This is a genomic window from Pseudomonas sp. B10(2017) (assembly GCF_002113295.1).
Classification (GTDB): Bacteria; Pseudomonadota; Gammaproteobacteria; order Pseudomonadales; family Pseudomonadaceae; genus Aquipseudomonas; species Aquipseudomonas pudica.
Genome location: NZ_NEJU01000004.1, coordinates 227,684 through 285,236 on the forward strand (window position 1 = coordinate 227,684; position 57,553 = coordinate 285,236).

Annotated in this window: 48 protein-coding genes, 1 tRNA gene and 1 pseudogene (2 of these 50 cut by a window edge); 18 read left to right on the forward strand and 32 right to left on the reverse strand. The window is 62.5% G+C overall.

Annotation, left to right across the window (positions count from 1 at the left end):
- The 7 genes from CAF92_RS07650 to CAF92_RS07680 form a co-directional block, all read right to left on the reverse strand.
- Positions 1-74, reverse strand: partial view of a hypothetical protein gene (locus CAF92_RS07650; protein ID WP_085600044.1) — the start only. 112 nt of this gene lie to the left of the window's left edge; the window shows 74 of its 186 coding nt (coding positions 1-74); the start codon lies at positions 72-74; the stop codon falls past the left edge of the window.
- Positions 71-1,183: a PepSY domain-containing protein gene (locus CAF92_RS07655; RefSeq protein ID WP_085600046.1), complete on the reverse strand. Its 1,113-nt coding sequence runs from the start codon at positions 1,181-1,183 to the stop codon at positions 71-73. Before CAF92_RS07655 ends, CAF92_RS07650 begins: the two co-directional genes overlap by 4 nt.
- Positions 1,184-1,312: 129 nt before the next feature.
- Positions 1,313-3,748 carry a TonB-dependent siderophore receptor gene (locus CAF92_RS07660; protein ID WP_085600048.1) on the reverse strand — a complete coding sequence of 812 codons (2,436 nt, stop codon included), beginning with the start codon at positions 3,746-3,748 and terminating at the stop codon, positions 1,313-1,315.
- Positions 3,749-3,967: 219 nt separating this feature from the next.
- Entirely contained in the window at positions 3,968-4,924 is a 957-nt protein-coding gene (locus tag CAF92_RS07665) for a FecR domain-containing protein (protein WP_085600050.1), read from the reverse strand.
- Positions 4,921-5,439 (reverse strand): RNA polymerase sigma factor, encoded by a 519-nt coding sequence (locus tag CAF92_RS07670; RefSeq protein ID WP_015268687.1) that lies wholly within the window; start codon positions 5,437-5,439, stop codon positions 4,921-4,923. Before CAF92_RS07670 ends, CAF92_RS07665 begins: the two co-directional genes overlap by 4 nt.
- A gap of 227 nt (positions 5,440-5,666) precedes the next feature.
- Complete coding sequence (locus CAF92_RS07675) at positions 5,667-6,377, reverse strand: PolC-type DNA polymerase III (RefSeq protein WP_085600052.1); 711 nt, start codon at positions 6,375-6,377, stop codon at positions 5,667-5,669.
- Positions 6,374-8,311 (reverse strand): DUF294 nucleotidyltransferase-like domain-containing protein, encoded by a 1,938-nt coding sequence (locus CAF92_RS07680; protein WP_085600054.1) that lies wholly within the window; start codon positions 8,309-8,311, stop codon positions 6,374-6,376. Before CAF92_RS07680 ends, CAF92_RS07675 begins: the two co-directional genes overlap by 4 nt.
- 116 nt (positions 8,312-8,427) lie before the next feature.
- On the opposite strand from CAF92_RS07680, the gene CAF92_RS07685 reads away from it, so the two are divergent.
- Positions 8,428-8,973, forward strand: coding sequence for a response regulator (locus CAF92_RS07685; protein ID WP_085600056.1), 546 nt, complete (start codon positions 8,428-8,430; stop codon positions 8,971-8,973).
- A 147-nt stretch (positions 8,974-9,120) separates the two neighbouring features.
- Here the strand turns inward: CAF92_RS07685 and CAF92_RS07690 are convergent, their stop codons facing one another.
- Complete coding sequence (locus CAF92_RS07690) at positions 9,121-11,298, reverse strand: malate synthase G (protein WP_046614449.1); 2,178 nt, start codon at positions 11,296-11,298, stop codon at positions 9,121-9,123.
- A gap of 451 nt (positions 11,299-11,749) precedes the next feature.
- On the opposite strand from CAF92_RS07690, the gene CAF92_RS07695 reads away from it, so the two are divergent.
- Positions 11,750-12,268, forward strand: coding sequence for a glycine cleavage system protein R (locus tag CAF92_RS07695; RefSeq protein WP_046614448.1), 519 nt, complete (start codon positions 11,750-11,752; stop codon positions 12,266-12,268).
- 322 nt (positions 12,269-12,590) lie between these two features.
- Here the strand turns inward: CAF92_RS07695 and rarD are convergent, their stop codons facing one another.
- From rarD to CAF92_RS07715, 4 genes are all read right to left on the reverse strand, one after another.
- Positions 12,591-13,478: an EamA family transporter RarD gene (gene rarD, locus CAF92_RS07700; protein WP_085600058.1), complete on the reverse strand. Its 888-nt coding sequence runs from the start codon at positions 13,476-13,478 to the stop codon at positions 12,591-12,593.
- Between the two features lie 64 nt (positions 13,479-13,542).
- Positions 13,543-14,517, reverse strand: a complete 975-nt coding sequence (locus tag CAF92_RS07705; RefSeq protein WP_085600060.1) for a serine/threonine protein kinase — start codon at positions 14,515-14,517, stop codon at positions 13,543-13,545.
- 145 nt (positions 14,518-14,662) lie between these two features.
- A complete protein-coding gene (locus tag CAF92_RS07710) occupies positions 14,663-15,427 on the reverse strand; it encodes a TOBE domain-containing protein (protein WP_085600062.1) in 765 nt (254 codons plus the stop codon).
- 172 nt (positions 15,428-15,599) lie between these two features.
- Positions 15,600-16,331, reverse strand: a complete 732-nt coding sequence (locus tag CAF92_RS07715) for a ComF family protein (protein WP_085600064.1) — start codon at positions 16,329-16,331, stop codon at positions 15,600-15,602.
- Positions 16,332-16,420: 89 nt separating this feature from the next.
- On the opposite strand from CAF92_RS07715, the gene bioB reads away from it, so the two are divergent.
- From bioB to CAF92_RS07760, 9 genes are all read left to right on the forward strand, one after another.
- A complete protein-coding gene (gene bioB / locus CAF92_RS07720; protein WP_013970556.1) occupies positions 16,421-17,479 on the forward strand; it encodes a biotin synthase BioB in 1,059 nt (352 codons plus the stop codon).
- 1 nt (position 17,480) lies between these two features.
- On the forward strand, positions 17,481-18,653 hold the full coding sequence (gene bioF / locus CAF92_RS07725; RefSeq protein WP_085600066.1) for an 8-amino-7-oxononanoate synthase: 1,173 nt from the start codon (positions 17,481-17,483) through the stop codon (positions 18,651-18,653).
- Positions 18,646-19,377 carry an alpha/beta fold hydrolase gene (locus CAF92_RS07730; protein WP_085600068.1) on the forward strand — a complete coding sequence of 244 codons (732 nt, stop codon included), beginning with the start codon at positions 18,646-18,648 and terminating at the stop codon, positions 19,375-19,377. The genes bioF and CAF92_RS07730 overlap by 8 nt, the downstream gene beginning before the upstream one ends.
- Complete coding sequence (gene bioC, locus CAF92_RS07735) at positions 19,370-20,188, forward strand: malonyl-ACP O-methyltransferase BioC (protein ID WP_085600070.1); 819 nt, start codon at positions 19,370-19,372, stop codon at positions 20,186-20,188. Before CAF92_RS07730 ends, bioC begins: the two co-directional genes overlap by 8 nt.
- Before the next feature lie 10 nt (positions 20,189-20,198).
- Positions 20,199-20,879, forward strand: coding sequence for a dethiobiotin synthase (gene bioD / locus CAF92_RS07740; protein ID WP_046614440.1), 681 nt, complete (start codon positions 20,199-20,201; stop codon positions 20,877-20,879).
- A gap of 231 nt (positions 20,880-21,110) precedes the next feature.
- On the forward strand, positions 21,111-21,407 hold the full coding sequence (locus tag CAF92_RS07745; protein WP_003258614.1) for a hypothetical protein: 297 nt from the start codon (positions 21,111-21,113) through the stop codon (positions 21,405-21,407).
- Positions 21,408-21,698: 291 nt separating this feature from the next.
- Positions 21,699-23,504: a phenylacyl-CoA dehydrogenase gene (locus CAF92_RS07750; protein ID WP_025337435.1), complete on the forward strand. Its 1,806-nt coding sequence runs from the start codon at positions 21,699-21,701 to the stop codon at positions 23,502-23,504.
- Positions 23,505-23,819: 315 nt separating this feature from the next.
- Positions 23,820-25,103 (forward strand): diguanylate cyclase, encoded by a 1,284-nt coding sequence (locus CAF92_RS07755; RefSeq protein ID WP_046614439.1) that lies wholly within the window; start codon positions 23,820-23,822, stop codon positions 25,101-25,103.
- A 123-nt stretch (positions 25,104-25,226) separates the two neighbouring features.
- Positions 25,227-27,005 carry an acyl-CoA dehydrogenase C-terminal domain-containing protein gene (locus CAF92_RS07760; RefSeq protein WP_085600072.1) on the forward strand — a complete coding sequence of 593 codons (1,779 nt, stop codon included), beginning with the start codon at positions 25,227-25,229 and terminating at the stop codon, positions 27,003-27,005.
- 253 nt (positions 27,006-27,258) lie between these two features.
- Here the strand turns inward: CAF92_RS07760 and CAF92_RS07765 are convergent, their stop codons facing one another.
- Positions 27,259-28,182, reverse strand: a complete 924-nt coding sequence (locus tag CAF92_RS07765) for a LysR family transcriptional regulator (RefSeq protein ID WP_046614437.1) — start codon at positions 28,180-28,182, stop codon at positions 27,259-27,261.
- 209 nt (positions 28,183-28,391) lie between these two features.
- Here CAF92_RS07765 and CAF92_RS07770 point away from each other — a divergent pair, with 209 nt between their 5' ends.
- A complete protein-coding gene (locus CAF92_RS07770; RefSeq protein WP_046614436.1) occupies positions 28,392-29,672 on the forward strand; it encodes an aspartate aminotransferase family protein in 1,281 nt (426 codons plus the stop codon).
- A 153-nt stretch (positions 29,673-29,825) separates the two neighbouring features.
- The gene (locus CAF92_RS07775; protein ID WP_009681539.1) at positions 29,826-29,984 is read left to right on the forward strand and encodes a YqaE/Pmp3 family membrane protein; all 159 of its coding nucleotides are present in this window, start codon (positions 29,826-29,828) and stop codon (positions 29,982-29,984) included.
- A 32-nt stretch (positions 29,985-30,016) separates the two neighbouring features.
- Here the strand turns inward: CAF92_RS07775 and CAF92_RS07780 are convergent, their stop codons facing one another.
- From CAF92_RS07780 to CAF92_RS07825, 9 genes are all read right to left on the reverse strand, one after another.
- Entirely contained in the window at positions 30,017-31,837 is a 1,821-nt protein-coding gene (locus CAF92_RS07780; RefSeq protein ID WP_085600074.1) for a S9 family peptidase, read from the reverse strand.
- A complete protein-coding gene (gene pqqE, locus CAF92_RS07785; protein ID WP_085600076.1) occupies positions 31,803-32,963 on the reverse strand; it encodes a pyrroloquinoline quinone biosynthesis protein PqqE in 1,161 nt (386 codons plus the stop codon). The genes CAF92_RS07780 and pqqE overlap by 35 nt, the downstream gene beginning before the upstream one ends.
- On the reverse strand, positions 32,935-33,210 hold the full coding sequence (gene pqqD / locus CAF92_RS07790) for a pyrroloquinoline quinone biosynthesis peptide chaperone PqqD (protein WP_085600078.1): 276 nt from the start codon (positions 33,208-33,210) through the stop codon (positions 32,935-32,937). Before pqqD ends, pqqE begins: the two co-directional genes overlap by 29 nt.
- On the reverse strand, positions 33,207-33,962 hold the full coding sequence (pqqC, locus tag CAF92_RS07795) for a pyrroloquinoline-quinone synthase PqqC (protein ID WP_085600080.1): 756 nt from the start codon (positions 33,960-33,962) through the stop codon (positions 33,207-33,209). Before pqqC ends, pqqD begins: the two co-directional genes overlap by 4 nt.
- 156 nt (positions 33,963-34,118) lie before the next feature.
- Positions 34,119-35,030 (reverse strand): pyrroloquinoline quinone biosynthesis protein PqqB, encoded by a 912-nt coding sequence (gene pqqB, locus CAF92_RS07805; protein WP_085600082.1) that lies wholly within the window; start codon positions 35,028-35,030, stop codon positions 34,119-34,121.
- 78 nt (positions 35,031-35,108) lie between these two features.
- Complete coding sequence (gene pqqA / locus CAF92_RS07810) at positions 35,109-35,180, reverse strand: pyrroloquinoline quinone precursor peptide PqqA (RefSeq protein ID WP_003243383.1); 72 nt, start codon at positions 35,178-35,180, stop codon at positions 35,109-35,111.
- A 157-nt stretch (positions 35,181-35,337) separates the two neighbouring features.
- Entirely contained in the window at positions 35,338-37,638 is a 2,301-nt protein-coding gene (gene pqqF / locus CAF92_RS07815; RefSeq protein WP_085600084.1) for a pyrroloquinoline quinone biosynthesis protein PqqF, read from the reverse strand.
- Between the two features lie 144 nt (positions 37,639-37,782).
- Positions 37,783-38,577, reverse strand: coding sequence for a carbon-nitrogen hydrolase family protein (locus CAF92_RS07820; protein WP_085600086.1), 795 nt, complete (start codon positions 38,575-38,577; stop codon positions 37,783-37,785).
- Between the two features lie 14 nt (positions 38,578-38,591).
- A complete protein-coding gene (locus tag CAF92_RS07825; protein WP_085600088.1) occupies positions 38,592-40,274 on the reverse strand; it encodes an NAD(P)/FAD-dependent oxidoreductase in 1,683 nt (560 codons plus the stop codon).
- A gap of 461 nt (positions 40,275-40,735) precedes the next feature.
- On the opposite strand from CAF92_RS07825, the gene CAF92_RS07830 reads away from it, so the two are divergent.
- Positions 40,736-41,167, forward strand: coding sequence for a DUF3077 domain-containing protein (locus CAF92_RS07830; RefSeq protein WP_230384929.1), 432 nt, complete (start codon positions 40,736-40,738; stop codon positions 41,165-41,167).
- 13 nt (positions 41,168-41,180) lie between these two features.
- Here the strand turns inward: CAF92_RS07830 and CAF92_RS07835 are convergent, their stop codons facing one another.
- On the reverse strand, positions 41,181-41,642 hold the full coding sequence (locus CAF92_RS07835; protein ID WP_015268712.1) for an Lrp/AsnC family transcriptional regulator: 462 nt from the start codon (positions 41,640-41,642) through the stop codon (positions 41,181-41,183).
- Positions 41,643-42,302: 660 nt separating this feature from the next.
- Between CAF92_RS07835 and CAF92_RS07840 the strand changes: the two genes are divergently transcribed.
- Together CAF92_RS07840 and CAF92_RS07845 are read left to right on the forward strand one after the other, a co-directional pair.
- Positions 42,303-43,781, forward strand: a complete 1,479-nt coding sequence (locus CAF92_RS07840; protein WP_158090595.1) for a DUF2971 domain-containing protein — start codon at positions 42,303-42,305, stop codon at positions 43,779-43,781.
- Positions 43,782-43,842: 61 nt separating this feature from the next.
- On the forward strand, positions 43,843-44,535 hold the full coding sequence (locus tag CAF92_RS07845; protein ID WP_158090596.1) for an AbiV family abortive infection protein: 693 nt from the start codon (positions 43,843-43,845) through the stop codon (positions 44,533-44,535).
- A gap of 149 nt (positions 44,536-44,684) precedes the next feature.
- Here CAF92_RS07845 and CAF92_RS07850 read toward each other — a convergent pair whose 3' ends face one another.
- The 3 genes from CAF92_RS07850 to CAF92_RS07860 are packed head-to-tail and all read right to left on the reverse strand — an operon-like array spanning position 44,685 to position 47,249.
- The gene (locus tag CAF92_RS07850; RefSeq protein ID WP_143516080.1) at positions 44,685-45,596 is read right to left on the reverse strand and encodes an SGNH/GDSL hydrolase family protein; all 912 of its coding nucleotides are present in this window, start codon (positions 45,594-45,596) and stop codon (positions 44,685-44,687) included.
- Positions 45,597-45,635: 39 nt separating this feature from the next.
- Positions 45,636-46,412 carry a hypothetical protein gene (locus CAF92_RS07855; RefSeq protein ID WP_085600096.1) on the reverse strand — a complete coding sequence of 259 codons (777 nt, stop codon included), beginning with the start codon at positions 46,410-46,412 and terminating at the stop codon, positions 45,636-45,638.
- On the reverse strand, positions 46,413-47,249 hold the full coding sequence (locus CAF92_RS07860; RefSeq protein WP_256573703.1) for a phage baseplate assembly protein V: 837 nt from the start codon (positions 47,247-47,249) through the stop codon (positions 46,413-46,415). It lies immediately after the preceding gene.
- Between CAF92_RS07860 and CAF92_RS27810 the strand changes: the two are divergent.
- Positions 47,230-47,355, forward strand: a pseudogene (locus tag CAF92_RS27810) (integrase); the annotation flags it as partial. The gene CAF92_RS07860 and the pseudogene CAF92_RS27810 sit on opposite strands and share 20 nt — an antisense overlap.
- Before the next feature lie 68 nt (positions 47,356-47,423).
- Here the strand turns inward: CAF92_RS27810 and CAF92_RS07865 are convergent.
- From CAF92_RS07865 to rpsU, 5 genes are all read right to left on the reverse strand, one after another.
- Positions 47,424-47,500: transfer RNA gene (locus CAF92_RS07865), tRNA-Ile, on the reverse strand.
- 16 nt (positions 47,501-47,516) lie between these two features.
- Positions 47,517-51,260 carry a bifunctional diguanylate cyclase/phosphodiesterase gene (locus CAF92_RS07870; RefSeq protein ID WP_085600098.1) on the reverse strand — a complete coding sequence of 1,248 codons (3,744 nt, stop codon included), beginning with the start codon at positions 51,258-51,260 and terminating at the stop codon, positions 47,517-47,519.
- 314 nt (positions 51,261-51,574) lie between these two features.
- Entirely contained in the window at positions 51,575-53,425 is a 1,851-nt protein-coding gene (gene rpoD, locus CAF92_RS07875) for an RNA polymerase sigma factor RpoD (RefSeq protein WP_085600100.1), read from the reverse strand.
- A gap of 67 nt (positions 53,426-53,492) precedes the next feature.
- The gene (gene dnaG, locus CAF92_RS07880; RefSeq protein WP_046614425.1) at positions 53,493-55,475 is read right to left on the reverse strand and encodes a DNA primase; all 1,983 of its coding nucleotides are present in this window, start codon (positions 55,473-55,475) and stop codon (positions 53,493-53,495) included.
- A 303-nt stretch (positions 55,476-55,778) separates the two neighbouring features.
- Entirely contained in the window at positions 55,779-55,994 is a 216-nt protein-coding gene (gene rpsU / locus CAF92_RS07885) for a 30S ribosomal protein S21 (protein WP_003255575.1), read from the reverse strand.
- Positions 55,995-56,198: 204 nt separating this feature from the next.
- Here rpsU and tsaD point away from each other — a divergent pair, with 204 nt between their 5' ends.
- Positions 56,199-57,224, forward strand: coding sequence for a tRNA (adenosine(37)-N6)-threonylcarbamoyltransferase complex transferase subunit TsaD (tsaD, locus tag CAF92_RS07890; protein ID WP_025337452.1), 1,026 nt, complete (start codon positions 56,199-56,201; stop codon positions 57,222-57,224).
- 3 nt (positions 57,225-57,227) lie between these two features.
- Here tsaD and plsY read toward each other — a convergent pair whose 3' ends face one another.
- Positions 57,228-57,553, reverse strand: partial view of a glycerol-3-phosphate 1-O-acyltransferase PlsY gene (gene plsY, locus CAF92_RS07895; RefSeq protein WP_085600102.1) — the 3' portion only. The gene runs 244 nt beyond the window's last position; only the last 326 of its 570 coding nucleotides appear in the window; the start codon falls outside the window, past its right edge — the gene reads right to left on this strand; it ends in the stop codon at positions 57,228-57,230.

The following is a 57,553-nucleotide window of genomic DNA, read 5'->3' on the forward strand; positions in this document are numbered from 1 at the left end:
CCCACGGTAGTGAGCAGGGCCATGACCGTTGGCCAGATGAAGATGCGCCAGGTCGGCTGTGACTTGTGACTCATGGCCGCGCCTCCCGCTTCGTGCGCTGTTTGCCCCACCACAGGTATAACCCGCTGCCGAGCACAATGATGGTCAGCACATCGAGGATCGCCCACAGAATCTGCATAGGCCGACCACCGTAGTCACCGAAGTGCAGCGGTTGCGACAGGCCCATGGCATCCATGTACCACGGGCGTTCGCCCACTGCGGTCACCGCCAGCGTTTGCGCATCGATCAGCACAGGCGTGAGCAGGTGCGAGGTCAGGTGCGTGCCGCCCTTCATGAACACCGCATAGTGGTGCTCACTGGAAAAGCGTGTGCCGGGGAAGGCGATGAAGTCCGGGCGCATGCCGGGGGCGGCTTGTTCGGCGATGGTCAGCAGGCGGGTGGCCGGGGCGCGTTCGGTGAGCGGTGGGGCATCACGGTATGGGGCAACCATGGCGGCCAGGGTGTCGTTGCGCCAGGCGGCGATAACCAGGTCCGACAGCGCGCTGATCACGCCAGTCACGCCTACCGTCAGAGCCCAGGCCAATGTGACCACACCGATCAGGTTGTGCAGGTCGAGCCAGCGCAGGCGTCGGGATTTGCCGTGGCGCACCGTGCCGAAGTCCAGGCGGCGCATGAACGGTGCATAGAGCACGGTGCCGGAGATGATCGCCACGACGAACAGCACGCCCATGAAGGCCAGTAGCAGCTTGCCGGGCAGGCCGGCGAACATGTCCACGTGCAGGCGCAGCATGGTCATCATGAAGCCGCCGTTGGCGGCCGGCATGGCCACGGCTTCGCCGGTGCGGGCGTCGAGCATGAAGGTGTGCGACGAATTGGGTTCGGTGCCGGCAGTGGCGGCGGTTATGGCCACTACGCCGTTGGCTTCGTCCTCGTTGTAACCGAAGTACTGCATGACTTCGCCGGGCCGGTGCTGCTCGGCCTTGATCACCAACTGCTGCAGGTCGAGGTGTGGCGTATCGGCTGGCATTTCCCGCAGTTCGGGGGCATCGCCGAGCAGGTGTTCGAGTTCGTGGTGGAAGATCAGCGGCAGGCCGGTGACTGCCAGCAACAGCAGGAACAGGGTGCAGACCAGGCTGCTCCAGGTGTGGATCACCGACCAGCGGCGGATGGTTGGGCTTTTCATCACGGTACCGAATTTTGCCTGTTGGAAGCTGGGGCTGCTGCGCAGCCCTTTCGCCGCGCAAGGCTGCTCCTACAGGGACCGTGCTGGCCGTTGTAGGAGCAGCCTTGTGCTGCGAATGGCCCGGCTTACTCAGAACTTGTAATTGACACTGGCCACCACGTTGCGCTCGTCGCCGTAGTAGCAGTAGTACCCGTCACAGGTAGACAAGTAGTCCTTGTTGAACAGGTTCTTCGCATCCACGGCTACGGTCACTCCGTTGAGGGTGCTGTTCAGGCGGCCCAGGTCGTAGTGCACCGATGCGTCGTAGACGGTGTAGGACCCCACATGGCCCCAATCGGTGTTGGTGGTATTACCGTAGGTGTCGCCCACGTAGCGCACGCCAACGCCGACCCCAAACCCATCCAGTGGTCCGCTGTGCCAGGTGTAGTCAGCCCAGGCAGTGGCCTGGTTGCGCGGCACCTGCGCCATGCGCTTGCCTTTCTCGTCACTGGTGCCTTTGATGATTTCGCTGTCGTTGTAGGTGTACGAGCCCACCAGTTTGAGGTTCTCGGTCACATCCGAAGTAGCCTCCAACTCCAGGCCTTTGACACGCACTTCGCCAACCTGACGGGTCACACCACCCTCGGTTACCGACATGTTCTCCTGCGTCAGGTCGAACACAGCAGCGGTGAACAGGCTATTGCTGCCTGGAGGCTGGTATTTGATGCCCAGTTCGTATTGCTTGCCTTCGGTCGGTTTGAAGGCATCGGTGCTGTTGACGGTGGAGCCGGTGGCAGCCTGGAACGACTCGGCATAGGAGATGTAAGGCGTCAGGCCGTTATCGAATACATAGCTGAGTGCTGCGTTACCACTGAACTTCTTGTCGCGCTGAGTATTGGTGGCGTCGCCTTGGTTGTGAAAGGTGGTGCCGGTGTGCACCCAGTCCTCACGACCACCGAGGGTCAGGCGCCAGTTGTCCAGGGCCATCTGGTCCTGGATATACAGGCCGGTCTGCTGGGTTTTCTGGTCGTAGTCGTACATGTCGAAGTACTGAACGTTCGAAAAATCCTGACCGTAGATTGGGTTGTGGATATTGCTTGGTGGCACACCAGCCGAGCCCCAGCGCCAGCGGGCGTTGCTGTCCGAGCGCTGGTGGTCTAGCCCAAGCAGCAGGGTATGGGCAACCTGGCCGGTCTGGAAGTCGGCCTGGAAGTTGTTGTCCAGGGCGAACTGGGAGATGTCCTCCTCGACGATACCGGCGGTGCGTTGCACGGTGCCATCGGCGCTTACAGCTTCGTCCGGGCCGGCTGGCCAGATCGAACCACCGGCGGTAATGCTCTTGAAGTCCAGTTCGTTACGCGCGTAGCGCAAGTTCTGACGGAACTGCCAGGTGTCGTTCAGGCGTGTTTCGAACGCATAACCCAGGTGGTAGTAGGTTCGGTCGTAGGATTCCCAATCCGGGTCGCCCAGGTTCTTGTGGTGCGAAATCTTGCCTGCGGGGCTATCCAGCTTGGTGCCCTGCAGTGGCAGGAACTGGCCGGTGATGCCGGTATCATCGCGGGTATATTGGCTGATGAAAGTCAGCCTGGTGTCGTCGTTGATGTTCCAGGTCAGGCTGGGCGCGATGTTGTAGCGCTTGTCCGGGATGTGGTCGACTGGCGAACCGCTGTCACGCACGGTGCCGCTCACTCGGTACAGGAACTGGCCTGCATCGTCGAGCTTGCCGGTGCTGTCGAAGTTGATCTGCTTGTGGTTGTTGCTGCCAACCTGGGCTTCGATTTCGTGGCTGCTTTCCAATTGCGGCCGACGGCTGGTCATGTCCAGCAGGCCGCCTGGTGGGGTCTGGCCGTAGACCGAAGAGGCCGGGCCGCGCAGCACGGCGATGCGCTCCAGGTTCCAGGGTTCGATCTTGGGGGTGGCGTAGTTGCCCTTGGGCAATGGCAAGCCATCGAGGAACTGGGTAGGTACAAAGCCACGTACCAGCAACCAGTCGCTGCGCGAGTCGGACCCATAGCCGCTGCTCTGCACGCCAGCGGTGTAGCGAAGGGCATCGTTCAGGTTGAGCACCGGCCGGTCTTCCATCTGCTTACGGGTGATCACGCTCACCGAGCGGGGCAGTTCAGCGATGGCTGTGTCGGTCTTGGTGCCTGCTGCTGTCCGGGTCGCGGTGTAACCCTCTACCGGCCCCCAGGCGCTTTCATAGTTGGAAGTCGCATTGATCGCAGTCTCCGGCAACGCCAGTGTCCCTTCCGGCGTAGCCACCAGGCTGTAGCTGCCCACGCTGCTTTGCTGCAACTGCAGGCCGGTGCCGCGCAGGGCGGCCTGCAGGGCACCGAGGCCATCATACTGCCCGCTCACCGGGGCCGAGGTGCGGCCGCTGACCAGTGCCGGGTCGATGGCCAGGGTGATGCCGGACTGGCTGGCGATCTGGTTGAGGGTGGTGGCCAGCGGGGCGCTGGGCAGGTCGTAGGCACGCTGAGCGGATTGCTCGGCGGCGAACAGGGCAGGGCTGGCCAATGGCGCGGCCACGGCGATGGCCAGGGCCATCAGGCTGGGGCGCAGGATACGATCAACAGCACGGGACATGCAGCGGCTCCTCGACGGATAAGTGCTTACTGCTTCCTTGCCGAGCGAGATTTCAAAAGTGACAGGGTAAATCTGAAAAAAATTGAGAATTATTTGAAGTTGGTTTTTGCCTGTACCGGCCCTTTCGCGGGTAAACCCGCTTCCACAGGGATCGCGGGGGCTTCGAGGCTGATGCAATCCTGTGGGAGCGGGTTTACCCGCGAAGAGGCCGGTGCAGGCCTACTTGGGACCGACGGTCACCCACCACTGGGTATGCCGCTCGACCTTCACCGGCAGCGCCGGCACCAGCGACGACAGCGCCAGATCGGTGTCGGTCAGCGGGAAGCTGCCGGTCACCCGCAGGTTGGCGACCTTGTCGTCTACTCCGAGGTAACCGCTGCGGTACTGGCCGAGCGCGGCCAGCAGGTCAGCCAGGCGTACGTTGTCCACCACCAGCATGCCGCGGGTCCAGGCGTCGGCACCGCCTGGCACCGTGCCGATTCGGCCAAGGCCGTTGGCGTTCATCAGCACCTGCTGACCTTCGCGCAGCACCTGTTCGTCGCCACTGTTCAGCGGCATGGCGGCTACCGAGGCTTGCAGCACTTCCAGGCGCGTGCCGTCGTCCTCGCGGCGCACCAGGAAGCGCGTGCCCAGTGGGCGAAGGCGGCCATCTTCGGTGCGCACCAGCAGCGGGCGCGGGTCCTGATGGCCGGTTTCGACGGAAATCTCGCCCTGATGCAGCACGATCACCCGTTGCTCGCCGGCGTAGTCGATGTCCACGGCAGTGTGGCTGTTCAGGCTCAGCAAGGTGCCGTCTTCCAGGCGCAGGGTACGCAGTTCGCCGGTGGCGGTACGCTGGTCGGCCAGCCAGTAGCTCGGTGCCAGCGATGGTGCGCCGACCCAGGCCAGCAGCGAGCCCAAAAGAAACATGCCGGCCAGCCCGCCGCCGACCTTGCCGATGCGTTGGCGCAGGCCGGCGCGCGATTGCAGCAGGGCCTGGCGTGCCGGGCCGGCAGCGGCGCTCACGCGCTGGTCCATGGCGCCGAGCTGGCGCCAGGCGCGGGCGTGCTCCTCGCTGGCGGCATGCCAGCGCATGAATTCGCTGCGCTCGTCAGGTGTGCCGCTGCCGTTGTCGAGGCTGAGTTTCCAGGCAATGGCGGCTTCCAGAACCCGGGACGAAACCGGTGCACTGCTCACGTCGGCTCCCCGTACAGGGCCACGTAGCACTGGCGCATGCCCTGGGCAATGTACTGGCGCACCCGCGACACCGAAACCCCCATGCGCTCGGCGATTTCGGCATGGCTCATACCGTCCAGGCGATTGTGCAGGAACGCTGCGCGGGCCTTGCTCGACAGCTTGCCGAGCAGGCGGTCGATGGCCTTGAGGTCCTCAAGGATCAGATGTTGCACTTCCGGGGAAGGTTGTTCGGCTTCCGGCATCAGGGCCAGTTCGGCCAGGTAGGCCTGTTCCAGCGCTGCGCGGCGGAAGTGGTCGAACATCAGGCCCTTGGCCACGGCGGCCAGGAACGCGCGGGGTTCGCGGGGCGTATCCAGTTGCGCACGGCCAAGCAGGCGCACGAAGGTGTCCTGGCTCAGGTCTTCGGCACGTTGGCGGCAGGCCATGCTGCGTTGCAGCCAGGCGAGCAGCCAGCCGCGGTGGTCGCGGTACAGCGCACCGACCAGATCGGCGTGTGGGCTCTGTGCAGAAGACAAGCAGCGTCCCCCCGGAACGAATGCATTAACTAACGATAATTATTCGCGATTGTTGCAGAGGGGAGGGGGTGGGTGCAATGGACGCTTATCGGATGGCCATCATGGAAAAGGCAAGTGGCCAATCGCCGGCAAGCCAGCTCCCACAGGAAACGCATTGATTCTGGAACTTGTGCAGTACCTGTGGGAGCTGGCTTGCCGGCGATTGGGCCTGTCAGGTCAATACAAATCTATAGGCCGTGGTTGTGCACCTTGCGCCTGCGCCACCCGCGCAAGCGCTGCTCCAGCTGCAGCGGGCTGTCCAGCTGCTGGCGCCGGGCCTGGCTGAACAGGATCAGCGCCAGCTCGGCCGTAACCAGGGCATCGGCGCTGGCGTGATGGCGCTCCTCGACCTGCAGGCCAAACCGCGCCACCCAGTCATCCAGCCCGGCCTCGCGCAGCACTGTGTCGGGGTTGAGCATCGGCGCCAGCTCGGCAACATCCAGAAAGGGTGACTGCAAGCGATAACCCAGGCTTTCCTTCAGCGCGCGGGCCAGCATGCGCTGGTCGAACGGCGCATGGAATGCCAGCACCGGGCTATTGCCTATGAAGTCGAGCAGGTCGAGCAAGGCCTCGGCCGGGTCGCAACCAGCAGCCAGGGCACTTGGGCCCAGGCCGTGGATCAGCACGCTGGCGTTGGTCTTCTGCAGAGGCCGGTGCAGGGTGCGTTCGAACTGCTGGGCAAAATCGATGGCGCCATCTTCGATGGCCACGGCACCCACCGACAGCACTTGGTCACGGTTGGGGTTGAGGCCGCTGGTCTCCAGGTCGAGCACTACCCAGCGCTGCTCGCGCAGGGTACACACCCCCAGTGGCACGGCCTTGGGCAGCCGGGCCAGGTGCTGGCGCGTGGCATGGTCCAGTTCGGGCGCACTGGGGCGCAGCCAGGCGAACAGGCTCATAGCTGGTACCGCAAGGCCAGGCTGCTTTGCAGGCGCTGGGCCTGGCGCAGGGACTCGCGCAGGATGCGCCGGTCCAGGTGGTTGAGGCTGTCCGGGTCCAGGCGGTTGGAATAGGGCAGGTTGTCGCGGGTCTGGCGCTGGTGCTGCTGCATGCGGGTTTGCTGGATGAAGTGGTAGGCCTCTTCATACGCTGCGCCGTCCAGTGCCTCGATCACGCCCTTGGCCACCAGCTGGCGCAGGCGTTCCAGGGTATTGCAGGCACCGATGCCGTTGGCCAGGGCCAGCAGCCGGGCACCATCTACGAAGGGCGTCAGGCCTTGGACCTTGAGGTCGAGAGTGGCGGCCTTGTCGTTGCCCTGGCGGGTCAGCACGAACTCGCGCAGGCGGCCCACCGGTGGGCGCTGGCGCAGGGCGTTGTCAGCCATCATGCGCTGGAAGATGCGGTTGTCGGCCACCTGGTCCAGCAGGCCTTGGCGCAGCTGCTCGCAACCTTGCTCGTCGCCCCACACCACGCGCAGGTCGAAATAGATGCTCGAGCCCAGCAGGTTCTCCGGGCTGGCTTCACGGACAAAACCGGCAAAACGCCGCGCCCATTCACTGCGCGACAGGCATAGCTCGGGGTTGCCGGCCATGACGTTGCCCTTGCACAGGGTGAAGCCACACTGGGCCAGGCACTGGTTGATGTATTGCGCCAGCGGCAGCAGGCGCGTGCGGATAGCGTCGGCTTCGGCGCTGTCGGCGGCTTCGAAGAGGATGCCGTTGTCCTGGTCGGTATGCAGGGTTTGTTCACGTCGTCCTTCGCTGCCAAAGCACAGCCAGCTGAACGGCACGCCCGGGTCACCGCGCTCGGCCAGCGCCAGTTCGATCACCCGGCACACGGTGTGGTCGTTGAGCAGGGTGATGATCTGGGTGATCTGCGTGGAGGACGCGCCATGGGCCAGCATGCGCTCGACCAGTTGGCTGATTTCGCCGCGCAGCGAGACCAGGGTATCCAGACGTGGCGCATGGCGGATGGTGCGTGCCAGGTGCACCAGGTCGACCCGCTGCAGGGAGAACAGGTCGCGCTCCGAAACCACACCGCACAGGCGCCGGTTTTCCACCAGGCATACGTGGGCGATATGCCGTTCGGTCATGGCCATGGCTGCGTCGAAGGCGCTGGCCTGGGGGCTGAGGTAGAACGGCTGCTTAGTCATGTGGCGGACGATGGGCGCGCCCAGATCAGCATCGGCGGCGGCTACCACCTGGCGAAGGTCGCGCAGGGTGAAGATACCGGTGGGGTAGCGCTGCTGGTCGACCACCACGATGCTGCCAACCTGCTGCTCGTGCATCAGCCGCACGGCGTCGCGCAGGGGCGTGTCGGGGCTGCAGACCACCGGGTGGCGCATGGCCAGTTCACCCAGTGGCGTGTTCAGCGAATACTGGGTGCCGAGGGTTTCCACCGCGCGCTGGCGTACCTGCTGGTTTACCTGGTCCAGCAGGCTGCTGACTCCGCGCAGGGCAAAATCCCGAAACACTTCCGACATCGAGAACACGCGGATGAACGCAGCCTTGTTCAGCTGCAAGCAGAAGGTGTCCTCACCGGCCAGGTGCTCGGTACGGGTCGCTCGCTCGCCGAGCAGGGCAGCCAGCGGGAAGCATTCGCCGCTGGTGATTTCGAAGGTGGTCTCCACACCAGGTTTGACCAGATGCTGGCGCTCACCCACCACGCGGCCCTGCTTGACGATGTAGAAGTGCTCGACCGGCCCATCGGCAGGTTTGACGATGCTTTCGCCGCCGGCATAGAAGCGCAGCTGGCACTGTTCGACCAGGTAGGCCAGGTGGCTGTGTTCCATCTGGTTGAACGGCGGAAAACGCTGCAGGAACTGCAGGGTGCCCTGGATGTTCTGTAGCACTGCTGTCCTGCCCGCCTGGCTGTAGGCGTCCTTTTTGCTCATGAAACTGACCGTATCGCTATGCCGAACTATATATATCTATATATAGGTGCCGGCCATGTTGTTCTCTGCCTCCATGGTCGGCTTGCGGCGGGGTGGTGCCCATTGGACGTAAGTCTATGAGCGCCCCTGTCAAAGACCCGACGAAAGGCAAGCCGGGTTACGCAAGTTCTGCGGTCCTAATGCTGAAGCGGAATTTTTTTGACGAGATGAGCATGCCAGAGCAACACGACATCCTGAGCGACGCCGAGCGCGAGGCATTGGCCGTGGCCGTGGTGAGTGCGCCTGTGGCAGCCAAACCGCTGGTGCTGGTAGTGGATGACAATGCGGTGAACCGTGAGGCGTTGATCCTGTACCTGAAAAGCCGGGGGATCGACTGCGTCGGAGCGGATGGGGCTGAGGAGGCCAGGCTGTACCTGCACTACCAGCCGCGGATTTGCTTGATGATCACGGATTTGCGCATGCAGCCCGAGGATGGCCTGGACCTGATCCGCACGGTTCGCGAATCAGAGCGGGCAGCGTTGTCGATCATCGTGGTGTCGGGCGACACCGATGTGGAAGAGGCGGTGGATGTGATGCACCTGGGAGTGGTGGATTTTCTGCTGAAGCCGGTCGATCTGGGCAGGCTGCTGGAGCTGGTGAAGAAAGAACTGAAAATCGAGTAGAGCAAGAGTGGGGCTGCTTTGCAGCCCTTTCGCGACACAAGGCCGCTCCTACAAGTACCGCGCCAGACCTCAGCCTTGCGCGGGACTTGTAGGAGCGGCCTTGTGTCGCGAAAGGGCCGCAAAGCGGCCCCTTGTCGCAGATGTCTCTTACAACCCGTTACGCGCCTTGAACTCGCGACGACGGCGGTGCAGTACCGGCTCGGTATAACCGTTCGGCTGCTTGCCACCTTCCACCACCAGCTCTACCGCAGCCTGGAACGCGACGTTGTCGTCGAAGTTCGGTGCCATCGGGCGGTACAGAGGGTCGCCGGCGTTCTGCTGGTCGACCACCACGGCCATGCGCTTCAGGCTTTCCAGCACCTGCTCCTGGCTGACCACGCCATGGCGCAGCCAGTTGGCCAGCAGCTGGGCCGAGATGCGCAGGGTGGCGCGGTCTTCCATCAGGCCGACGTTGTTGATGTCCGGCACCTTCGAGCAACCCACACCCTGGTCGATCCAGCGCACCACGTAGCCGAGAATGCCCTGGGCGTTGTTGTCCAGCTCGTTGCGGATCTCTTCGGCCGACCAGTTGGTGTCGGCGGCCAGCGGGATGGCCAGGATGTCGTCCACCGATGCCGGGGTACGCGAAGCCAGTTCACGCTGACGCGCCTGTACGTCCACCTTGTGGTAGTGCAGGGCATGCAGGGTGGCGGCGGTCGGCGACGGCACCCAGGCGGTGTTGGCACCGGCCAGCGGGTGGGCGATCTTCTGTTCGAGCATGGCCGCCATCAGGTCGGGCATGGCCCACATGCCCTTGCCGATCTGCGCACGGCCTTGAAGGCCGGTGGCCAGGCCGACATCAACGTTGTTGTTCTCGTAGGCACCGATCCACTTCTCGTTCTTCATGGCGCCCTTGCGCACCACGGCGCCGGCTTCCATCGAGGTGTGGATTTCATCGCCGGTGCGGTCGAGGAAGCCGGTGTTGATGAACACCACGCGCTCGGCTGCGGCCTTGATGCACGACTTGAGGTTGACCGTGGTACGGCGCTCCTCGTCCATGATGCCGACCTTGACAGTGTTGCGCTTCATGCCCAGCAGGTCTTCGACCTGGCTGAAGATCTCGGCGGCGAAGGCTACTTCCTCCGGGCCGTGCATCTTCGGCTTGACGATGTACACGCTGCCGCTGCGGGTGTTCTTGCGGCTGGTGTTGCCATTGAGGTTGTGCAGGGCGATCAGGTTGGTGAACAGGCCGTCCTGGATGCCTTCGGGGATTTCGTTGCCTTGGGCGTCGAGGATCGCCGGGTTGGTCATCAGGTGGCCAACGTTGCGCACGAACAGCAGCGAACGGCCGTGCAGGGTCACGCTGCCGCCGTTGGGCGCGGCGTACTCGCGGTCCGGGTTCATGGTGCGGGTGAAGGTCTTGCCACCCTTGCTCACGCTTTCGGCCAGGTCGCCTTTCATCAGGCCCAGCCAGTTGCGGTAGACGATCACCTTGTCGTCGGCGTCGACGGCGGCAACCGAGTCTTCGCAGTCCATGATGGTGGTCAGCGCCGATTCCATCAGGATGTCTTTCACGCCGGCGGCGTCGGTGCTGCCGACCGGGGTGCTGGCGTCGACCTGGATTTCGAAGTGCAGGCCGTTGTGCTTGAGCAGCACCGCAGTCGGCGCGGCGGCATCGCCATGGAAGCCGATCAGCTGGGCGTCGTCACGCAGGCCGCTGTTGCTGCCGCCTTTCAGGGCAACTACCAGCTTGCCGCCTTCGATGCGGTAGCCGGTGGAGTCGACGTGCGAGCCGGCCGCCAGTGGCGCGGCTTCGTCGAGGAAGGCGCGGGCGAAGGCGATGACCTTGTCGCCACGTACCTTGTTGTAGCCTTGGCCTTTCTCGGCGCCGCCTTCATCGCTGATGGCATCGGTGCCATAGAGCGCGTCATACAGCGAACCCCAACGGGCGTTGGCGGCGTTAAGGGCGAAGCGGGCGTTCATCACCGGTACGACCAGCTGTGGGCCGGCCATGTGGGCGATTTCTTCGTCCACGTTCTGGGTGGTGGCCTGGAAATCGTCGGCTTGTGGCAGCAGGTAGCCGATTTCCTGGAGGAATGCTTTGTAGGCTACGGCGTCATGGGCCTGGCCTTTGCGTGCCTGGTGCCAGGCGTCGATCTTGGCTTGCAGCTCGTCGCGCTTGGCGAGCAGGGCTTTGTTCTTTGGAGCGAGGTCATTGATGATCTTCTCTGCACCCGCCCAGAACTGCTCGGCGACGATGCCGGTCCCTGGGATGGCTTCGTTGTTCACGAAGTCGTACAGGACCTTGGCGACCTGAAGGCCACCGACTTGAACGTATCCAGTCATTGCTTGCCTCACTCTGCTCAGCTATTTCGCTCTTCTGTATTAAGCCTGTAGCGCTTCTCTAAACACGGCACCAGTGCATGCCCCCGAGTTAAGCCCCGAGCGCGGCTGGGTGCGGCCTGCCAGACAGGCTGGCAGACAGTGTGCGTATTTTCACAGGCGCCTTGGCAGACATCCAAACGACGTTTTGTAGTCCGCGCCACGGGATACTACATGAAGCAGTAGGCGGGGCAAAATCAGACTAAAAGCGCCGTTATGCGACCCGTTGGTCGCGTATGGTCACGCTGGGAGTAAGTATGTTCGCAAAAAACAGGTGGATTGTTCCAGATAAATCTTGAAACAGTACACGATTTGTTGTGCCGATTGCCCTGCGGCAGGTTGCCGCGCCTTGCCTATACTGAGTCGATCCCCCGATTTTCTGCCGCACGGCGCGGTCCGACACGAGGAAGGGCTTGTGGATCATCTTGTACTGACTGTGATTGCCCCTGACAAGGCCGGCCAGGTCGAGCGCATTGCCCAGTGCATCGCTGACCACAGTGGTAACTGGCTGGAAAGCCGCATGTCGCGTATGGCCGGGCAGTTTGCCGGCATCCTGCGGGTGGCGGTGCCGGCGGAAAACTATGACGAACTGGTGGCTTCGCTGCAGGGGTTGGTCCGATATGACATTCGCGTGCTGATCGCCGAAAGCGGCATCGAGCCGTCGTGTACCTGGAAGCCGATTGCCATGGAGCTGGTAGGTAATGACCGGCCGGGGATCGTGCGTGATATCACCCGCCTGCTGGCGGATCTGGGGGTGAACCTTGAGCGGTTTACCACAGAGGTGCGGCCGGCGCCCATGAGCAGCGAGCCACTGTTCCATGCCGATGCCTTGCTGGCATTGCCGTTAACCCTGTCGCTGGAGGAATTGCAGCAGAAGCTGGAGAGCCTGGCGGACGACTTGATGGTGGAGTTGAAGCTGCGGCCGGAGGAATGATCCGAGATTGCCGGGGCCGCTTCGCGACACAAGGCCGCTCCTACAAGGGTTACGCGTTCCCCTGTAGGAGCGGCCTTGTGTCGCGATGGGCTGCAAGGCAGCCCCCTGCGGTTATCCCGATATCACGGGGAAGGCCCTGTGGATAACCTGGGGGCTCCCCTCTCCAGCCCACACCGTGCGCGCCTTCCACGGCTTTGCTCAAAAAACACTCAAAAATCAGCAGCTTGTGCACAAAGCACGGGGACGAGGGTGTGGATAACCTTTGGAGATGTCTCTGCAGGCCACGAATCACAAGGCCTGCAGAGTTGTGGTCATTTTTTGATCAGCTGCGCTTGCGCAAACTGAACCACGCATCGAAGCTGTAAATCGCCAAACCCGCCCAGATGAACATGAACGCCACCAAGTTACTCGACGACAAGTGCTCATCGAACAGCAGCACCGCCTGCAGCAGCACCAGGGTCGGCGCCAGGTACTGCAGGAAGCCCAGCGTGGTATACGGCAAGTGCCGCGCGGCAGCGTTGAAGCACACCAACGGCACCAGTGTCACCGGCCCCGCGGCCATCAGCCACAACGCTTCGCTGCTGGTGTAGAACGCGCCCTGGGCACTTGTCGCCGCCGGGTGCAGCAACAGCCAGCCTAGTGCCAGCGGTACCAGCATCCAGGTTTCCACCACCAGGCCAGGCAATGCCGCCACCGGTGCCTGTTTGCGAATCAGCCCATAGAAGCCGAAGCTCAGCGCCAGCACCAGCGACACCCACGGCAGGCTGCCCACCTGCCACACCTGCTGGGCCACCCCCACGGCGGCCATGGCCACCGCCAGCCACTGCAGGCGGCGCAGGCGCTCGCCGAGAATCAGCATGCCCAGCAGCACATTGATCAGTGGGTTGATGTAGTAACCCAGGCTGGCCTCGAGCATGCGCCCGTTGTTCACCGACCATACGTAGGTCAGCCAGTTGCCTGCGATAAGCGCCCCGCTCAGGGCCAGAATGCCCAGCCGGCGCGGGTTGTCACGCAGTTCACGCCACCAGCCGGGGTGTTTCCACACCAGTAGTAGCAGCGAGCCGAACAGTGCCGACCAGAGCACGCGGTGGACGATGATCTCCACCGCTGGGACGCTCTGGATTGCCTTGAAGTACAGGGGGAACAGCCCCCAGATGATGTAGGCGCTGAGGCCCAGTAGGTACCCGCGACGCGGGTTTGCGGCGTGCATGCAGAATCCTTGCTTAGGTAGCTAAATAAAGCGACGCCTATTGTAGACAGAGGCGGGCGCGCTTCTAGAACAATTTCAGCGGTGCTTCATCCAGTGCTGCCATTTGTTCGCGCAGGGCGAGAATCTGGTCTCCCCAGTAGCGTGGCTGGCCGAACCAGGGGAAGCTGGGCGGGAATGCCGGGTCGTCCCAGCGCCGCGCCAGCCAGGCGCTGTAGTGCAGCTGGCGCAAGGCGCGCAGGGGCTCGATCAGGGCCAGCTCGCGCGGGTCGAAATCGTGGAACTCGTTATAGCCGTCGATCAGTTCGGCCAGTTGCCCCAGGCGCTCCTCGCGGCTGCCGGCCAGCATCATCCACAGGTCCTGCACCGCCGGGCCCATGCGGCAGTCGTCGAGGTCAACCACGTAGTACACCTCGTCCCGGTGCATCAGGTTGCCGGGGTGCAGGTCACCATGCAGGCGGATGAGCTGGTGTGGCGTGCGGGCATAGATGTCCTCCACCCGCTTGAGCAGGTCGCGTGCCACCGATTCGAACGCTGGCAGCAGTTCGCGAGGGACAAAGTCGCCTTCCAGCAGGGTATTCAGCGATGCATGGCCGAAGTTGTCCACAGCCAGCGCTTCGCGGTGCTCGAACGGTTTGCTGGCGCCCACGGCGTGCAGGCGGCCGAGCAACTGGCCGAGGCGGTAGAGCTGGTCGAGGTTGCCCGGCTCTGGCGCGTGGCCTCCGCGGCGGGGGAACAGGGTGAAGCGAAAGCCCTGGTGTTCGAACAGGGTGCGGCCGTCGTGCTGCTGCGGGGCGACCACCGGCACTTCGCAGTCGGCCAGTTCGGCGGTGAAGCTGTGCTCTTCGAGGATGGCCGCGTCGCTCCAGCGGCCTGGGCGGTAGAACTTGGCGATCAGCGGTTGCGCGCCCTCGATGCCCACCTGGTAGACGCGGTTTTCATAGCTGTTCAGCGCCAGCACCCGGGCATCGCTGAGAAAGCCCAGGCTTTCCACGGCGTCCAGGACCAGGTCGGGGGTGAGGGTGTCGAAGGGGTGGGACATGGTGGCTCCGGGGGGTAGGCGGCGTGGGGGCCATGGTAGCGCGTTATGCCTGTACCGGCCTCTTCGCGGGTGCATCGTTTCCCTGGCGGCTGCGCGGTCCCTGTGGGAGCGGGCAAGCCCGCGAACAGCGCAAAGCGCGGCCAGGCTATGCGGGAATCCCAAGCAATACATAAGAGGGATGAAATTGAACCCGCACCAAACTGCCTGCTGCCACCCGCTGCCCAGCCAACCAATCCGTCTCGGCAAACGCACACAACGTCTGGCCATTCCCCAACGCCAACCGGACCTCAGCAGGCCCATCAGCCTCCGCCAGTACCTCCTCCACTGTCGCCTGCAGGCAATTGCTACCCGCTTCGGCCTCTTCCTCGTCGCCCAGCAACCTCACCCACCCTGCCTTGAGCAGCGCCACTACCGTCGTCCCCAGCGTCAGCTCCAGCCGTGCGGTGCTGTCGTGGGTGATCAGCGCCTCGATCTCCAACCCTCCGCCCAACGCCAGGCTGACTTGATCATGCCGTCCCTCGCGGCGCAGGCCGCTGACTTGGCCCTGCAACTGGTTGCGCGCGCTGGTACGTAGCATCAACCGGCCAAGCAGGTCGAGGTCGCTCGACTCCTCGGCCGCTTCGAGGATTTGCGCCTGAAGGGCCTGCAGCCTCTTATAAAGGCGCAGAACCCGCTGGCCTTCCGGCGACAGACGGGCACCACCGCCACCACGCCCGCCGGTACTGCGCTCGACGAGGGGCTGGCTGGCCAGGTTGTTGAGTTCGTCGATGGCGTCCCAGGCGGCCTTGTAGCTGATGCCCGCAGCCTTGGCGGCGCGGGTGATCGAACCCTCTTCGGCAATGTGCTGCAGCAGCGCGATACGCTGGGGGCGGCGGGCGATGTGCTGGGTTAGGTGTGGGGGCAGGGGCATGGGCATTTGGTCTTGTGGGGGCCTGAGGGTGGATAGTGTGTAGGAGCGGCCTGGTGTCGCGAAAGGGGCGCGAAGCGGCCCCACGATTCATGCCTCGGCAAATATTGCTGGGGCTGCTGCGCAGCCCGATCGCGACACAAGCCCGCACCTGCAATGGGCGATCCGCGCTTGCTCATACATACCCAGGCTTGGGCGTACGCGCCAGGCAATACACATCCACCCGCCGCGCACCGGCCTTGCGCAGCACTTCGGCAACCGCCTGCGCGGTAGCACCGGTGGTCAACACGTCATCGACAATGGCGACATGCTTGCCCGTCAGTTTGCCTGTTACCGCAAACGCCTGGCGCAGATTGTGTCGCCTGGCCTTGGCGTCCAGTTGTTGCTGTGCAGGTGTCTCCCGTGTACGCAGCAGTAGCCGCTCGTCGCAACGTACTCCCGCATGCGACGACAGCCAGCGCCCGAGCATCCCCGCCTGGTTGAACCCCCGTTCCCGTAGTCGACGTTTGGACAAGGGTACAGGCAACAACAGGTCGGGGCGCGGCAGCCCTTCGGTAAAGCGGTGCAGCAGCCCATGCCCGAACAATTCGGCCATCAGTCGCCCCAGGGGCCACTGGCGGTTGTGCTTGAAACGGCTGATCAGCGTGTCCACTGGAAAGCCGAAATGCCACAGTGCAACCACCTGCTCGAAGGCCGGTGCGCGGCGCTGGCACTGGGCGCAGGTCAGGCCGGCCATCGCCAATGGCAGGGCGCAGCGCAGGCACTGATCGCCCAGCCAAGGCAGTTCCTGCTCGCAGGCGACGCACAGCGGGTAGGCCTGCTCGGATGGTTCATCACACAACAAACACATCTGATTAATAAGTGAGCACTTGTAAACCAGTCTTTTCCAGTGTGGTTGACAGTTCATAGGCCTTCCATGACTATGCGAGCTATCCGTGATGCGCTGGTGGGCTTTCCTGTCCCGGCGCCTGCTTCAGCCTAAACAAGGAAACACCAATGAGCGCCAGCACAACTGCAACAACACGTCACGACTGGTCCCTGGCCGAGGTCAAGGCGCTGTTCCAGCAACCGTTCAATGACCTGCTGTTCCAGGCGCAGACTGTGCACCGCGCGCATTTCGACCCGAACCGCGTGCAGGTTTCGACCCTGCTGTCGATCAAGACCGGCGCCTGCCCGGAAGATTGCAAATATTGTCCACAGTCCGGCCACTACAACACCGGGCTGGAAAAACAGAAGCTGATGGAAGTGCAGAAGGTGCTGGAAGAAGCCGCCCGCGCCAAAGCCATCGGTTCTACCCGCTTCTGCATGGGCGCGGCGTGGAAGCACCCTTCGGCCAAAGACATGCCCTATGTGTTGGAGATGGTCAAAGGCGTCAAGGCCATGGGCCTGGAAACCTGCATGACCCTCGGCAAGCTCGACCAGGAGCAGACCAAGGCCCTGGCGCAGGCCGGCCTGGACTACTACAACCACAACCTCGACACCTCGCCGGAGTTCTACGGCAGCATCATCACCACCCGCACCTACAGCGAGCGACTGCAGACCTTGGCCTACGTGCGTGATGCCGGGATGAAGATCTGCTCTGGCGGCATTCTCGGCATGGGTGAGTCGCTGGACGACCGCGCGGGCCTGCTGATCCAGCTGGCCAACCTGCCCGAGCACCCGGAATCGGTACCGATCAACATGCTGGTCAAGGTGGCTGGCACGCCGCTGGCCGAGGAAGAGGACGTCGACCCGTTCGACTTCATCCGCATGCTGGCCGTGGCCCGTATCCTCATGCCCAAGTCGCACGTGCGCCTGTCCGCCGGCCGCGAGCAGATGAACGAGCAGATGCAGGCCCTGGCCTTCATGGCCGGCGCCAACTCGATCTTCTACGGCGAAAAACTGCTGACCACCGCCAACCCGCAGGCCGACAAGGACATGCAACTGTTCGCACGCCTGGGTATCAAGCCCGAAGCGCGTGAAGAGCACGCCGACGAAGTGCACCAGGCGGCTATCGAGCAGGCGCTGGTCGAGCAGCGCAGCAGCGAGATGTTCTACAACGCCGCGACAGCCTGAAATGGCCTTCGACCTGGCGGCGCGCCTGGCCGAACGGCGCGCCGCAGACCTGTATCGGCAGCGGCCACTGCTGGAAAGCCCGCAGGGGCCGGAAGTGGTCGTCGATGGCCAGCGCTTGCTGGCCTTCTGCAGCAATGACTACCTGGGCCTGGCCAACCACCCCGAGGTGATTGCTGCCTGGCAGGCCGGCGCCGAGCGCTGGGGTGTCGGTGGCGGTGCCTCGCACCTGGTTATCGGTCACAGTACGCCGCACCACCAGGTGGAAGAGGCCTTGGCCGAGCTTACCGGGCGACCGCGCGCGCTGCTGTTCTCCACAGGCTACATGGCCAACCTGGGCGCCATCACCGCACTGGTGGGGCAGGGTGACACGGTGCTGCAGGACCGCCTGAACCATGCTTCTCTGCTGGATGGCGGGTTGCTCAGCGGTGCCCGTTTCAACCGCTACCTGCACAACGACCCGGCCAGCCTGGCCAGCCGCCTGGACAAGGCCGTCGGCAATACCCTGGTAGTGACCGATGGCGTGTTCAGCATGGACGGCGACCTGGCCGACCTGCCGGCGCTGGCCGATGTCGCGCGCGCGCGCGGTGCCTGGCTGATGGTCGACGACGCCCATGGCCTGGGCACCTTGGGCACTCAGGGCGGCGGTATAGTCGAGCACTTCGATCTGGGCGTTGAAGATGTGCCGGTGTTGATCGGTACGCTGGGCAAGGCCTGTGGGACCGCCGGCGCCTTTGTGGCCGGCAGCGAAGAGCTGATCGAGGCGCTGGTGCAGTTCGCACGCCCGTACATCTACACCACCAGCCAGCCACCGGCGCTGGCTTGCGCCACCCTCAAAAGCCTGGAACTTCTGCGTCGCGAGACCTGGCGCCGCGAGCACCTTGCCGCGCTGATCCATCAGTTCCGTGAAGGTGCGCAGCAGATTGGACTGCAGCTGATGGACAGCCCGACACCGATTCAGCCGATCGTCATCGGTGACAGCGCGCAGGCCCTGCGCCTGTCACGCATGCTGCGCGAGCGCGGCTTGCTGGTGACGGCCATCCGCCCGCCCACTGTGCCGGCGGGCAGCGCACGCCTGCGGGTGACATTGAGCGCCGCGCACAGCGAGGCGCAGGTGCAGCTATTGTTGAATGCATTGGCCGAGTGTTATCCACAGTTGGAGAGCGCCGATGCGTAATCGACTTGTACTGTTGCCCGGCTGGGGCCTGGGCACTGCTTCCCTGGAGCCGCTGGCCGCCAGTCTGCGTGCCCAGGACGCCCGCCTGCAGGTAGAGCTGATGCCATTGCCGGAACTGGCCCACAGCGATGTGCAGGCCTGGGTCGACCACCTCGACCGCAAGCTGCCGAGCGATGTCTGGCTGGGCGGCTGGTCGTTCGGCGGCATGCTGGCCAGCGCGTTGGCGCACAAGCGTGGTGACCATTGCTGCGGCCTGCTGACCTTGGCCAGCAACCCCAGTTTCGTGGCTCGCCCGGACTGGCCCCACGGCATGGCCAAAGACACTTTCGTCACCTTCCTCGACGGCTGTCGCAGCCATACCCAGGTCACCCTGAAGCGCTTCCGTACCTTGTGCAGCGATGGTGCCCAGCAGCCGCGTACCCTGCTGCGTCAGCTGGGTGTCGGCGTGCCGGACACCGACCCACTGTACCTGGCCACCGGCCTCGAGGTACTGGCCAAGCTGGATACCCGCGAAGCTCTGGAGGCCTACGGTGGCCCGCAGCTGCACCTGTTCGCCGGCAGCGATGCGCTGGTACCAGCAGATGCGGCGAAAGCGCTGAGCGAGCTGCTGCCCGATGTGGAAGTGGGCCTGGTCGAAGACAGTTCCCACGCCTTCCTGCTGGAGTACCCGCAGGAACTGGCGGCGGGCATCAAGAGTTTCCTGCATGAGAGTGGCGATGACTGACCTTTCCTGTCCGACCCCGCCCGGAGCGCTGCCCGACAAGCGCCAGGTAGCGGCCTCGTTCTCCCGCGCCGCAGCCAGCTACGACAGCGTGGCAGCCTTGCAGCGTGCGGTGGGTTCGAGCTTGCTGGAGCTGTTGCCGGAGGGCCTGCAGCCGTCGCGCTGGCTGGACCTGGGCAGCGGAACCGGTCATTTCAGCCGGGCGCTGGCCGAGCGTTTCACCCAAGCCAGCGGCGTGGCGGTGGATATCGCCGAGGGCATGTTGTGCCATGCTCGCAACGAACAGGGCGGGGCGCTCTATCACGTGGCCGGCGACGCCGAGCGTTTGCCGCTGCGTGATGCCAGCGTCGACCTGGTGTTTACCAGCCTGGCCGTGCAGTGGTGCGACCAGTTCGCCAGTGTGCTGGCAGAAGCGCTGCGAGTGCTGCGCCCGGGCGGCGTGCTGGCCTTCAGCAGCCTGTGTGTGGGTACCCTCGATGAACTGCGCGCCAGTTGGCAGGCGGTGGATGGCCTGGTGCATGTGAACCGCTTCCGCCGTTTCGAGGACTATCAGCGCCTGTGCGCAGCCAGCGGTTTCGAACAGCTTGTGCTGCAGCGCTGCCCGCACGTGTTGCACTACCCGGATGTACGCAGCCTGACCCATGAACTCAAGGCTCTCGGCGCCCACAATCTGAACCCTGGCCGGCCTTCCGGGCTTACCGGTCGGGCACGCATGCAGGGCCTGCTGCAGGCTTATGAGGCGTATCGCCAGCCTGAGGGGCTGCCAGCCACCTATCAGGTGGTCTATGGTTTGTTGCGCAAGCCACAGGTGTAAGGGGAGCGAGATGAGTCAGGCCTATTTCATTGCCGGTACCGATACCGATGTTGGCAAGACCACCATCGCTGCCGGGCTGTTGCATGCGGCACGGTCGCAAGGCTTGAGCACGCTGGGGGCCAAGCCGGTGGCCTCCGGTTGCACGATGACGCCGAAAGGCTTGCGCAACAGCGACGCTCAGGCGCTGATCGATGAAAGCACGATCAAGCTGCCCTACGAGCAGGTCAACCCGTTTGCCTTCGAACCGGCTATCGCACCCCACGTGGCAGCGCGCGAGGTAGGGGTGACGCTTGCCGTGTCGGAGCTGTTGGTAGCGATGCGCAGTGTGTTGCAACAAAATGCCGATTTCACCCTGATCGAGGGGGCAGGTGGCTGGCGCGTGCCATTGTCGGGGCAAGACAACTTGTCCGATCTGGCCATTGCCTTGAAGTTGCCGGTGATCCTGGTGGTGGGAGTACGTCTGGGGTGCATCAGCCACGCCTTGCTCAGCGCCGAGGCGATTGCCCGTGACGGGCTACAGTTGGCGGGATGGGTGGCGAACATCATCGAGCCGCGTACTTCGCGCCTGGAAGAGAACCTGGCCAGCCTGGCCGAGCGTTTGCCGGCGCCTTGCCTGGGGCGGGTGCCCAAATTGAAGCAGGCAAGTGCCGACATGGTGGCTGAACACCTTCAGCTGGATCTACTGGACTAGCGTTTGCATGCCTGGCCCTTTCGCGGGTAAACCCGCTCCCACAGGCACTGCACAAGTCTCAAAAAAAATGTGGAGATCCTGTGGGAGCGGGTTTACCCGCGAAGAGGCCAGTGCAGGAATACCCAAGGCCTATCAAATGGCACCAGGCCATTAGGGATTTAAACGGGCCTTTTCGCCTTTGGCCTGCTTTAATTGGGCCTGTTCGTCATCCAGCGTCAATGGAGTCCTGACATGGAAATCACCGGTAGCTCCGCCTATTACGCGGGCCTGAGCGCAATTCAGACCGGCCAGAACCGCGTCGATCAGGCCGCCAGCCAGATCGCCAGCACCACCGCCGAACGTAGCGCCACCAGCCAGTCCAGCGATTTTCAGGCCGAACGCCTGCGCGCGGTCGACCGCAGCCAGCAGATGGACCTGGCCACCAGCACCGTGCAGCTGGCCGTGGGCAAACTTGAAGTCGAACTGGGCGCAAAGGTCGCCAAGGCATCCGACGAAATGCTCGGCCGGATCATCGACACCTACGCCTGACAGGGCGCTCACCCGATTTACACGCAGCCCCTGTGGGAGCGGGTGTGCCTGGGAATGCGTCAGATCAGGTACCTCTACTGCCTGGCCTGACCCTTTCGCGGGCACGCCCGCTCCCGCAGGGGCGTCTTTATTTTTCAAGGCTTGGCATGAATGCCATTTTTCGTGGCGTAAATGGCACCATAGTCCATCCTTGACATAAGGCGGAGCTAAACGTAAGTTTCAAACAACTGTTTGATCGACGGCCGCCAAGTGCGGGTCACCCCCACAGAACTCACCTAGAGGTTCATCGCAATGCCTGATTACAAAGCCCCCTTGCGTGATATCCGCTTCGTTCGCGACGAGCTGCTCGGTTATGAGGCGCATTATCAGAGCCTGCCGGGTTGCCAGGACGCCACGCCCGACATGGTCGACGCGATCCTCGAAGAAGGCGCGAAGTTCTGTGAGCAGGTGCTGTCGCCGCTGAACCGCGTGGGTGACCAGGAAGGCTGCACCTGGAGCGAATCGGGCGTGAAAACCCCTACCGGCTTCAAAGAGGCCTATCAGCAGTTCGTAGAAGGTGGCTGGCCGAGCCTGGCGCATGACGTCGAGCACGGCGGCCAGGGCCTGCCGGAATCGCTGGGCCTGGCCCTGAGCGAAATGGTCGGCGGTTCGAACTGGTCGTGGGGCATGTACCCGGGCCTGTCGCACGGCGCGATGAACACCATCTCTGCGCACGGTACTGCCGAGCAGCAGCACACCTACCTGACCAAGCTGGTATCCGGCGAGTGGACCGGCACCATGTGCCTGACCGAGCCGCACTGCGGTACCGACCTGGGCATGCTGCGCACCAAGGCCGAGCCACAGGCCGACGGCAGCTACAAGGTGTCGGGCACCAAGATCTTCATTTCGGCCGGTGAGCACGACATGGCCGACAACATTGTCCATATCGTCCTGGCCCGCCTGCCGGACGCACCGGCTGGCACCAAAGGCATCTCGCTGTTCATCGTGCCGAAGTTCCTGCCCAACGCCGAAGGCGGTGTGGGCGAGCGCAACGGCGTGAGCTGCGGCTCGATCGAACACAAGATGGGTATCCACGGCAACGCCACCTGCGTGATGAACTTCGACGGCGCTACCGGCTACCTGATCGGCCCGGCCAACAAAGGCCTGAACTGCATGTTCACCTTCATGAACACCGCCCGCCTGGGTACCGCGCTGCAAGGCTTGGCCCACGCCGAAGTAGCGTTCCAGGGTGGCCTGAAGTACGCTCGTGAGCGCCTGCAAATGCGTTCCCTGACCGGCCCGAAAGCACCGGACAAGGCTGCTGACCCGATCATCGTCCACCCGGACGTGCGTCGCATGCTGCTCACCATGAAGGCCTTCGCCGAAGGCAACCGCGCGATGGTGTACTTCACTGCCAAGCAGGTGGACATCGTCAAGTACAGTCAGGATGAAGAAGAGCGCAAGAAGGCCGATGCCCTGCTGGCGTTCCTGACCCCGATCGCCAAGGCGTTCATGACCGAGGTCGGTTTCGAAGCCGCCAACCATGGCGTGCAGATCTACGGTGGCCACGGCTTCATCGCCGAATGGGGCATGGAGCAGAACGTGCGCGACAGCCGCATTTCCATGTTGTACGAAGGCACCACCGGCATCCAGGCCCTGGACCTGCTCGGCCGCAAGGTGCTGATGACCCAGGGCGAAGCGCTGAAGGGCTTTACCAAGATCGTGCACAAGTTCTGCCAGGCGCAGGAAGGCAACGAAGCGGTCAAAGAATTCGTCGAACCGCTGGCGGCGCTGAACAAGGAATGGGGTGAGCTGACCATGAAAGTCGGTATGGCCGCCATGAAGGACCGCGAAGAAGTGGGTGCGGCCTCGGTCGATTACCTGATGTATTCCGGCTACGCCTGCCTGGCTTACTTCTGGGCCGACATTGCCCGCCTGGCTGCCGAGAAACTGGCTGCCGGCACCAGCGAAGAAGCGTTCTACACCGCCAAGCTGCAGACTGCGCGCTTCTACTTCCAGCGCATCCTGCCGCGTACCCGTACCCACGTGGCGACCATGCTGTCGGGTGCCAACAACCTGATGGCGATGGACGAAGAGCACTTCGGCCTGTCGTACTGATCCTGCCGTTGTAAAGCAAACCCGCCTGCCTTCACCGGCAGGCGGGTTTTTACATTCTGGAAAGCTGAACGCTATCCCCTGTGGGAGCGGCCTTGCGTCGCGAAAGGGTTGCGTAGCAACCCCGGCAATTTCGGCTGTGATACAAAAAGCTGGGGCCGCTTCGCGCCCCTTTCGCGACGCAAGGCCGCTCCCACAATGATCGCGTGCACGCCGGAATTTCCTGTTCATTCCATCCGCATATTCAACTGTTCATGTGCACTGCCGATGAAGTAAGGGCACAATGCCACCATTGATCTGCCGGGTTGGAGATTACCCTTGTTTCGTTTTAACGCTGTTCGCGCGAGCCACTTCCTGCCTTCGCTGATTCTTTTGCTGGCAGGCCTCGCCGCGGCCTATGTGAGAGACCTCAGTGTCTTTTTCACGTCGCTGTTCAATGTCCTGCCAACCTTGGTTTTGCTGCTGGGGGGCGCCTACTGTGCGGTGTACCGTCGCCAGCGCGAGCTATTCCTGATGCTCACGGTGTACATCGCCTACTACCTGCTCGACACTCAGACCGACTTCTACCGTGACCATGGCCGCGTTCGCGAGGACGCGGCGGTGATCTTCCATCTTGTGTGCCTGCTGCTGCCCGCCCTGTTCGGGCTATATGGTGCCTGGCAGGAGCGTACCCACCTGCTGCAGGACCTGGTCGCCCGCGGCGCCGTGCTGTTTGCCGTGGGCAGCGTGGCAGTGGCCCTGGAGCAAAGCTACCCCGAAGCGCTGCTGACCTGGTTGGCGGAAATCCGCTGGCCAACCTTGCATGGCAAGTGGATGAGCCTGATCCAGATGGTCTACCCGCTGTTCCTCGGCGTGTTCATCCTGCTGGTGGTGCAATACCTGCGCGCGCCACGGCCGCTGCACGCTGCGCAGGTGATGGGCCTGCTGGGTATCTTCTGGATGCTGCCGCAAACCTTCATCCTGCCGTTCACCCTGAACATCATGTGCAGCCAGGTAATGCTGATGATCGCCGCAGCGGTGGCGCACGAGGCCTACCAGATGGCCTTCCGCGACGAGCTGACCGGCCTGCCTGGGCGCCGTGCGCTGAACGAGCGTATGCAGCGCCTGGGGCGCAACTATGTGATCGCCATGACCGATGTCGATCACTTCAAGAAATTCAACGACACCCACGGCCACGACGTTGGCGACCAGGTGCTGCGCCTGGTTGCCAGCCGCCTGTCCAAGGTCACCGGGGGTGGCCGCGCCTACCGGTATGGCGGCGAGGAATTCGCCCTGGTGTTTGCCGGCAAGACTGCCGAGGAGTGCGTGCCGCATGTGGAAGCCGTGCGCGAAATGATCGCCAACTACGTGATGCACCTGCGAGACCAGCACAACCGCCCGCAGGACGATACCGCCGGGCGCCAGCGACGGGCGGGCAGCAGCGGAGGTACGGTGTCGGTCACCATAAGCATCGGCGTGGCCGAGCGCCAGGCCGATCATCGTGACCCCGAAGCGGTGCTGAAATCCGCCGACCAGGCGCTGTACAGCGCCAAGGGCGCAGGGCGCAATTGTGTCATGGTACATGGGCAACAAGCACAGCGAGGGGCAGTGCGTACAGCGTGACCAAAATTGACTATGCGGTCTGTTGATGACCCTATGTCTCGTAAAAGTTGTTCGGTTACACTGCCTGTAACCCAGTGTCGCGGTTCCCCGAGACCGCCCCGACCCGACTAGCGAGAGGTTGTCATGGCTGAATATAAAGCGCCCCTGCGCGACATGCGCTTCGTACTGAATGAAGTCTTCAACGTGGCTGAGCAGTGGGCGCAGTTGCCCGGGTTGGCCGAGGTTGTCGATGCCGACACGGCCATGGCGGTGCTGGAGGAAGCCGGCAAGGTCACTGCCAGATCCATTGCACCGCTCAGCCGCGCCGCAGATGAAGAGGGCTGCCACTGGGACAACGGCGCGGTGCGTACACCGGCCGGTTTCACCGAGGCCTACAACACCTACGCCGAAGGCGGTTGGGTGGGCGTGGGCGGCGACCCGCTGTTCGGCGGCATGGGCATGCCCAAGGTCATCTCGGCCCAGGTCGAGGAAATGGTCAACGCCTCCAGCTTGTCCTTCGGCCTGTACCCGATGCTGACTGCCGGCGCCTGCCTGTCGATCAATGCCCACGCCAGTGAAGCGCTGAAGAAAAAGTACCTGCCGAACATGTACGCCGGCGTGTGGGCCGGTTCCATGTGCCTCACCGAGCCGCACGCCGGTACCGATCTGGGCATCATCCGCACCAAGGCCGAGCCCCAGGCCGACGGCAGCTACAAGGTCAGCGGCACCAAGATCTTCATCACCGGCGGCGAGCACGACCTGACCGAGAACATCATCCACCTGGTGCTGGCCAAGCTGCCGGATGCACCGGCGGGGCCGAAAGGCATTTCGCTGTTCCTGGTGCCGAAGTTCCTGGTCAATGAAGACGGCAGCCTGGGGGCGCGCAACGCGGCCACCTGTGGTTCGATCGAGCACAAGATGGGTATCCAGGCCTCGGCCACTTGCGTGATGAACTTCGACGAAGCGGTCGGCTATATCGTCGGTGAGCCGAACAAGGGCCTGGCGGCCATGTTCACCATGATGAACTACGAGCGCCTGGGCGTTGGTATCCAGGGCCTGGCTTCGGCCGAGCGCTCCTACCAGAACGCCGTGGAGTACGCCCGCGACCGCCTGCAGAGCCGCGCCCCGACCGGGCCACAAGCCAAGGACAAGGCCGCTGACCCGATCATTGTCCACCCGGATGTGCGCCGCATGCTGCTGACCATGAAGGCGCTGATCGAGGGTGGCCGGGCTTTCTCCAGCTATGTGGCCATGCAGCTGGACAGCGCCAAATACAGCGAAGACGCCGCCGTGCGCAAGCGCAGTGAAGAGCTGGTGGCACTGCTGACGCCGGTGGCCAAGGCCTTCCTCACCGACCTGGGCCTTGAGTGCGCGGTGCACGGCCAGCAGGTGTTCGGCGGGCATGGCTACATTCGCGAGTGGGGGCAGGAGCAATTGGTGCGCGATGTGCGCATTACACAGATCTACGAAGGCACCAACGGTATCCAGGCCCTCGACCTGATGGGGCGCAAGGTGGTGGCCAGTGGTGGGGCGTACTACCGGCTGTTCTCCGACGAGATTCGCCAGTTCATTGCTGGTGCGGGTAGCGAACTGAAAGAATTTTCCAAGCCGTTGGAAAACTATCTCGATCAACTCGACGGGCTGACCGAGTGGGTCCTTGAGCAGGCCAAGGGCAACCCGAACGAGATTGGCGCGGCTTCGGTCGAGTACCTGCATGCGTTTGGTTATGTCGCCTATGCCTACATGTGGGCATTGATGGCGCAGGCGGCGCAGGCGGGTGAGGGGGATGAAGCGTTCTATGCGGGCAAGCTGGGTACGGCGCGGTTCTTCTTTGCGCGGTTGCTGCCGCGGGTGGATTCGCTGGTGGCTTCGGTGAAGGCAGGGAGTGAGTCGTTGTACCTGCTGGATGCCGAGCAGTTCTGAGAGACTTTGGGGGCTGCAATGCGGCCCTGCCGTGTAAGCTTTTTCCTACACGACGTGGTGACGTTTCACCACTGTTCTCAGATTGGATCCACGGCTATTCTTTACCACATGGACGTTGCGCAGGAAGCGCAAAGGACAGATCACGGATGACGACGAAGGAACACCTGCCAGGATGGCGGGGCGATACGGATGTCACAGGGAAACAGTCTGGAAAACCCCGCTTAGGCGGGGTTTTCTTTGTGCGCGTGTTTTTTCAGCCCAGCACATCCAGCGGTGATGAGCCCAACAGGCGGGCGTCCGTCTCTTCCTCCAGCAGCGTGCGCAGCAGCTCCACAGAGGCTTGCTGGCGCTGGGCATCGCGAAACACCAAGCCAACCTTCAGTGGTACCCGTGGCTCGCTCAACGGCTTCCACAGCAGCCCCTGATCATCCTCGGCGGCTTCCTTGGCCCGCCCCGGCAGGATGGTGGCCAGTGCGGTATGGGCCAGGCTGTCGAGAATCCCCGCCATGTTGTTCATCTCTGCCTGCACCTGCGGCCGACGGCCTTGGCTGGCCAGTTGCGCCTGCCAGATCTGGCGAATCTGGAATTCCTCGCCCAGCATCAACATGGGCAGCTCGGCGGCCTGGCGAATGGACACCTTCTTGAAATCCTTCAGCGGGTGGGTGGACGGGATGACCAGCTGCAGCTCATCTTCGTACAGCAGCAGGCCATGCAGCCCTGGCTGGCGTGGCGGTAGGTAGCTGATACCGATATCCAGGCTGCCGTTGAGCAGGCGCCGTTCGATCTCCAGCCCCGACAATTCGTAGATCTGCACCACAAGGTGTGGCTGTGCCCTGCGCAGCCGTTCGAGCAGCTGCGGCACCAGGCTTGGCCGCACGGTCTGCAGCACGCCAATGGCCAAGGTACGTAGCGACTGGCCCTTGAAGTTGCGCATCGCTTCGTGGGCTCGCTGCAGCCCATCGAGCAGCGGCAGGGCGTGGTTGTACAGGGTATGGGCGGCCAGAGTTGGCAGTAGCCGCTTGTTGCTGCGCTCGAACAGGCTCAGGTCGAGGCTGTGCTCCAGCTGACGGATCTGCTGGGAAAGCGCTGGCTGCGACAGTGACAGGCGCTCGGCGGCGCGGCCCACGTGGCCTTCTTCATACACCGCGACGAAATAACGCAGTTGGCGGAAATCCATAAGCAACACTTATCGAAAATGCTGGAAAAACGAAATGGTCGAAAACCCTCGCGAGGCCTAGTCTATCGCCGTATTCCAACGGGTTACAGCGATCAATCAAACGATTGTTACCCCGAATGAAAAACACTTTTGATAGGCAAGGCAAAATACCGAGTAGCGGCACCCAGACCGCACCGTGGCCGCGCCTGTCGTGATTGGTTGGAGCCCTGATGAACCTGTTCAACCTGCGCCGCCCGGCCCCTGCCGCCGTCGCCGAGCCCAAGCGTGCGCCGGTGATCGTGCCGGAAGCGCCGCAGTTGTCGCGTGAGCGCCTGATGCCCAGCACCGAACGTGCAGCACAGGTGTTCGTGCGTGGCCAGGGCTCCTGGTTGTGGGACAACGAAGGGCATGCCTACCTGGACTTCACTCAGGGTGGTGCAGTCAACAGCCTGGGCCACAGCCCCAGTGTTCTGGTGAAGGCGCTGGGCAACCAGGCCCAGGCGCTGATCAACCCGGGCTCAGGCTTCCACAGCCGTGGCCTGCTGGGGCTGGTCAACCGCCTGTGCCAGAGCACCGGCAGCGACCAGGCCTACCTGCTCAACAGCGGCGCCGAAGCCTGCGAAGGCGCGATCAAGCTGGCGCGCAAGTGGGGCCAGATGCACCGCAACGGCGCCTATCACATCATCACCGCCACCCAGGCCTGTCATGGCCGCAGCCTGGGCGCGTTGTCGGCGTCCGACCCGCTGCCATGCAACCGCTGCGAGCCCGGCCTGCCGGGCTTCAGCAAGGTGCCGTTCAACGACCTGGCGGCGCTGCACGCCGAGGTGGACTCGCGCACCGTGGCGATCATGCTCGAGCCGATCCAGGGCGAGGCGGGTGTCATCCCGGCCACGCAGGAATACCTCAAGGGTGTGGAAACGCTGTGCCGCGAACTTGGCATCCTGCTGATCCTCGACGAGGTGCAGACAGGCATCGGCCGTTGTGGCGCGCTGCTGGCCGAGGAAACCTACGGCGTGCGCGCCGACATCATCACCCTGGGCAAGGGCCTGGGCGGTGGCGTACCGCTGGCGGCCTTGTTGGCCCGGGGCACGGCATGCTGCGCCGAGCCTGGCGAACTGGAAGGCAGCCACCATGGCAACGCGCTGATGTGCGCCGCCGGCCTGGCCGTGCTGGATACCGTGCTGGAGCCTGGTTTTTTCGCCCAGGTGCAGGACAACGGCCGCCACCTGCGTGAAGGCCTGAACCGGCTGGCCGGGCGCTATGGCCAGGGCGAAGTGCGTGGGCAAGGCCTGCTCTGGGCCCTGCAGATGAAAGAAAACCTCGCCCGCGAACTGGTGGCGGCAGCACTGCACGAAGGCTTGCTGCTCAACGCACCGCAGGCGGATGTGGTGCGTTTTTCGCCAGCGCTCACCGTGAGCAAGGGCAACATCGACGAAATGCTGCTGCGCCTGGCTCGCGCCTTCGCCCGCCTGCATGCCCAGCAGCAGGCCCGCCGCGAAATGCCAGCCTAGCGACCTGGTGACATCGAGAATTCTACGAACCGTCTGGCGTTCCTGCGCATCGCCCTTGGCCTGTTTCATTCGGCCCGGGGCGTTTTTTTTTGCCGGTTGAACCTCTGTGGCGGACGGCTAGTCTCTGATGTAACCCCTTCAGGAGAGACTCGCATGGACTTCATACGCATCATCATCGCCATCATTCTGCCGCCGCTGGGCGTGTTCCTGCAGGTGGGGTTTGGCGGGGCGTTCTGGCTGAATATCCTGCTGACCTTGCTGGGGTACATTCCGGGGATCGTGCATGCGGTGTATATCATCGCCAAGCGTTAAGCCATCTGGGGCCGCAAAGCAGCCCCAGAATCTCAGCCCCCCAACACCCGGCAATAGAATTTCCATTCTTCTTCCAGCGCATGCGCCAGGTTCTCCGCCTTGCGGAACCCGTGCCGCTCCCCAGCATAGAAGTGCCCTTCAGCCTCGATCCCGTTAGCCTGCAACGCCGCCAGCATCGACCGCGTCTGCTCCGGCACCACCACCGCATCCAGTTCGCCCTGGAAGAAAATCACCGGCACCTTGATCTGCCCAGCATGCAGCAGCGGTGTACGCTGGCGATAGCGCTCGGTGTCCTGCAGCGGGTCGCCGATCAGCCAGTCCAGGTAGTCCCCTTCGAACTTGTGGGTGGCCCGGCCCAGGGCAACCGGGTCGCTGACCCCGTACAGGCTGGCGCCGGCACGGAAAACATTATTGAACGCCAGGGCACATAGGGTGGTGTAGCCGCCCGCGCTGCCGCCACGGATGAACGCCTTGTGGCGGTCGATCAACCCCTGTTCGGCCAGGTAATCCACCGCTGCGCAAGCATCGGCCACATCGCTTTCACCCCAGCGCAGGTGCAGGGCCTGGCGGTATTCACGACCATAGCCGGTACTGCCTCGGTAGTTGAGGTCGGCGACGGCGAAGCCGCGTTGGGTCCAGTACTGGATGCGTGGGTCGAGCACGGGATAACAGGCTGAAGTCGGGCCGCCATGGATGAATACCACCAGCGGCGCGGCCCCTTGCGAGCGGGCGGCCGGGTAGAAGAAACCGTGGGCGCGGTGACCGTCACTGCCGTAGTGGATCGACTGCGGCAGGCTGATATGCCTTGCCGGCAGCACTTCGGCGCCACCAGCCAATACGCTGACCTCGTGGTTGCCGCGGGCGATGGCGATGACCGCCGGAGGGCTGATCGGCGAGGCGGCAATCGCGTACAGGTGTTCGGCATCCATGGCCAGGCTGCGAAAACGCGTGTAGGCGCTGGCGAAACGCTCCAGGCGGCCATCGGCAGTGCGCAGCCCCAGTTGCCCGAAGCCGTCTTCGAACCAGCTGGCCAGATAGCTTTGCGGCCCCAGCGCCAACCAGGTACTGGCGCCCAGTTGCCAAGGTGCCGCAGCGTGGTCCGCGGGCTCGGCAGGCAGGGCCTGCCAGCAGCCATTGATCTCGCCCCAGGGTTGCCAGAAGCCATTGCGGTCGGACAGACAGTAGAGTCGGCCTTCGCTATCGAAGCGCGGCTGCTGCAGCGATTCGTCAGCGCCGGCCACACATAGCGCGGGCCCCCATCCACTTGCATCACGTGTGCGGCACATCAGCCTGGTGAAGGTCCAAGGTTGTGCCGGGCGGTCCCATTCGACCCACGCCAGGCGCTGGCCGTCGGCACTCACCGTAGGCGATGCATAGAAGTCGGCCCCTTCGGCGAGCACTTCGCGGGTTTGTTCACCCAGGGCGACCAAGCGATGCTCGACCCGTTCGCCATGCTGCTCCTCGACCGCCAGCACCAGGCCGTCGTGCCACTGCACATCGCCGTAGCGGCAGCTGGCATCATCGGTCAGGGCGCGCGGTGCTGCGCCTTCCAGGGCCTGGGTATAGACCTGCTGGTCCTTTTCGTTGACGAACAGCAGCCCGTCACCACCCAGGCAGAAACTGCCACCGCCGTATTCGTACACCCGGCTACGCACGCTGAAGCCATCAGGTGTCAGGCAGCGGGCCTGCTGGTGCTGCCAGTGCCAGATGCGACAGGCACCGTCGGCCGGGCGAAACTCGTTCCAGAACAGCCCCGCAGCACTGACCTTGAGTTCGGCGAAGTCGGTGCCGGCGGCAACTGCCTGGGCCGCGCTGAACTCAGCCGCGGACGATGACACGGGAGTTTCGTTCATTGCGGAAGGTCATCTCTTCAATGGTGAGCTGGGCGCTTTCAGCCTCGTCGCGGGCCTTGAGGATGATGCCGTGGTCGGCCGACTTGGCGCACACCGGATCGGCGTTGCTGGCATCGCCGGTGAGCATGAAGGCCTGGCAGCGGCAGCCGCCGAAGTCCTTTTCCTTCTCGTCGCAGGAACGGCAGGGTTCGGGCATCCACTCATAGCCGCGGAAGCGGTTGAAGCCGAACGAGTCGTACCAGATGTGGTGCAGGTCGTGGTCGCGCACATTGGGGAACTGCACCGGCAGCTGGCGCGCGCCGTGGCAGGGCAGGGCGGTGCCGTCCGGGGTGATGGTGAGGAACAGGCTGCCCCAGCCATTCATGCAGGCCTTGGGGCGCTCCTCGTAGTAGTCCGGGGTGACGAAGATCAGCTTGCACGGGTTGCCCTCGGCCTTGAGCCTGTCCCGGTACTCGTTGGTGATGCGTTCGGCCCGTTCCAGCTGCGCGCGGGTCGGCAGCAGGCCCAGCCGGTTGAGGTGGGCCCAGCCGTAGAACTGGCAGGTGGCAAGCTCGACGAAGTCGGCTTCCAGTGCGATGCACAGCTCGATGATGCGGTCGATCTTGTCGATGTTGTGCCGGTGGGTGACGAAGTTGAGCACCATCGGGTAGCCATGGGCCTTCACCGCGCGGGCCATTTCCAGCTTTTGCGCAAAGGCCTTTTTCGAGCCGGCCAGCAGGTTGTTGACCTGCTCGTCGCTGGCCTGGAAGCTGATCTGGATGTGGTCCAGGCCGGCCTTCCTGAAGTCGGCGATACGCGCTTCGGTCAGGCCGATGCCCGAGGTGATCAGGTTGGTGTAGTAGCCCAGCCGGCGGGCCTCGCCGATCAGTTCGGCGAGGTCCTGGCGTACCAGCGGTTCTCCGCCGGAAAAGCCGATTTGCGCGGCACCCATTTCCCGAGCTTCGGCCATCACCTTGAACCACTGCGCGGTGCTCAGCTCCTGGCCCTGGGCTGCGAAGTCCAGCGGGTTGGAGCAGTACGGGCACTGCAGTGGGCAGCGGTAGGTCAGCTCGGCCAGCAGCCACAGCGGCAGGCCGACTGCGGGCGTGGGCGGTAACTCAGGCGAGGACGATCCAGTGTTCGGCACGGGCCACCTCCATGAACTGCTCGATGTCATCGGCCACTTCCGGGACACCGGGGAACTGTTTTTCGAGTTCGCTGATGATCGCAGCAACGTCGCGTTGGCCGTCGATCAGGCCACCGATCAGGGCCGCGCTGTCGTTGAGCTTGATCATGCCCTCTGGGTACAGCAGCACATGGCCCTTTTGCGCCGGCTCGTACTGGAAGCGGTAGCCGGGGCGCCAGTTCGGCACTTGATTACGGTCGAAACTCATAGGGTGATCCCTTTGTGCCACACACGTTCCTGGGTGACGGAGTGATAGGGCGGGCGGTTCAGCTCGTAGGCCATGCTCATGGCGTCGAGCATGCTCCAGAGAATATCCAGCTTGAACTGCAGTATCTCCAGCATACGCTCCTGGCCCGCGCGGGTGGTGTAGTGCTGCAAGGTAATCGCCAGGCCGTGCTCCACGTCACGCCGAGCCTGGCCCAGGCGGGTGCGGAAGTATTCGTAGCCGGCCGGGTCGATCCACGGGTAGTGCTGCGGCCAGCTGTCCAGGCGCGACTGGTGGATCTGCGGGGCGAACAGCTCGGTCAGCGAGCTGCTGGCCGCTTCCTGCCAACTGGCCCGGCGGGCGAAGTTGACGTAGGCGTCCACGGCAAAGCGCACACCGGGCAGTACCAGTTCCTGAGAGCGCAGCTGGTCAGGGGCCAGGCCCACGGCCTGGCCCAGGCGCAGCCAGGCCTCGATACCACCGTCCTCGCCGGGTGCACCATCGTGGTCGAGCAGGCGCTGGATCCATTCGCGGCGCACTTCGCGGTCCGGGCAGTTGGCCAGGATCGCGGCATCCTTCATCGGGATGTTGACCTGGTAGTAGAAGCGGTTGGCCACCCAGCCCTGGATTTGTTCGCGGGTGGCGCGCCCCTGGTACATCGCCACGTGGTACGGGTGATGAATGTGATAGTAGGCGCCCTTGGCGCGCAGGGCCTGCTCGAATTCGGCAGGGGACATTGGCAGTGCGTCGCTCATTCGGCTGGCTCCTGTATAGCTGAGTCTCGGCTCACCTCGCCCCCTGTGGGAGCGGGCGTGCCCGCGAACACCGGCGAAGCCGGTGCCATACACCGTGTCGGATTTTTCGCGGGCATGCCCGCTCCCACAGTGGGGTGTGTCAACTCGCAGACCTTTTTACAACTCGATACTCATGCCATCGAAGGCCACTTCCACACCCCGGCGCAGCACTTCGGCACGCTCGGGCGAGTCTTCGTCGAGGATCGGGTTGGTGTTGTTGATGTGGATAAGTACCTTGCGCTGGCGCGGGAAGCCATCCAGCACCTCCAGCATGCCGCCGGGGCCGTTCTGCGCCAGGTGGCCCATCTCGCGGCCGGTACGGGTGCCCACGCCACGGCGCTGCATTTCATCATCTTCCCACAAGGTGCCATCGACCAGCAGGCAGTCGGCGCCGTGCATCATCGTCAGCAGCTTGTCGTCCACCTGGCCCAGGCCCGGGGCGTAGAACAGCTTGCCGCCGGTGCGGGTGTCCTCGACCAGCAGGCCAAGGTTGTCGCCCGGGTGCGGGTCGAAGCGGTGCGGCGAGTAGGGCGGCGCGGCGCTGCGCAAGGGGAACGGGGTGAAGCGCAGGTTGGGGCAGGCGTCGATCACGAAGCTGCCTTCCAGCTCGATGCGGTTCCACTGCAGGCCGCCGTTCCAGTGGCTGAGCATGTTGAACAGCGGGAAGCCGGTGGTCAGGTCCTGGTGGACCATGTCGGTGCACCACACCTGGTGCGGGCAGCCTTCGCGCAGGCTGAGCAGGCCGGTGGTGTGGTCGATCTGGCTGTCCAGCAGGATGATGGCGTTGATGCCGGTGTCGCGCAGGGCACGGGCCGGCTGCATCGGCGCAAAGGCCTGGAGCTGGGCGCGGATATCGGGCGAGGCATTGCACAGCACCCAGTGCACGCCGTCGTCGGACAGGGCGATGGACGACTGCGTGCGTGGCGTGGCACGCAGGGTGCCGTCACGCAAGCCCTTGCAGTTGTCGCAGTTGCAGTTCCACTGTGGAAACCCGCCACCGGCGGCGGAACCGAGAACCTGGATGTACATGGCCACTCTCTCTGCAGAAACCGTAGCGAAAAAACGAAAACGCCCCGGCAGGCCGAGGCGTTGAACCGTAAGCCGGGCTTAGCGGTTGGCGAAGTACATGGTGACTTCGAAGCCGATGCGCAGATCAGTGTATGCAGGTTTGGTCCACATGGAATTACTCCTTCCGGATGAGGGGTGGGTTTGTCAGCTACTACTTGGGTACCGCCATTGGCTGGAGGTTCCCTTGGCTGGGATTGCGCTATCTTACAAGAAAAATTTGTACCGAAAGGTTAATTATTCGAAAACTCCATTGCGGTTTTCGTAACAATCATGGGGTTGAGCCCAGCCAGGAAGCATCTGGTGCGGCGGCGTTTGCCAAGCATAGCCAAGTGGAACCTGTACCGAGCAGGTGGCTCAGCAGGTGGTCCAGATCCGTCTGCCGCGTAGTCAGGATAGACCTGCGCAGCGTATCCAGCCTGCCGGGTTGTGTAGCCAGGTATGTCTGCCACGCCCATTCGGCGACTTCGGCATTACCCATCGCCGGTTCATCGAATTGCCCGGCCAGGGCCTGGCGAGCGACAGGGGCGAGGGTAACGCCCTGGCGCAGCAAGGTGAGCAGGTGGTCGAGGATCTGTACCTGGCTGGCGTGAGGCGACTGGACCCCGAACAGCAGGCCGCCGACACCCTCGACCTGACGAAAGGTACTGAATACCGCATAGCCGAGTTGCAATTCTACCCGCAGCCGTTGGTAAACCGGCCCTTGCAGCAACTGCGCGAGTAGGCGGCCAGCGGCTTCCATGGGCGCTGGCAGTGGGCAGAACAGCAGCAGGGCATGCTCACTACCGAGTACTTCGGCATGTTGCCAACGGTGGTTGGCCCAGGCGGGCAGAGGGGCAGGCGCCGAGCCTTGGCCAGGGCACTGCTGCAGCGCGGTGCCCAATGCGTCCAGGGCGGTATCGTCGAAGCCGGCAGCCAGGCCGTGCCAGCTTGCGTGCTGCCACAGGCTGTCGAGATGCGTCTGTGCCAGGGTGCAGGCCGGAGCAGGTGCAGGCGCGGCGCCCAGCACGGCGTCGGGCAGCTGCTTGAGCAGGGCCCGGATGGGGATCAGCGCCGGAGGCTGCGTCGAGCAGGGCAGCCAGCTGCCTGCCGGGGGCTTGCGCATCAATGCCAAGGCCTGTTCCACAGTGCGCAGCACCGCTGCCGGTAGCCCGGCGCAGCGCAGTTGCCAGTATTCGCCAGCGGCACTGAACTGCAACTGCACCGATACGCGCTCGCAGCGCTCCTGCATGGGGTGCAGGGCACGTTCGAGCAGCGCGTGCAGACGCTGGCGCAACGGTGAAGGGACATGCCAGCGCAGGTACAGCGCTGCGTACTGACGAGTGCCAGGCAGCTGATCGCTGACTTTCAGTGCTGCTGGTAGTGGGTGCGGACTGGCATCAGGCAAGTCGGCCAGGAGCAAGGGATCGACGCCGGGCTGTTGCCAGTGCCCATGTTCTCGGCCCGGCAGGCCTTCCAGCAGGGCACGAAGGGCGTGCAAGCCTTGTGTGTCCAAACCGCTGAACGGCTGGCCGGCGCTGTCCCGGCGGGCCAGTTCAAGCGCACTGGCACTGCGTTCGCGGCTTCGCTGCAGCAGCTCGAATTCGGCACTCAATTGCTCAGGGGCGGCCTGGCGGATGAAGCCGAACCAGCCATGCAACAGGGCATCGGCTTCCTCCGGGCAGGCATCCTCGCTCAGCTTCAGATCAATGTGCCACAGCAACTGCCCGGCGAAGGCATACAGTGCCTCGGCCTTGAAGCCCTGCAGCCAGCCGCGCTGGCGAAGCGCATCCAGCCAGGTGCCCGGGCGGCTATCGCCGAGGCAGGCGATCAGCAACTCAAGGGCCTGCTCGGCACCTGCCGGCAGGTTTTCGTGGCTGAACAGCAGGTGCGTGTCGGTCGTCGATAAGGGCGGCGGCAGAGCTTGTGGCACCCGTTCACCCGTTGCGAACAGCTTGGCATGCTGCCGGCCCAGCAATTCCAGCTCATCCAGCGATTGCGGGCCGCACAGGCTCAGGGCGACCTGGCCGCCTTGGTAGAAACGCTGGTGAAAGCCACAGAGCGCTTGCTGGAAGGCGGGATTCTGCAAGGCCAGGGTATGCCGGTTACCAGCATGAAAAGCGGCCAATGGATGGCCGGGCGCCGCGGCTTGCAGCAAGGCGAACTGCTGCTGGGCCTGAGGGCTGCGTGACCAGGCAATGAACTCGGCATGGATTACTTCGCGTTCGCGGCGTTGGCGCTCGATGCCCAGGTCTGGCTCGGCCAACATCTGGCACAGGCGCTCCAGCCCCCCGGCCAGGGCGCTGGGCGGGACCTCGAAGAAGAAGTCGGTGGTGCGTTCGCGGGTGCTGGCATTGACCTGGCCGCCGAGGGCCTGCACGTAGCGCATCAGGCCGTCGTCCAGCGGGAAACGCGAGGTGCCGAGGAAGAACAGGTGCTCCAGGAAGTGTGCCAGGCCGGGCCATTTGGTCGGCGCGTCGTGACTGCCCGCGTGCACCCGTAGGGCGGCGGCCGAGCGCTTCAGGCGCGGGGCGTGGCGCAGGGTCAGCTGCAGGCCGTTGGCGAGGTTGAGGTGGCGGGTGGCGTCAGGCATGGGGGCTCCGGTAACTGCTGTCCATGCTAACCCATTTGTTTGCAGGCCCGGCCTCTTCGCGGGCGCGCCCGCTTCCACAGGAATGGCGCAGGTATGAAAGGCAGCGCAGACCCTGTGGGAGCGGGCGTGCCCGCGAAAGGGCCATCAGCCCTTACGCAGATGCAACTCCTGGCGCAAATCGGTGAGGTAAGGAAACGCCCCGCGCCCCTGCACCACCCGCTCATGCTCCAGCTCTGCCAGCAACTGGCACTCGTCCCGCCCGGCCATCGCCAGCAGGCTGCCATCCGGGCCGATGATGCTGCTCTGCCCGCAATACTGGATCTCGCCTTCCGAGCCGCAATAGTTGGCATACACCAGGTAGCACTGGTTCTCCTGCGCCCGCGCCCTCACGGTCACCTGGCAGATGAAGTCGTACGGCGACATGTTCGCCGTCGGTACCAGGATCAGCTCGGCACCGTCCAGCGCCAGGCGCCGGGCATTCTCCGGGAACTCGATGTCGTAGCAGATCAGCAGGCCGACTTTCCAGCCATCCAGCTCCACCACCGGGAAGTGATCGGCACCTGCGCTGAACATCGAGCGGTCCAGCTCGCCGAACAGGTGGGTCTTGCGATAGTTGCCAAGGCTGCGGCCATGCGCATCGATCAGCTGCACACTGTTGTAGATGGCTCCATCATCGCCACGCTCCGGGTAGCCGTAGACGATAGCGATACGGTGCGCCTGGGCGATCTCCACCACCGCCATGGCCGCCGGACCATCGACGGCCTCGGCCAGGCGCTCGACCTGGGGCAGGCCGATGTTGTAGCCGGTCAGGAACATCTCCGGGCACACCAGCAAACTGGCGCCACGTTCGGCCGCCAGTTGCGCCTGGTGGCGCAACCGTTGCAGGTTGCCGGGCACGTCCAGTGGCTTGGGTGCGCCCTGAAACAGAGCGATGCGCATGCTGCCTCCTTGTCTCAGTCCGGCAGGGCGATCGGGCCGATTTCGTCGAACACGTCGCCTGGGCCGGGGTTGTCCGGGTGGGTGCGGCCACCGAAGTGATTCATGATACCCCACACCGCATTCAGCGATGTCTGTACCGCGCCTTCCACCCAGGCCGGCGTCCACGACACATCGTCACCAGCGATGAACATGCCGCGCTGCTCGGCAGGCATGTCCTGCTGCATGAAGTGCGCGTACATGCGCTGGTTGTAGCGGTAGTGCCCAGGCAGCGCGCCCTTGAAGGCGCCAAGGAAGTGCGGGTCGGCCTCCCAGGAAACGGTGATCGGGTCGCCGATGATGTGCCCGGCGATGTCGGTCTTCGGGTAGATCTTCTTCAGTGCGTCCAGGGCCAGTTGCACGCGTTTTTCCACCGGATGCGGCAGCATCTTCAGCGCATCGCTCATCCACGAGTACGACAGGCAGATCACCCCCGGCTTGTCGTTGCCGTTGTCGAACAGGTAGGTGCCACGGGTGAGGCGATCGGTGAGGGTCATGCTCATCAGGTCGCGACCGGTTTCCGGGTCCTTGTCCTTCCAGAACGGCCGGTCGACCATGACGAAGGTCTTCGACGACTGCATGTAGCGGGTGCGGTCCAGGGCCATCCACATCTTTTGCGAGAACAGCGATTCCTCGCAGTCGATCTGGGTGGTCAGCAGCCAGGTCTGGCAGGTGGCGAGCACGGCACTGTAGTGACGGGTGTCGCCCCAGTTGTCGGTGACCGCCAGGCGGCCATCGGCGGCGCGGGCGATGCGCTTGACCCCGGTACGCGGCGCGCCGCCATGCAGCCCGCTCAGGCTGGTGCCTTCCGGCCAATGCACGCAGCGTTCCGGTACATGGCGCCAGATGCCCTGCGGTACCTGCTCCACACCGCCGACCACCAGGTGTTGGTGGTCGTCGCAGTTGGTCATTACCACGCGGAAGATTTCCAGCATCGAGTTGGGGAAGTCCGAGTCCCAGCCGCCGGTGCCGAAGCCGACCTGGCCGAACACTTCGCGGTGCTGGAAGCTCAACTTGGCGAACGAGCGCGAGGTGGCGACGAAGTCGTAGAACGTGCGGTCGTCCCAAAGCGGTACCAGCTTGTTCCACAGTTCTTTCAGGCGCGGCACGTCACGGTCACGGATGGCTTGCTGGATGTCAGCGAACTGCGCACCGCTTTCCAGGGCATCGGCCCAGGCATCGGCCACTTCGTGGAACAGTTTGGGCAGGTCGGTGGGTTTTTCGGCGTAGTAGGTCTGGCCTTCCAGGTCGATCACCGTGCTGCCCGAGGCCGGGGTCAGCGGGTTGGGGAACGGTTTGGTCTCCAGGCCCAGCTTGTCCACGTAGTGGTAGAAGGCAGTGGACGACACCGGGAAGCGCATGCCACCCAGTTCGGCAATGATCCCGTCGGTGCCGTTGAAGGCTTGCGAGCGTAGCCGGCCGCCCAGCTTGGAGGCTTCGTACACCACCGGCTTGAGGCCCAGCTTCATCAGCTCGTAGGCCGCTACCAGGCCGGCGATACCGGCGCCCACGATTGCCACTTCCTCACCATGGCGCTCGGCCGGGATGCTACCCAGGCCTGCGGGGTGTTCCAGCCAGTCGTCGAAGGCGAAGGGGAAGTCCGGGCCGAAGATGGTGACGGGTTTTTTACCATCGGCTGGGTGGCGGTTTTTCTTGTTCATGAAGTGACCTTGCCAGATAGGCTGCGCCAGCGGGCGGAGCCTGAGTATAGGAGATGCCTGGGGGCCATTTTAGGGGGTGTGATGTTCGTTATTAAGGCGCAGAGTGTTGTCTGAATGTAGCTTGTATCGTCGAAATATATAAACAAGATAACTTTATGACGAACAGGAAGCCTACCCGTCTCAAGCACAGCATCGGCCCCCGGTGGGAGCGGGCGAGCCCGCGAAGAAGCCCCCGCGGTGTATGGCACGGGCTGCGCCCGTGTTCGCGGGCACGCCCGCTCCCACAGGGTGTGATCAGACAGTTCCTACACCCATGCCATGAATTAAAGAATTACCCTACGCCCGCTATAGCCTCGGTCTGGCTGCGTGGGAAACGCCTCATCGTTAACTTCACTGGGTCGCCGCTGTTCGGGCGACTGGGTGTGAGAACCCATCTCCAACTTCGCACCAAGGCTTATGTCATGGCAGCCGTGCGCGGGCAGGCTTTCGCCTGGCCGGATTTCCAAGTTGGCCGGTTCTCACCCCGTGCATGGCTGCCACCTATTTCCCGTGAGAAGGAGTTGGTAGGCGGTTTCCTCAAGACTCAATTTGGAAATTGCATCATGAAGACGACAGATTCTGACCAACCCGAAAAACTGAAACCCACCGCAGAAAAACCCTTTTGCAACTGCGAATCCAGCCACCCGCCGTTATTCGCCATACGCCCCGGCATCGACGCCGCAGACGCCCTGGTCCACGCCTGCCTGCTGGCCCGTGGTCTCAATCAGATCGCCACTGACTACGCCCAGCACCACGCCCCCGAGCGCAGCCGTGACATCGTCTGGTCGATGCAGCATTCCGCCGAAAGCCTTTCGGCAATTCTGGAAGGCCTGCTCGATGGCCAGGAAGCCTGACCGCCAGCCGAGTTCAGAGCGGCTGCCCGCGGTCCACCTTGCTGCTGAGAATGATCGACGTGGTGGTCTTCTCCACCCCGTCGACACTGCCGATCTGGTCGAGCAGCTGGTCCAGTTGCTCGGGCGAATCCGTACGCAGCCAGGCCACATAGTCGAACTCGCCGCTCACTGCGCACAGCTGCTGCACCTGGCCCATCGCACTCAGGCGGCGCACCACCTCCTTGCCCGAGCGCGGCTGCACCTTGATCCCCACATACGCCTGCAGCCCCCCACCCATCACTCGCTGGCCCAGGCGTACGCCATAGCCGGAGATGACCTTGTTCTTCTCCAGCCGCTCCAGGCGCGAGTTGACGGTGGTGCGGGCGATGCCCAGCTGACGGGCGAGGGTGGCGACGCTTTCGCGGGCGTTGATCTGCAGCAGGGCGATCAGCTGGCGATCGATTTCATCCAGCGTGATGGAGCGGGAATCCGACATGGCGAGTCTCTACGGTTGGCCCGCTAGCCTAGCCAGCCTGCGGTTAGCAGGGCAAGGGTAGACAGTTGGCCATGCTGACGCGCCCCCGTTGTAGGAGCGGCCGTGTCGGCCTGGCCCAGGATGTAAACATCGGCCGTAGCTTTTTCATCCGGCAGAACTGCCGAAAAGAAAAAGGCCTACGTTCTGCAACGTAGGCCTTTGAGTTATCTGGTGGGCCCACACGGACTCGAACCGTGGACCAAAGGATTATGAGCCCGAAAAAATCACCCGTACCCATTGGGAAAACCCTTGATGTACCTGATTTTATTGAATATCCGATTTTATTGGGGAAGGGTTTTAGATTTCGATGTGGACACATTGTGGACACATCCGACTGTACCGGGCTGCATAGGTCTTCAATTCTTTGCACAGTGTGCAATGCCTTGGTGCTTTACGCGGCCCGCGCTGGGCCTGCCCTAGGGCTAGCTTGCACCTGGGCTGGCCTTTGCACTATTTCGCGACGGAGAGCGCGTCGGCGGGAGGGGGATAAGTGAATTTTCAAACCCTTTTTTTTTCGAAAGGGCTTTTTCTGAGTGTCGTACCGAAGCATCTCGCGATGCTCTGATGGCAATGAGATATCCAACCTCGCTAAGATTCGCCTACATCCTGCAGTCACCGTCGGTGGGTATCTTGGAAAAATATTATCGATTTCGCAGCGCAGAACGGCTGCTTGGGAAGCCAGCTTGTGGGGATGATGCGGCACGCCCAGGTGAGCTAGACGAACTCACAATCTACTTTGCGTCACCTCATGAGTTGAATGATCCACTTGAGGGGCATCGAGAAACATTCTTCCATGGTGACTTGATAGTCTGGCGAAATTTAATAAAGCATTACACACTCTTGCTCTATGCGTCGGTGGTTGATGTGTACGCAGATGCGGGGGATGGGCTTATTAAATATCCCAACCTAAGGCCCGAAAGCTTCCAAGGCATATCGCGTGACACAGTCGAAAACGCCATTAGTAGCGTGCTCGGAAATAAGGAAATTTCACTCTACATTAAAGCTCTGGCCGAAACAGGTAGAAAAATTCCACGAAAAGAGTTGATTTCGCACCTGCATATACTCCATACGGCTATTGTTACTTTTATCCTAAACGAGCTTTCCAAGAATTTCGAGTTGCCGGATGCAGCAAGGTACAATTCCGCACTTCCTAACTTTTTGCTATTCATTGAAATGCGGGCCGGTAAAATATACTCCGAAGGGCTGACGCCAAATCTTGAAGAGTATACCGAGATAGAAGACAAAATTAGGCAGCAGGCGTTGCGTGCAAGTGCGTTAAGAAGTGATGAGTTGTCAGCTGGGCTTTTGTTGATCTTTATAAATTTTCCGAGGCATTTTGCGGAGCAAATCGACTATTTAGTGTTTCCTCACTGGTACGTGGCGTGCTTTATGAAAAGCTGCGCAAACTCATCGATTTGGGGCTCTTATGGTGATAACCACAAAGGCATATGTCTCATTTACAAGGCCCGCAGCGATAATGGTGTGGACTCGCTGAAGTTTCAGGGACTTCCTTTCGAGTTTGTAAAAAGCATGAACCGCGGCAGGCCGCAAAACGAGTGGTATCTTAACATGGCCTTAGATTTGCCGTTGATGGAGGTCAAATATCGCTCAGAATTTGCGGCAATAAACTTCTTTACCTCGCCCCACAATGAGCAGCCGGAGTGGGTCGACTCATACTGGTATCGCGATCAAGCAGGTTCAGTCAGTTCTTGTGCTGCTTGGATGTCTAACGTGTCAGATGATGTTTACGTGAGGCATCAATATTTGTTTCATAAGAGCCATACGACCAAGACAGCTCACTGGCAGAACGAGACGGAGTGGCGAGTAGTAATAGCGGGTTTGCCTTGGAGTCGGGAGCAAAGGCAAATAAAATATGCGTTCAATCAGCTTGAAGGCCTGATATTTGGTATCAATACTCCTGATGAAATAAAAGTAAAGGTCATAAAGAAAATTGCAGAACATTGCGCCAAGTATCGAAGGACAGATTTTAAGTTTTATCAGGCCAAGTTTAATGATGCATATACGGAGATAGAGCACGAATTGCTTCGTTATGTGAAGTTTAATGCTGATGGTTCGCTTAATATGGATCCTAAGATATGAAAAACCAACCTGCGCTCGCGGGATTTTTCCAAAGTGCAGCGGAATCAGTGGAAGATATCAAATGATAATTAACTCTGAACAAGAAAAGTTGGCGCTGCTTCTTATAGATGGAGCGCTGAGTGTGTTTGATAATGCAGCTCAGCTTTACGCGGAGGCTAGCATCTTAGCTACTGCGGGAGCTTTTCCTCGCGCATATCTGCTCCATCAGATATCTCTCGAAGAGTGCGGGAAAATCGAGATCTTGGGTGCGGCCATCATTTCATGTCTTTGTGGTGTCGAAGTTAATACGAAGTCTCTTGCTAAGGTGTTCAGGAGGCACGAGGCAAAAAATAAAATTAATGCATACTTTCTTCCACGCTCTGAAGAGGAGTTGGCTGCGGAAGAAATGGATGATCTCGCTGGCTCATCCAAAGCATTCAAAGCAATTCAACAAGAGTTTCATGATGAATCAAATCGTTTGAAGAATGCTTCGTTATATGTTGATTTTGATGAGGTCTTCTCGGCGCCGAAAGATGTAATCACCCAAGCAGACTACGAAAAGATTCGTGCGCAAAATGGCGAGTTCATGGCGTTGACGGATGTAAAGATAAAGATGTTAGCGAGGTGGAGGAAAGATATTGCTCAGGCTGCGGCTGATGTGAATAAGATGCAGGGCTTGCTTACTGAGACAAAGGACGAGGGAGTATCACTAGCTGAAGCTCGCGAACTGATATGGGAGCGGGTAAAAACAGCATTTAAGCCGGGTAAAGAATAGTCGTTCATGTTTAAAATTTTAAGGCTGTCGATGGTTTTGGCGTTAAGGTCAGGAACCGATAATGTCAGATCTAAAATAGGGGAGGATAATTTAACTTTCCCCAACAAGAGGCCCGCACTAAGCGGGCCTTATTGTATCTGCTGAGCAGCTTAGGCGGCTTCAACCGACCCGATGACGTTCCTGGAATACAGGTAGTAGCCCAATGCGTTCGGATGCAGGCCGTCGTTGGCGATCAGGCTCATATCCGGAATCGACAACGCAGCGTAGTTGTCGATCATGTCCAGGTTCCGCGCCCGTGCGGTGCGGTAGATCTCGCCCCGAACGTCCTGCATCGTGAAGGCGTATTTCTCCGGATCTTCGTCGCTCGACGGGTTGGAACACATCAGGATCACGTTGGCCATCGGTTGAACGATGTCCAGAAGCGCGCCCAGGTTAGCGCTGAACTCGTTCACGCTCTGCGGCTGCGTCGGGTTGCGGATCCGGTCATTCGTACCCAGGCCAGCCAGCACGAAGTTGTCTTGCGGCCCTACGGCGTTGCCGTGCCCCTGAGTGTTGCCTGGCAGGTTGTACATCCGATAGCTGCGAGTGGTCGCACCGTTGATAGTCTGTTTTGTGAGGCGGATCGTCTTTTTGACCCGGATCGCCTCGATCCGCAGCGCTTTGGTCCCAGTCGTCTGGCTGGCCCGGCGCTTGGTCCGGATCTCCACGGTCTTGTTCCGGACGTAGCCAAAGGTGTGGTTCCGGATCCGGTTGTTGCCGTAGGTGAGCCCGTCTTCACCTGCCGAAGTGGTGTACACGCCTTGGGAGACGCCATCCACGAACAGCTCATAGTCCAGGCCACCATTGAGATCATCACCCGCGACTCCAAAGTGCAGCGCGAAGGTGGTCCCGGTGAACTGGAAGCTGATCGAGTGGTACGAGCCTCCGCTGGAGTTACCGTCGGCGAACATTCGTTGGCAGTTGGTCACCGAGCCCGAGGTAAGGGCGTCAGTGACGCTGATCGACGGCCCTACGGATTGCACGTTGAACCGGCCTCCACGCGGATACAGATCGTGGGTCACGGTGTATTCAACGATGCACTCGCCCGATGGGCTGGCCGGCTAGTTAGACAGGACCGGCGCTGCGTTGAAGGCGTAGCGCTCGCCAATGTGCCGGGCGAACTCGTTGAACCAGGACGGGGCGCCGAAATTGTTTCGGGGGTCTGCCAGCGTGCCATTGCGCGGATCAGTCACCGCCTGCTCGCCTGGTGTGCCGCTACCCCAGCCGATGGAGTCGGCGATTACTACAAGTGAAATCAGCTGCTCGAGCGGGTTGGACAGCGACTCTTTGAGCATGGCCAGCTGGCCGCCATTGCGGTGGAAGCGCGGCGGCTGAGCCGACAGGTTGTCGTTCAGCGCCGTGATGCGGGTGAAACCGCCTATCTTGAACGCCCCGTTCAGGTACGAGTTCTTTTTAGGCAGCTCATCAAGCACGAACACCGAGCCGCCCAAGTCGACACGGCGACCCTTCACGACAGCTTCGAACGCGGCAAATGCGGCCGAGTCGTTGGTTACCCCGTCTCCTTTGGCCAGCCATGGCGAGTCCTTGGGCGTTGGGTTGCCTGCAAGCCGGTTCAGGTGGTCGGTGAGATCCAGGCACTGCACGCGGATTCGGCTATCCCGGGCGCCCTTGGTGATGCGCAGGTCATACAGTCCGTTGGGCGCAGCAAACACGACCATGCCCTTGTCGTCAGCCGTGAAGGGGTTCACCAACGCGGTACCGTCAGCAGCCTGCAGATTTTTTACCAGGATCTCGGTGCCGCGCTCGTACAGATAGCAGATCGCGTTCGGCAGGATGTTGCCGGCGTCGTCCTGGGCGAAGTAGTTCTTCAGTTCCATTCAAACTCCTGTGATGGGCTTCCGTTGCCCAGAAAGTTGTGCGCCAGTGCCGGCGTGCTCGACGAAGGCGCCGGCATTGGAAGGGACGGGGCTCGGCCCGTGGGTGTGGCCGGCCAGGTCGGTGTTCATCAGCACCACCAGGTCGATCAGGTCGCACAGCACCTGCAGGACGTTGACCGACTCCGACCCGAGCCAAGTGGTCTGGGCGATGCTCTTGCGTGCCTTCTGGACGCGCTCGACCAGGTCGCCACCCACGGCCAGGTTGAGCTTCTGAGCTACTACCTGGTTGAGATCGCGGCCGGTGGCCAGGTTGAGGTCGTCCACCGCTGCCAAGTTGGCGGTACCGCCGGACAGCAGCTGCAGCGCGCCCATCGCCTCGATCTTTTTGGTACCACCCACCGATTCGGTGGAATGGTCATCAATGGTGCGGCTGTCGCTCTGGTACCGCTCGGCATTGGTCAGGCTTTCCACCTGGCGATCGGTCGACTTGTCGGTGATCCCGCCGTCGGTCTGACGGGTCCAGCTGCCATCCGACTCGACGCGTTGTTGCGAGGCCTCGCTGTGCTGCCAGACCTGGTCGCCTTTGGGCACCCGGGGTAAGGACAGGCCATGGGGCAGAATGCACTGGATAAACGGCTTGTGCGGCAGGCCTTGGGTGAACCCGACAACTACAGTGGTGCCTTCCTCGGGGAAGCTGAAGAAGCCCATTTCATCGCCGCCAGTGGGTACCGGCAGCGGTACGCCGGCCAGCGTCGGCAGGGCCTCGTCCGGCTCGCCGTTCTCATCCAGGACCTGCAGGTTGACCGCGAAGCGCGGCCGGGTGCTTGGCCATGCCACGTTAGCTATGACTCAGAAGTACGCTCACTTCAGCCCTGGGCATCTGGCCGATGTGGTCAATCTCAACCCTCTGGCAGGCATGCGTGGACACATTCGAGGATTGTGAAAGGTAAGGAAGGTGGGAAATGGCAGGGGCTAGAAACGACAAAGCCGCGCAGTGCGCGGCTTGTAAGCTGGTGGGCCCACACGGACTCGAACCGTGGACCAAAGGATTATGAGTCCTCTGCTCTAACCGACTGAGCTATAGGCCCTCAGTAAGTGGCCGGATTATAACGAGGGTTTCGCACCTGTGCCATCTGAAAGATCCGATAGTGCTATACGAAGAAACGTCGCTGCGAACTCGTCCGGGGGCAGGGGCAGGCTGACGATGTAGCCTTGGATCTGCTCGCAGCCTTCAGCCGCCAGGAACCGTTGCTGGGCCTGGTTCTCCACACCCTCGGCAATGATGGTCAGCTGCATGCTGCGGCCCAGGGCAATGATCGCACGTGCGATGGCGGCGTCGTGGGGGTCATCGGGCAGGCCGCGGATGAACGATTTGTCGATCTTGAGGATGTCCAGCGGCAGGCGCTTGAGGTAGCTCAGCGATGAATAACCGGTGCCGAAGTCGTCGATGGCCAGCTGCACGCCCAGTTTTTTCAACTTGTACAGCACGGCCAGGGCTTCCTCTGCCTGGCTCATGATGAAGTTTTCGGTGATTTCCAGCTGCAGGTCGCCGGCCTTGAGCTGGTAGTGCTTCAGCAACTGTTCGATGCGCCGGGCGAGGTGAGGTTGGCGCAGCTGGGCGCCGGCGAGGTTGATCGACAATGGGCCGAATGGTTCGTAGTGCAGCTTCCAGGCCTGCATCTGCCGGCAGGCCTGCTCCAATACCCAGTCGCCGATCTGGAGGATGGTGCCGTTCTCTTCCGCCAGGTGGATGAAGTGCTCTGGCGGCACTTCACCAAATGTCGGGTGGCTCCAGCGAATCAGCGCTTCGGCGCCAACCAGGCTCTGGGTCTTGAGGCTTAGCTTGGGCTGGAAGCACAGGCTCAGTTCGTTGCGTTCGATGGCGCGGCGCAATTCGTGCTCCAGGGCGATGCGTTCGCTGGCCTGGGCGGTGAGGTCGAGGGTGTAGGCTTCGACGCGGTTGCGGCCCTTGGCCTTGGAGCGGTACATGGCGGCGTCGGCGTTGCGAATCAGTGTGGCAACGTCGGTGCCGTCCTGTGGATAAAGGCTGATGCCGATGCTGGCGCTGGTGAAGAACTCGTGCTCGCCGGCCTGGAACGGCGCGTTGAAGCAGGTCAGCAGCTTGTTGGCGATGGCGCTGGCGTCACTGGGTTTGTGCAAGCCGGGCAGCAGGATGATGAACTCATCGCCACCCAGGCGGGCCACGGTGTCGACATCACGCACCTGCTCCTTCAGGCGTTGGGCGATGCCCTTGAGCAGCAGGTCGCCGACCGGATGGCCGAGGCTGTCGTTGATATGCTTGAAACGGTCGAGGTCGAGGAACAGTACCGCGCCCTTGCGGTTGGATACCTGCGAGCAGGTGAGCGCGGCCTGCAGGCGGTTCTCGAACAGGGCACGATTGGGTAGGCCGGTCAGCGGGTCGTGGTGGGCCTGGTAGTCGAGCTTGGCCTGTGCGTGCTTGAGGCTGGAGATGTCGGCGAACACGGCGACGAAGTGGGTAATCTCGCGTTCTCTGTTGCGCACGGCGCTGATGGTCAGCCAGCCGGGGTACAGCTCGCCGTTCTTGCGCTTGTTGTAGATCTCGCCTTGCCAGTGGCCTTCATCGGTAAGCTGGTGCCACATGGCCGCATAGAACGCGCTGTCGTGCTGGCCGGAGGCGAGCAGGCGCGGGGTCTGGCCGAGGGCTTCGATCTCGCTGTAGCCGGTAATTTCGCTGAAGGCGCGGTTGACGGCACTGATGCGCTGGTCGATGTCGGTGATCAACACGCCTTCGGCGGTGTTCTCGAACACGGTGGCGGCCAGTTGCAGTTTTTCCTGCATCAGGTGGCGCTCGGTGATGTCGCGGGCGATGGTCAGCATGCAGTCGTCGCCGGCAATCGGCAGCGGCCGTGCAGAAAGCTCGCAGAGGCGAATCTGCCCATCGCTGCGACGCAGGTGGCAAGTGAAGTCGCGTACGAAGCTGTCACGGTTGAGCTGTTCGACCAGGCGCTTGCGCTCGTTGAGGTCGACCCAGATGCCCAGGTCCAGAGAGGTCTGGTCGATGTTCGGGCTGAGGTCATAGCCGGTCAGGCGGCAGAAGCCTTCGTTCACTTCGAGCAGCAAGCCGTCGCTCTGGCGCGACAGCAGCAGGCCATCGGGCGAGGCATGGAAGGCCTTGGCGAATTTCTCTTCCGAGGTTTGCAGCTGTTCCTGGGTTTCCTTGAGCTGGCTGATATCGCGTACCGCCACCACCAGCGCGAGGTTGCCGTCGAGTTCGAAGGTTTCGGCCGAGGTCAGGCCGGTGAACAGTTGGCCGTTGCTGCGGCGGAAGCTCATTTCCAGGTTGCGTATACCACCTTGGTGCAGGCGTTCGAGCAGCCGCGGGCCGGTGCCTTCGACGCCCCACAGGTTCAGTTCGGTGGCGGTGCGGCCAATTACCTGGCCCGGGGTGAGGCCGATCTGTTCTTCGAAGGCTTCGTTCACCTCCAGCAGGCAGCCGTCGCTGTGGCGGGCGATCAGCAGGATGTCGGGGCACTGCTGGAACACCGAGGCGAACTTCTGCTCGGACAAGCGCAGGGCATCCTCGGTGCGCTTGGTTTCGCTGATGTCGATCATCAGGCCGCGCATCACAGGCAGATGGCCATGCTCGATCATGCTGACGATGTTGCGTACCCACAGTGGCTGGCCATCGGCCCTGATCACCCGATAGTCGAGGCTGTGATCGCGGCCGGCGGCAGTTTCGCTGTCGCAGTAGGCCTGGGCCCAGAGGGCATCCTCCGGGTGCAGGATGCTGCGCCAGAAGCCGGGCTTGAGCCAGTCGGCCAATGGGTAGCCGAGCAGGCCTTCGGCGTGGGGCGAGACGTAGCTGTAGGTGAAGTCGTTGGCGTCGGCCTCCCAGGCGATGGCGGACAGGCTCTCCACCAGGCTGCGATAGTGGTACTCGCTGCTGCGCAGTTCCTGTTCCAGGGCTATGCGCCGAGAAATTTCCGAACTGAGCCGGCGGTTGATGCGGATGACCACTGCCAGCACGGCCATCAATACCAGCACCGCCGGCAGGCCATACACCAGCAGGTCTGACCAGAACATCCGTTGGTCGACCACATTGCCCACCCAGCGTTGCTGGATCTGGCTGACTTCGGCGCTGCTCATGTCTGCTATCACTTTGTCGAGAATGCCGACCAGTTCCTTCTTGTCGCGCGGGGCGGCCATGGCCAGTTGGTAGCGGTAGGGTGTTTCGCCGCTGACGTACAGGCCATCGAGCTTGAGCTGGCGCAGGCTCCAGATGCTTGACGCGAGGTCACCGACCACGGCGTCCACTTCGTCAGTGGCCAGCGCCTGCAGAGTGGAACTGACGTTGGGCAGGGCCACCAGGTTGAGGTCTGGATGGTGGGTGCGCAGCAGTTCGTGCGGGGCGTAGTTTTCGACCACGGCAACCTTCAGGCCGTAAAGGTCGTTCAGATTGCGCGGTTGTGCGCCGCCTTTGTGGGCGAGGATGACGATGGGGAAGTCGAGGTATGGCCGGGTGAAGGCCAGGTAGGCTTGGCGCTCGGGGGTGGACATGATGCCGGGCAGCAGGTCGATGCGGCTTTCGCGTGCCTGCGTCAGTACCTCGGTCCAGCTGCTGGGTTCGACCGGTTTGAGCGTCACACCCAGGCGTTGCTGGATGGTGGCGATGTAATCGGCGGCCAAGCCCTGGTACCGGCCCTCCTGGTCGCGAAACTCGAACGGTGGCCAAGAGGCGTCTACACCCAGGCTCAGCTGCGGGTGGGCAGCCAACCAGGCTTTCTCCTCGTTTGTCAGGGTCAGGGCGCCGGCCGTTGTGTTCCATAAAATCAGGAGCAGCAACAGGATGGCCGGCATCGGGTGCATAGCGGCCTCGCATTCAGGGGGTCTGAAGTCGAGTGTAGACGGGCATTGCTGCCGGTGTGCGGTGAAGGACAGGGTCTTTTGTCAGATACAACAGGGCCTTGCGGGTGTGGTGCGGCCTGCATCGCGTTCATGGCAAGCGCGGCCCCTGTAGGAGCAGCCTTGTGCTGCGAAGTCGCCAGTTAGGCTAAAGAATCATCTTCTGTTGCAATGGACTCGTCGCAGCACAAGGCTGCTCCTGCCGAGATCTCGCCAGAATTCAGATTTTGCGCAACAGGCGGAAAAGAAAAACCCCGGCCTGGGCCGGGGTTTTGTCATCACTCGTCGAGGAAGGAGCGCAGATGCTCGCTGCGAGTCGGGTGGCGCAGTTTGCGCAACGCCTTCGCTTCGATCTGACGGATCCGCTCACGGGTCACGTCGAACTGCTTGCCCACCTCTTCGAGGGTGTGGTCGGTGTTCATGTCGATACCGAATCGCATGCGCAGCACCTTGGCTTCGCGTGCGGTCAGACCCGATAGCACATCACGGGTGGCTTCCTTGAGGCTTTCGACCGTGGCCACGTCGATCGGGGACTGCATGGTCGAGTCCTCGATGAAGTCGCCCAGGTGCGAATCTTCGTCGTCACCGATCGGGGTTTCCATGGAGATCGGCTCTTTGGCGATCTTCAGTACCTTGCGGATCTTGTCCTCAGGCATTTCCATGCGCTCGCCCAGCTCTTCCGGGGTCGGTTCGCGACCCATTTCCTGCAGCATCTGGCGGGAAATACGGTTGAGCTTGTTGATCGTCTCGATCATGTGCACCGGAATACGGATGGTGCGCGCCTGGTCGGCGATCGAACGGGTGATCGCCTGGCGGATCCACCACGTGGCGTAGGTCGAGAACTTGTAACCGCGACGGTATTCGAACTTGTCCACCGCTTTCATCAAGCCGATGTTGCCTTCCTGGATCAGGTCGAGGAACTGCAGGCCACGGTTGGTGTACTTCTTGGCGATGGAGATAACCAGACGCAGGTTCGCCTCGACCATTTCTTTCTTGGCGCGGCGGGCCTTGGCTTCACCGATCGACATGCGACGGTTGATTTCCTTGATCTCGGCAACGGTCAGGCCGGTTTCGGTCTCAAGGTCGATCAGCTTCTGCTGGCAAGCGACGATGGCAGCGTCCTTTTCACCCAGGGCGGCAGCCCACTTGGTGTTGCGCTTGGCCAGGTCACCGCTCCAGGTCTGGTCGGTTTCGTTACTCGGGAACATGCGCAGGAAGTCGGCACGCGGCATGCGGGCGTCACGCACGCACAGCTGCATGATGGCGCGTTCCTGCTGGCGCAGGCGGTTCAAGGCGTCACGAACACGCTCTACCAGTACCTCGAACTGCTTCGGTACCAGCTTGATCGGCATGAACAGGTCGGCCAGAGCCTGCAGGGCTTCGATGCTTTCCTTGTGGGCGCGACCGTTCTTCTTCAGGACCTTATTGGTGGCCTGGAGCTGGTCGTTGACCGCACCGAAACGCTGGCGAGCGACTTCCGGGTCCGGGCCGCTCTCGGCCTCTTCCTCGTCGTCACCACTTTCGGATTCTTCCTCGTCGTCGTCGGTCTCTTCCTTCGCGGCGGCGGCCTTGGTGCCCGGGATCGGCACTTCTTCGGTCGGCGCGGCGATATTGTCGTCAGGGTCGATGTAACCGCTGAGAACGTCCGACAGACGGCCACCTTCGCTGGTGACGCGGTCATATTCGCCGAGAATGTAGTCGACAGTGCCCGGGAAGTGAGCGATGGCGCCCATGACTTCACGGATGCCTTCCTCGATACGCTTGGCGATTTCGATCTCGCCTTCGCGGGTCAGCAGCTCGACGGTACCCATTTCGCGCATGTACATGCGCACCGGGTCGGTCGTGCGGCCGATATCGGTTTCAACTGCCGCCAACGCAGCAGCGGCTTCTTCGGCCGCGGCTTCGTCGGTGTCGGCTTCCGCCAACAGAAGGGCATCCGCATCCGGAGCACTCTCGAATACGTTGATCCCCATGTCGTTGATCATGCGGATGATGTCTTCCACCTGTTCCGGATCTGAAATATCCTCAGGCAGGTGGTCGTTGACCTCCGCGTAAGTCAGGTAGCCCTGCTCACGACCGCGGGTGATCAACTCTTTGATACGAGACTGCTGTTGCGCTTTTCCGGACATAACACCCTATCCACTGAAGGTCTTGGCGGGCAAAAAACAAGCCGAGGATTATACCCGAGCATGGGCCTCACGCGCCAGATGAGGTCGGCGTTTGTGCGGGAACATTCCGGCTCAGCAGGGCGAGGAGCTGGGTTTTTTCCTCGCTGGTCAATTCGCTTTGACGTGATTTCCTGAGCAGTTGTTCCAGGCTGCGCTCGCGTTGGCGGGCGGACAAGCTAGTTATAGTGTCGAAAAACTGTTGTTCAAGGTTGTCGGCCACGATCAGCCATTCCTTTTCCGCCAAGGCCCGCAGCAGGCGCCCTTGTTCGGTGCCGTGCCAACGTGCGATCAACTGCATTGAGCTTAGCCCAGGATTTTTCTGCGCGGCTTCGATCAGTGCCACCAGCAGCTGGCTGTACAGGTGTTCTTCGTCGGCGAAGTGGCTGGCATCTTCCACCTTGCCGGCCAGCAGCGGGTGGTGCAGCAGCGTGCGCAGGGCGGCCAGGGTGGGTGGCTCGACCGGGGCCGGTACCCGTGGTGGCGCTTCGTCACGTTGCTGCCATGGCTTGCCACCCTTGCGGTTCTTGTCCCAGGGTTTGTCGCTCCACTGCTTCTTGCCAGTGGCCTTGTTCGGCTTCCACTCCTGTTCCTGATGAACGGGGGCGAAGTCGTGCTGCGGCATGTCGCCGTAGTCGGGGGTGTAGCTGGCCATGGCGTCGTAATCGTAGCCAGGGTCGTAGCCCGGCACGCTGCTGGCGGCCGGGGCGTGTTGCGCCAGTTGCTCGACTTGCTGCGGGTCGAGGCCGGTGATTTCCTTCAGGCGGTTGCGCATCAGTTGGCGCAGGTTGGCGCCGGGAATCTTTTCGATCAGTGGTGCGGCCAGGGTCGCCATGTGCGCCTTGCCTTCCAGCGAGCGTGGGTCGGCTTCGACGCCTAGTTGCTCGAAGAAGTAATCGGCCAGCGGCTGGGCGTGCTGGTTGATGCGGGCCATGAATGCATCGGTGCCTTCGGCGCGTACCAGGCTGTCCGGGTCTTCGCCTTCGGGCAGGAACAGGAAGCGCGCGCGGCGGCCGTCCTGCAGGTTCGACAGGGTTGATTCCAGGGCGCGCCAGGCGGCCTTGCGCCCGGCCTGGTCGCCATCGAAGCAGAACAGCACGCTGGGTACCACGCGGAACAGGCGCTTGAGGTGTTCTTCGCTGGTGGCGGTGCCGAGCGTGGCCACGGCGTTGCGCAGGCCCTGCTGGGCCAGGGCAATGACGTCCATGTAGCCCTCGACGACGATGATTTCGTCAAGGTTGCGGTTGTGCTTGCGTGCCTCGTACAGACCGTACAGTTCCTGGCCCTTGTGGAACACCGGCGTTTCCGGGGAGTTCAAGTACTTGGGCTTGTCGTCGCCGAGCACCCGGCCACCGAAGGCGATGATGCGCCCGCGGCTGTCGCGGATCGGGAACATCACCCGGTCGCGGAAGCGGTCGTAGCGCTTGCCGCTTTCGGCGTTCTCGATCAGCAGGCCGGCATCGATCATCACCTTCTGCTGCAGGGTATCGGCACCCAGGTGTTTGAGCAGGTTGTCCCAGCCTGGCGGGGCGAAGCCCAGGCCAAAGTCACGGGCGATTTCCCCGGACAGGCCACGGCCCTTGAGGTAGTCCACCGCCGCCTTGCGGGTCGGGTGGCTGCGCAGGGCTTGGCGATAGAACTCGGAGGCCGCTTCCAGCAGCGGGTACAGCGGCGAGTCGGTTGGCTGGCGTGGCTTGTGGTCGCGGCGGCCTTGCTCGCGGGGCACTTCCATGCCGGCGGCGCGGGCCAGCTCCTCGACGGCCTGGGGGAAGTCCAGGTTGTCGTGGTCCATGACGAAGCCCAGGGCGTTGCCGCCGGCACCGCAGCCGAAGCAGTAGTAGAACTGCTTGTCGGGGCTGACCGTGAAGGAAGGGGTCTTCTCCTTGTGGAACGGGCAGCAGGCGGAATAGTTCTTGCCGGTTTTTTTCAGCTGGACGCGCGAACTCACCACGTCGACAATGTCGAGGCGGTTGATAAGGTCGTCAATGAAACTCTGGGGAATCAGCCCGGCCATGGCAGTCTCGTCATCTGGCAGCTGGCAAGTCTAATCGCTCACGCGCCGAATGGGGCGAGTGCCGCTTGGGAAAGTGCGAGGGAATGTGTGCTCGTCGCCAGCCCCTGAGGGCCCGTCAGTCGGACGTGCACGTTCTGGTCATACAGCAAGGGGGACCAGCTCTGACGTTTCAGGCAGGTTGCCCATGTGCAGTTCGCATGAAGCTTGTGCAGGGCCTTGAGCTAGCTGCTCAAGTTTGAATCGACCACTGCCATCGCCCGGCGGTTAGCCGGGCAGGCAGAAGCTTTGCGTAGAACGTCTGTATTAGTACAGACGAACGGCGCGGCGCTGTTCGCGCTGAACTTTCTTGGCGTGACGCTTAACAGCAGCAGCTGCTTTGCGCTTACGCTCGGCGGTCGGCTTCTCGTAAAACTCGCGGCTACGAACTTCAGCCAGTACACCGGCTTTTTCGCAGGAGCGCTTGAAACGACGCAGAGCTACGTCGAAGGGTTCGTTCTCTTTAACTTTGACGGCTGGCATCCAGGGCTACCTTAATTCATTACCGGGGTAGACGTGCTCCTGGCAAAACAAAGGTGTGCTGGAGAACGTCGGTTTTCAAGGGTTGCGGATGTTAACCCTTAGCAAGCCGGAATGCAAAGCCTCTGATCGAAAACCGCTGGTCGGCATCCGACACGGGGACTATCATGCGCGGCTTCGAATTCAGCCCCCACAAGGGACGAACCCATGCTAGTACTGGGATTGGAAACATCCTGCGACGAAACTGGCGTCGCATTATACGACAGCGAACGCGGTTTGTTGGCCGACGCGCTGTTCAGCCAGATCGACCTGCACCGCGTGTTCGGCGGCGTGGTGCCAGAGCTTGCCTCGCGTGACCACGTCAAGCGCATGCTGCCACTCATCCGCCAAGTGCTTGACGAGGCCGGTTGCGTGGCTACCGAGATCGATGCCATCGCCTATACCGCGGGCCCAGGCCTGGTAGGGGCCCTGCTGGTGGGGGCCTCCTGCGCCCAGGCGCTGGCCTTTGCCTGGGACATCCCGGCAATTGGCGTACACCACATGGAAGGCCACCTGCTGGCCCCCATGCTGGAAGAAAACCCACCGGAGTTTCCGTTCGTCGCTTTGTTGGTTTCCGGCGGTCACACCCAGCTGGTGCGGGTTGATGGCATCGGCCAGTACGAACTGCTGGGCGAGAGCCTGGACGACGCCGCCGGCGAAGCGTTCGACAAGACCGCCAAGCTGATCGGCCTGAACTACCCCGGTGGCCCGGAAATCGCCCGCCTGGCCGAGCGCGGCGTGCCTGGCCGCTTCGTGTTCCCGCGGCCGATGACCGATCGCCCGGGGCTGGAGTTCAGCTTCAGCGGCCTGAAAACCTTTGCCCTGAACACCTGGCAGCAGTGCCGCGATGCCGGCGACGACAGTGAGCAAACCCGTTGCGACCTGTCCCTGGCATTCCAGCAGGCGGTGGTGGAGACTCTGACCATCAAGTGCAAGCGGGCGTTGAAGCAGACTGGCCTCAAGCGCCTGGTCATTGCCGGTGGCGTCAGCGCCAACAAGGCCCTGCGTGCGTCCCTCGAAGACATGCTCGGCAGCATCAAGGGCAACGTGTACTACGCGCGCCCGCAGTTCTGTACCGACAACGGCGCGATGATCGCCTATGCCGGCTGCCAGCGGTTGTTGGCCGGGCAAAAGCAGGACCTGGCGATCAGCGTGCAGGCACGCTGGCCGATGGAGCAGTTGCCGCCGGTTTAAGCGTTAGAAGTGCCGTTCGCGGCCGGCGAACAGGTCGCGCAGGTTGCTGCGGTGACGCCATACGATCATCGCCGTCAGCACGGTGATCGGCAGCAGGGTCTCTGGCTCGCGCCAGGCCAGCAATGGCAAGGTCAGCGGTGTGGCGATCAGCGCCGCCAGCGAGCTGGTGCGGGTGAGGTAGAAGGTCAGCAGCCAGGCGCCGATGGCCAGTAGCGCGGCCGGGAAGTACAAGGCCATGAGCATGCCGGCGGCGGTTGCCACGCCCTTGCCGCCCTGGAAGCGGAAGTACAGCGGGAACAGGTGGCCCAGCACTGCGCACACGCCTACCC

Excerpts from the sequence above, each read along its gene's own strand:
- CAF92_RS07655 (WP_085600046.1), bottom strand. The coding sequence starts at position 1,183 with ATGAAAAGCCCAACCATCCGCCGCTGGTCGGTGATCCACACCTGGAGC.
- CAF92_RS07660 (WP_085600048.1), bottom strand. The coding sequence starts at position 3,748 with ATGTCCCGTGCTGTTGATCGTATCCTGCGCCCCAGCCTGATGGCCCTG.
- CAF92_RS07675 (WP_085600052.1), bottom strand. The coding sequence starts at position 6,377 with ATGAGCCTGTTCGCCTGGCTGCGCCCCAGTGCGCCCGAACTGGACCAT.
- CAF92_RS07680 (WP_085600054.1), bottom strand. The coding sequence starts at position 8,311 with ATGAGCAAAAAGGACGCCTACAGCCAGGCGGGCAGGACAGCAGTGCTA.
- CAF92_RS07685 (WP_085600056.1), top strand. The coding sequence starts at position 8,428 with ATGAGCGCCCCTGTCAAAGACCCGACGAAAGGCAAGCCGGGTTACGCA.
- CAF92_RS07690 (WP_046614449.1), bottom strand. The coding sequence starts at position 11,298 with ATGACTGGATACGTTCAAGTCGGTGGCCTTCAGGTCGCCAAGGTCCTG.
- rarD (WP_085600058.1), bottom strand. The coding sequence starts at position 13,478 with ATGCACGCCGCAAACCCGCGTCGCGGGTACCTACTGGGCCTCAGCGCC.
- CAF92_RS07705 (WP_085600060.1), bottom strand. The coding sequence starts at position 14,517 with ATGTCCCACCCCTTCGACACCCTCACCCCCGACCTGGTCCTGGACGCC.
- CAF92_RS07710 (WP_085600062.1), bottom strand. The coding sequence starts at position 15,427 with ATGCCCCTGCCCCCACACCTAACCCAGCACATCGCCCGCCGCCCCCAG.
- CAF92_RS07715 (WP_085600064.1), bottom strand. The coding sequence starts at position 16,331 with ATGAACTGTCAACCACACTGGAAAAGACTGGTTTACAAGTGCTCACTT.
- bioB (WP_013970556.1), top strand. The coding sequence starts at position 16,421 with ATGAGCGCCAGCACAACTGCAACAACACGTCACGACTGGTCCCTGGCC.
- bioF (WP_085600066.1), top strand. The coding sequence starts at position 17,481 with ATGGCCTTCGACCTGGCGGCGCGCCTGGCCGAACGGCGCGCCGCAGAC.
- CAF92_RS07730 (WP_085600068.1), top strand. The coding sequence starts at position 18,646 with ATGCGTAATCGACTTGTACTGTTGCCCGGCTGGGGCCTGGGCACTGCT.
- bioC (WP_085600070.1), top strand. The coding sequence starts at position 19,370 with ATGACTGACCTTTCCTGTCCGACCCCGCCCGGAGCGCTGCCCGACAAG.
- bioD (WP_046614440.1), top strand. The coding sequence starts at position 20,199 with ATGAGTCAGGCCTATTTCATTGCCGGTACCGATACCGATGTTGGCAAG.
- CAF92_RS07745 (WP_003258614.1), top strand. The coding sequence starts at position 21,111 with ATGGAAATCACCGGTAGCTCCGCCTATTACGCGGGCCTGAGCGCAATT.
- CAF92_RS07750 (WP_025337435.1), top strand. The coding sequence starts at position 21,699 with ATGCCTGATTACAAAGCCCCCTTGCGTGATATCCGCTTCGTTCGCGAC.
- CAF92_RS07760 (WP_085600072.1), top strand. The coding sequence starts at position 25,227 with ATGGCTGAATATAAAGCGCCCCTGCGCGACATGCGCTTCGTACTGAAT.
- CAF92_RS07765 (WP_046614437.1), bottom strand. The coding sequence starts at position 28,182 with ATGGATTTCCGCCAACTGCGTTATTTCGTCGCGGTGTATGAAGAAGGC.
- CAF92_RS07770 (WP_046614436.1), top strand. The coding sequence starts at position 28,392 with ATGAACCTGTTCAACCTGCGCCGCCCGGCCCCTGCCGCCGTCGCCGAG.
- CAF92_RS07775 (WP_009681539.1), top strand. The coding sequence starts at position 29,826 with ATGGACTTCATACGCATCATCATCGCCATCATTCTGCCGCCGCTGGGC.
- CAF92_RS07780 (WP_085600074.1), bottom strand. The coding sequence starts at position 31,837 with ATGAACGAAACTCCCGTGTCATCGTCCGCGGCTGAGTTCAGCGCGGCC.
- pqqD (WP_085600078.1), bottom strand. The coding sequence starts at position 33,210 with ATGAGTTTCGACCGTAATCAAGTGCCGAACTGGCGCCCCGGCTACCGC.
- pqqC (WP_085600080.1), bottom strand. The coding sequence starts at position 33,962 with ATGAGCGACGCACTGCCAATGTCCCCTGCCGAATTCGAGCAGGCCCTG.
- pqqB (WP_085600082.1), bottom strand. The coding sequence starts at position 35,030 with ATGTACATCCAGGTTCTCGGTTCCGCCGCCGGTGGCGGGTTTCCACAG.
- pqqF (WP_085600084.1), bottom strand. The coding sequence starts at position 37,638 with ATGCCTGACGCCACCCGCCACCTCAACCTCGCCAACGGCCTGCAGCTG.
- CAF92_RS07820 (WP_085600086.1), bottom strand. The coding sequence starts at position 38,577 with ATGCGCATCGCTCTGTTTCAGGGCGCACCCAAGCCACTGGACGTGCCC.
- CAF92_RS07825 (WP_085600088.1), bottom strand. The coding sequence starts at position 40,274 with ATGAACAAGAAAAACCGCCACCCAGCCGATGGTAAAAAACCCGTCACC.
- CAF92_RS07830 (WP_230384929.1), top strand. The coding sequence starts at position 40,736 with ATGGCAGCCGTGCGCGGGCAGGCTTTCGCCTGGCCGGATTTCCAAGTT.
- CAF92_RS07835 (WP_015268712.1), bottom strand. The coding sequence starts at position 41,642 with ATGTCGGATTCCCGCTCCATCACGCTGGATGAAATCGATCGCCAGCTG.
- CAF92_RS07845 (WP_158090596.1), top strand. The coding sequence starts at position 43,843 with ATGATAATTAACTCTGAACAAGAAAAGTTGGCGCTGCTTCTTATAGAT.
- CAF92_RS07855 (WP_085600096.1), bottom strand. The coding sequence starts at position 46,412 with ATGGAACTGAAGAACTACTTCGCCCAGGACGACGCCGGCAACATCCTG.
- CAF92_RS07870 (WP_085600098.1), bottom strand. The coding sequence starts at position 51,260 with ATGCACCCGATGCCGGCCATCCTGTTGCTGCTCCTGATTTTATGGAAC.
- rpoD (WP_085600100.1), bottom strand. The coding sequence starts at position 53,425 with ATGTCCGGAAAAGCGCAACAGCAGTCTCGTATCAAAGAGTTGATCACC.
- dnaG (WP_046614425.1), bottom strand. The coding sequence starts at position 55,475 with ATGGCCGGGCTGATTCCCCAGAGTTTCATTGACGACCTTATCAACCGC.
- rpsU (WP_003255575.1), bottom strand. The coding sequence starts at position 55,994 with ATGCCAGCCGTCAAAGTTAAAGAGAACGAACCCTTCGACGTAGCTCTG.
- tsaD (WP_025337452.1), top strand. The coding sequence starts at position 56,199 with ATGCTAGTACTGGGATTGGAAACATCCTGCGACGAAACTGGCGTCGCA.